Origin of the sequence: Bacillus sp. Bvel1, assembly GCF_014872755.1 — a bacterium.
Lineage (GTDB): Bacteria > Bacillota > Bacilli > Bacillales > Bacillaceae > Bacillus > Bacillus velezensis.
The window spans coordinates 1-55,088 of record NZ_JAAOBZ010000002.1 but is presented as its reverse complement, the minus strand read 5'-3'; the positions used below and the strand labels follow the sequence as shown (position 1 = coordinate 55,088).

Below are 55,088 nucleotides of genomic sequence, written 5' to 3'. Positions count from 1 at the left end.
CGCACATCGCTGTGCGATTTATTTAAAACTTTGAATTAACAGGTACGTTTTGTCTTGTTTAGTTTTCAAAGATCATTTTGTCTTTCGTTCAAGCGACTTTATTATTATATCTTATCAATCTCTTGAAGTCAACAACTTTTTAAATTTCTTTTTTTCGTCAGCGCCTTGTTTAGCGGCAACGAATAATAATATACCACCTCACAAATAATAGTGCAATAGTTTTTTTAAAGAAAATCAAAAAGTTTTACGAGCGGCTTGTTTCTAAAAAAGCGCCGTACTGCGATAAGCAGAAAACGGCGCCTTCCCTTTTATTAGCGTTGTCTCATTTGAGGGAATAATAAAACGTCTCTGATAGACGGAGCATTTGTTAACAGCATGACAAGGCGGTCGATACCGATACCCAATCCCCCGGTCGGCGGCATGCCGTATTCAAGAGCTTCAACGAAGTCTTCATCCATCATATGCGCTTCATCGTTTCCTTCTTCTCTTTCTTTTAATTGCGCTTCAAAGCGTTCCCTCTGGTCAATAGGGTCATTCAGCTCCGTAAACGCATTAGCGTGCTCACGGCCGACGATAAACAGCTCAAAACGGTCTGTAAAGCGAGGGTCCTCCGGATTTTTCTTAGCAAGAGGAGAAATCTCTACAGGGTGGCCGTAAATAAATGTAGGCTGAATGAGTGTTTCTTCAATTTTTTGTTCGAAGAATTCATTGATGATATGACCCACCGTCATAGAGTTTGTGATCTCGATACCATGCTCTTTTGCATGACCGCGCGCTTCTTCAACAGTCATCTCATTCCAGAAATCTACGCCTGTCGCTTCTTTGACCGCATCTACCATGTGGAGTCGTTTCCACTCAGGTTTCAGATCAATCTGCTCTTCGCCGTACTGGATTGTGGTGCTTCCAAGCACTTCCTGCGCAATATGTGCTACGAGGTTTTCCGTAAGACTCATAATATCTTTATAATCGGCGTACGCTTCATACAGCTCGATCATCGTGAATTCAGGATTGTGGCGTGTAGAAACACCTTCGTTACGGAACACGCGGCCGATTTCGTAGACTTTTTCCAATCCGCCGACAATCAGGCGTTTCAGGTGCAGTTCAATCGCAATACGCATATAAAGAGGCATGTCGAGCGCGTTATGGTGCGTGATGAACGGGCGTGCAGACGCTCCTCCCGGTATGCTGTGCATCGTAGGTGTTTCAACTTCTAAGTATCCATGGTCATCTAAGTATCTTCTCATCGCTTGGATGATTTTGCTGCGTGTGATAAACGTTTGTTTGCTGTCAGGGTTTACGATGAGATCGAGATAGCGCTGGCGGTAACGCTGTTCAACATCTTTTAACCCATGATATTTATCAGGAAGAGGACGCAGTGCTTTTGTCAGCAGTTCAAAAGATGTCGCTTTGACAGAAAGCTCGCCTACGTTTGTTTTGAAAACTTTCCCGGTGATGCCGATAACGTCTCCGAGGTCTGAAGATTTAAAGATTTCATATTGTTCTTCGCCGACACTGTCTTTTCTAACGTAAATTTGAATTTGACCTTCTAAGTCCTGCAGATGCGCAAAGCCGGCTTTCCCTTTTCCGCGCTTTGTCATCATACGGCCTGCAATGGTCACTTCGATCGCTTTTTCTTCCAGTTCTTCTTTAGAAAGCTCCTGGTAGGCGTCAATGATTTGTTGAGATTGATGCGTTCTCTCGAAACGTTCGCCGAAAGGGTCAATGCCGTTTTCTCTCAGCTGGTTCATTTTATCTCGTCTGACTTGCAGCTGGTCGTTCAATTCCTCATGATTTTGCTCTTCTTGACTCATTGGTATCACTCCGTTACATTTTGATTTCACGAAAAAGCAGAAAAACTGCCAGCGGTAAGCTGGCAGTGAGCAGCAATAGAGGGTGTATATTAACCTACTTTTGCATCTTGAAGCTCTTTTGCCTCTGCTTCGGCGGTAAATGCATCTAAAAGCTGCACAAATTCTTCACGCGTCTCACATTGGTTAATTTCATTGCGTACATTCGCATTGCCTCTGACACCTTTCAGATACCAGGCAGCGTGTTTTCTCATTTCTCTGACTGCCACATTTTCGCCTTTTAACTTAATCAGGCGGTCTAAGTGCAGTTTGCATACCGACATTTTTTCACGGACTTTCGGCTCGTCTTTTAACTCACCGGTTTCAAGGTACTGCACCGTACGGTAAATCATCCACGGGTTGCCGAGTGCGGCCCGGCCGATCATGACGCCGTCAACTCCTGTTTCCTCAAGCATGCGTTTCGCGTCCTGAGGCGTTTTGACATCACCGTTTCCGATGACGGGAATGGAGACGGATTGCTTCACTTCTTTAATGATATCCCAGTTCGCAGTGCCTTCATACATTTGCACTCTTGTGCGGCCGTGAAGGGCAACGGCTTTTCCGCCGGCACGTTCAACGGCTTGGGCGTTTTTCACCGCATAAATGTGATCTTCATCCCAACCCATTCTCATCTTCACTGTAACCGGCTTATCAACAGCATCTACTACTGCGGATACCATTTCATAAATCTTATCAGGATCGAGAAGCCATTTGGCGCCCGCATCACATTTTGTAATCTTTGGTACGGGACATCCCATGTTAATATCAATAATATCAGCAGTCGTGTTTTGATCTACAAACTTCGCCGCTTCCACAAGGGTTTCCTTTTTTCCTCCAAAAATCTGAAGGCTGAGCGGTTTTTCACGTTCATCAATGTAAAGCATCCCCATTGTTCTTGCGTTGTTGTAAAGGATCGCTTTGTCACTGACCATTTCAGCGCATACCAATCCGGCTCCGAATTCCTTTACAGTCAATCTGAACGCTGAGTTGCAGACACCGGCCATAGGGGCAAGCACAACCCGGTTTTTCAATTGAATATCACCGATTTTAAACATTTTTCCCCTCCTTTCATTTGTCTATTTTTCAGGCGGGGCCAATTCGTCCGCACTTATATTTAAAACATCTGCCGCATCTTGAATGATGGCATCTGACGGCAATCGGTTTCCGCGTTCAATTTCACCGACAATAGAAACTGATATACCTAATGCTTTTGCAAATCCTTCTTGAGTATAACCTTTCAGCTTTCTGAATGCACGAATTCGCCTACCCCAGATTTCTGCTTCCATACTCTTACACCTTCTTGGTTTGTTTCAGCGCTTATCGTGATATGATCCGCCTGCGGACATATTTCTTTTAACGGCGCAAGGACAAATAAGCGCTCATACATTCTCGGATGCGGAACAATCAGCCGCTCTGTTTCAATATTTTCACGATTATACAGCAAAATGTCAAGGTCTGCCGTCCGCGGTCCCCAGCGAATCTCTCTCGTTCTGCCTAATTCAGCTTCAATGGACTGTGTTACATCTAGAAGTTCAAAAGGAGATAACGACGTTTTCACTTCAACCGCCATATTGAGAAACTGATCCTGATCCTCATAACCGACGGGATCTGTTTCATATATAGAGGATATCTTTGACACCGTCACGCCATCATGCCGGGTGAGCATGGCCACTGCCTGGCGCAAATAATGTTCACGGTCGCCCATATTGGAACCGAGGCCGATATATGCCGTATTGTTCATGATTTCTTTCTCGTCATTTCTATGGCTACTGATTTATAATGGCCGGGAATCGGCGGGTCAGGCTTAACAACCTTTACCGTACATTGCTGCACCGGCTCAAATTTCTCAAGGACGGTGTCTGCGATCCGTTCCGCAAGGGTCTCGACCAAATTAACGGGCTCGCCCTCAACGATGCCGCGGCAGACACTGTACAATTCCGCATAGTTAATGGTATAAGAAAGGTCATCCGTTTTTCCCGCTTTGCTCAAATCCAGTTCGGCAGTCAGGTCTACTTTGAAGCGCTGGCCGAGTTTGTTTTCTTCCTCGAACACGCCGTGATATCCGTAAAACTCCATACCTTCCACATATACTTTATCCATAATGCGCGCCTCCTTTGTTCAGCATAGCATCCATCATCTTAGTCATTCTTGCGATCTCTTTGACATCGTGCACCCTCACAATGTCGCAGCCTTTTTGGACGCCAAGGCATACTGTCGCTCCCGTTCCCTCGGCACGTTCTTCAGGGGGAAGGTCAAGCACACGGCCGATGAACCTTTTTCTCGATGTCGCCAGGAGCAGCGGATACCCTAACCCGCTGAACACCTCCAGCTTGTTCATGACAGCCAGATTGTCCTCATAGTTTTTCGCAAAGCCGATCCCCGGATCCAGAATCATGTTTTCATCTGTGACGCCGGCTTCTGCGGCAATTTTTACGCTTTCCATCAAGTCTGCAAGCATATCAGGAATAAGATCGTTATAGTTTCTTTCCATACGATTATGCATTAAGATAATCGGAACTCCGTGTGCGGCGGCTACTGACGCCATGTCAGGGTCACCTTTCGCCCCCCAGATGTCATTAAGGATAGAGGCTCCCGCTTTGACCGCTTCGTCTGCCACGGACGCTTTGTACGTATCGATTGAAAGCGGAATGTCCAGCTCGCTTGTAATCCGTTCTATGACGGGGATGACTCGTGACATTTCCTCATCAGCCGAAACGAGTGATGCGCCGGGCCTTGTCGATTCGCCGCCGATATCTATGATATGCGCCCCTTCTTCAGCCATCTTCGCCGCATGCAGAAGCGCCCTTTCCGTACTGTCGTATTTGCCGCCGTCAGAGAAGGAGTCTGGCGTTACATTTAATATCCCCATAACGAGCGTCTTCTCTTTATAGGACAGAGCGCCTTTTTTTGTATGAATCAGTTTAGGCTGTTCAATTGTTTGCTGCGCCATTTTGTTCCTCCTCCTGTACATTCATTTTGTTTATTTCCTGCCGATACTGCTTACGGAGCAATTGCACCGTTTTCCCGCTCATTCCGGGCAGCGGCACTTCCTCTATTTTAGAAAACGGGATGATTTCAAGCACGGAGTTTGTCAACCATGCTTCATCCGCTTCAAGCATTGATTGAAAACGGAATCGGCCTTCGGTGACTTCTGTCCCCTGCTGTTTCAATTCATCAATGACAAACTGTCTTGTTACACCGTCGAGAATTCCCGTATCCAAAGATGGCGTAAAGACCTTGTCTCCTTTTCGCCAAAACACGTTGGAGACAATGCCTTCCGCGACATCTCCTTCTCCGGTCAGGAAAATCCCTTCAAGATTGGGATCATTCCCGATCTCCCGTTTAGCGTACATGTTGTTTAAATAGTGATGGGATTTTAACCGGAAAGATCCTTCAGGCGTATTTCTCCGGACAGAGAGAAGCCTGCCTTCTTTTTGAATAGGCAGAGTTTCCGGATTGAGCCGGTTGACGAAACAAAGAACGGTCGGCTTTTCATAAGTCTGCGCGGCAAATCCCTTATCGCTGACGCCTGCCGAGATGTTAAGCCGGACACGCGCGCTGCCGTCCTTTATGTCATTGAGAAGCAACAGTCTCCGAAGCATATCAAGCAGCTCCTGTTTGTTCACCTCATATGCAATCTGCAGATCCCGAAGCGCCCTGTTGAGTCTGGCGACATGCGCATCCGGCAGAAACGGCCGGCCGCTGTAAAGCCTGAACGTTTCGAACGCGCCGATCCCGTACAGATAACCATGGTCAAAAGGAGAAAGCGCCGCTTCTTTCTCCTCTATATATTGACCATTCAAATATATAATCACACCGATACTTCCTTTTTGCGGTGTGTCTCTATAAAGTTTCTGAGCATTTCTTTGCCGAAGGAGGTCATGATGGATTCCGGATGGAACTGAACACCTTCAACAGGCAGCTCATTATGGCGGATTGCCATAATTTCTCCTTCTTTGGTTTGAGCGGATACCGTAAAACAATCCGGCAGCGTGTCCGCTTTGACAATAAGTGAATGGTACCGGGTGGCGACCAGCGGATTTTGCAGGCCGTTAAAAATCGTCTGGCCGTCATGCATAACTTCTGACGTTTTGCCGTGCATGAGCCGCTCTGCTCTGACGACATCGCCGCCGAATACTTGCGCAATCGACTGATGCCCGAGACATACGCCGAAAATAGGAATACTGCCGGCAAAATGTTTGATGGCTTCGAGGCTGATCCCCGCTTCATCAGGACTGCACGGCCCGGGAGAAATCATTAAGAAGTCCGGACCCAGCTCTTCAATCTGCTCAATCGTAATCTCGTCATTCCGTCTGACGATCAGTTCCTCCCCGAGCTCACCCAAATATTGAACCAAGTTGTACGTAAATGAATCATAATTGTCAATCATTAAAATCATCTCTGCTCACCTCGTCTGATTTTTTGTCTCTTCTTCGCTCAGCTCTAACGCCTTTTTCATCGCAAAAGCTTTTTTGAACGATTCCTTGTATTCATGCTTCGGAACCGAATCAATAACCACTCCTGCTCCGGACTGCATAAAAGCATGTCCGCCGGCTGCATAGATCGTCCGGATCACAATGTTAAACTGCAAATCTCCGTTGAATCCGAACCAGCCTATAGATCCAGTATAAAGCCCCCGTCTTGTCGGCTCAAGCTCTTCTATAATTTCCATCGTTCTCACTTTGGGCGCTCCCGTGATGGTGCCCCCCGGGAACACCGCATGAATAATGTCTGTCGCGTCATATCCGTCCTGCAGCTCTCCCTGTACGTTTGACACGATATGCATGACGTGGGAATACTTTTCGATCGCCATAAACTCGTTAACCCGCACGGAGCCGTAGCGCGATACGCGTCCGAGGTCATTACGCTCAAGATCAACAAGCATGACGTGTTCCGCACGTTCTTTTTCGTTGTGAATTAATTCATCAGCCAAAGCCTTGTCTTCAGCATCGTCTTTTCCTCTTGAACGCGTACCCGCGATCGGTCTCGTTTCAAGCTTCTTCCCCTTCTTTGTCACCAATAGCTCCGGCGACCCGCATATCACTTGAAACCCTGGTGTCTCGAGATAGGCCATGTAAGGAGACGGATTGACGTTTCGCAAGTGTTTATACACCTCATACGGATGAACGGATAAAGACTGAGACTGCCTGATGGACAAATTAACCTGGAACACATCGCCGCTCGCGATATATTGTTTAATTTGTTCTACAGCCTGTGAAAATCCTTCCTCGGTGAACGGAGCGGCGTACGATCCGTCCCCATTCCGATTCAGCGGTGAAAAAGGCTCGTCCGCCGTTTGGAGGGAACACCACATGTCCTCTAAGCCGGACAGCTTTTCTTCCGCAAGATCCGCTTCTTCCGCTTCAGTATGGGTAATGAGCCATAACGCCTCTTCCTCATGGTCATAAACGGCCACATCATCAAAAACAAGAAAGTAAATATCAGGTGTTTCCAGATCATCTAACGACAGCATCTTAAAATTCTCAATATATCGGGCATAGTCGTAACTGATAAAACCAATCGCACCGCCTTGAAAGTCCGGAAACTCAACGTTTGTTTCCGTTCCGAGCGTTCCAAACCATTCATGAAAGGCCCGCAGCGGGTCACCTTCTTTAAACAGTGTTTCTCCCTCATGCTTGATCGTTGTAATTCCGTCTTTCCCTCTGACGGACGCAATCGGATCTAGACCGGCTATACTGAATCTTCCCCCTCTCGCGCTTTCGAGCAGAACATGCCGTTTTCTCGATTTCGAAAGGTTTTCATATCGCTGTAAAAATGCTTGTTTCGTAAAAGGTATTTTTCTTCCTGCCGGTCTGCGTTGTGCCATCATATCAATCCTCTGCTTCGTTTTACTGTAGTTTTATTTTAAAGCAATCACACTGGTGAAAAAAGTGAATTTCACTTCCAACCATAAAATTCGAAACGTTTTTTGGATTTTCGATACTTCAGGCACAAAAAAACTCCCGGATACAGCCGGGAGCCGTGTGTATGTCTCTATTCAAACTGATAAAGCGGTGTGCTTAAGTAACGTTCTCCGTTACTAGGGATGATCGCAAGCACTTTCTTGCCTTTCCCGAGTTTTTTCGCGATTTCCAGTGCCGCGTAAATGGCCGCTCCGGAAGAAATACCGCCGAGAATCCCTTCTTCTTTTGCCGTTTTACGGGCATATTCAAATGCATCCTCGTTTTTGACGGGAATGATTTGATCATAGATGTCCGTATTCAATGTTTCAGGGACAAATCCCGCTCCGATACCCTGAATTTTATGCGGACCCGGTTTTCCGCCGGAAAGAACTGGAGAATCCGCCGGCTCTACCGCATAGATTTTGATGGATGGATATGCTTCTTTCAGCACTTCGCCCGCTCCCGTGATGGTTCCGCCGGTACCGATTCCGGCCACGAACGCATCAAGCTGGTCGTCACCAAACTGTTCTACGATTTCTTTCCCCGTCGTTTGGCGGTGAATTTCCGGGTTTGCCGCATTGTTGAATTGCTGAGGCACAAAGTATCCGTGTTCCTCCGCAAGTTCTTCCGCCTTTTTAATGGCGCCCTTCATTCCTTCTGCGCCGGGAGTCAGCACAAGCTCCGCTCCGTATGCGCGCAGCAGATTGCGTCGTTCCATACTCATTGTATCAGGCATAACGAGAATGGCTCTGAGACCTTTAGCCGCTGCCACCATCGCAAGACCGATTCCTGTATTTCCGCTTGTCGGTTCAATGATTGTGTCGCCGGCTTTTAATTTTCCTTCTTTTTCAGCCGCTTCAATCATCGCCGCTCCGATACGGTCTTTTACGCTGCTGCCCGGATTCATGTATTCAAGCTTCAGATATACATCTGCACTGTTTTCATCCGTCAGGCGATTCAATTTCACAATAGGAGTATTTCCGATTAGTTCAGTAATAGAATTTGCAATACGCACCATGTTGGACACCTCAATTTCCGACTAAATTTATTGGTATTATAAATATAAGTTATCAATTTCAAAATTTTTTGTCAATCATTTAGTTCTTTTTTCCCCGTAGAACCAAGAGACCCCCGCCTCTTTCCACAGCGTTTTGACTGTCGCCTTGTCACCTAATTGATCCATCGCGATCTGGCGTCTGATTTGACTCTTCACTTCATTGTATGAGAAAGTTCTCGCTTTAAGCTTTTCTTTCAGCTGAATGACGGCATATCCTGAAGAAACTTTAATCGGTTCAGCGGACCATTCATCTTCTTTGAGATTTTTAGCTTCTGTGATATATGCCTGCGGGATATTTTCCTGGTTTTCTGTCACAAAGCCGAGGTCTCCGCCATACTGAGACGTGTATCTGTCCGTGGAACGCTCAGCGGCGACGGCTTCAAAGCTGGAACCGCCTTTCAAATCAGCAAGCACCCTGTCCGCCTCTTCCTTATTTTTGACGACAATGTGCCTGATTCTGTAGGAATCATCGAAATGGTACAGTTCTTTATTTTTATTATAAAATGATTGCATTTCCTTATCCGATATATCGATGTCCTTCGTCAGCAGTTCTTCAAGAAGAATGTTGTAGCGGATCTGGTCTCTCCATTCTTTTTCGGTAATATGGCTGTCTTCATAAAATGAATTATTCACCGCTTTGATTAAAAGAAATTCACGTTCCAATTCGGTGTTTGAAACTGTGAGTTTATTCTTTTTCGCAAGTTCTTCCACTACTTGTGCATTAATCATATCCTCCAGAGTTGATTTTCCGTACTCGTCTTCCATCTTTTTCATCCAGTCCTGCCGTGTGATATGTTTATCACCGATTGTCGCGATGGATTCTTCAGATGACCCCGCGGCTTGGGATTTTGTTAACTTATACGCCACTGCTACACTGCATACCAACAGCGCCGCTACAATAATCGTCAAAAGTGTTCTCGATTTCAAAATCTACCCCATCCCTTTTACAAAATAGAACAACCCGCTAAAGAGCTAGCGGGTTGTTTCGTCACGAAGCTCTTCCAGTTCTTCTTTTGTAAATAAATATTTCTCATTACAAAAATGGCAAACCGCTTCGGCTTTTCCGTCTTCTTCTATCATATCTTGTATTTCTTTTTTGCCTAGTCCTAAAATGGCCGTTTCGAATCGATCTTTTGAACAAGAACAGTGAAATTTGACCGGCATTGTTTCGAGAACGTCCGGTTTTTGACCCAGAACTTCTTCTAAGATTTCTTCCGGTGTCAGGCCTTTTTGAATCAATTTTGAAATCGGTTCGATTTGAGATAATTGCTTTTCAATTGTTGAAATGGTTTCTTCATCAGTCCCCGGAAGAAGCTGAATGATGAACCCGCCCGCAGCGAGAATCGTGTTATCAGGATTTACTAGAACACCTACCCCGACAGATGAAGGGACTTGTTCAGAAGAAACAAGGTAATACGTGAAGTCATCACCGAGTTCACCCGAGACAATCTCTACTTGCCCCGTAAAATAATCACGCAAGCCCAAATCTTTTACGACACTGAGTGTTCCGTCAGTTCCGACCGCCCGTCTGACATCCAGTTTCCCTTGTTCATTGAGGTCAAAATGAACGTGCGGATTTGATACGTATGCTCTTACCTCACCCTTTGCGTTCGCATCTGCGACAATGGCTCCGATCGGGCCGCCGCCTTCTATTTTGACTGTCAGCTTATCTTCACCCTTAAGCATCGCTCCGAGTATCAGAGACGCTGTCATCGTCCGGCCGATTGCGGCTGATGCCGTCGGCCACGTGTCATGCCTTCTTTGCGCTTCATTTACCATATCTGTCGTTCTGGCTGCATAAGCCCGCACTTTACCGTCATATGCAATTGCTTTAATTAAATAATCCATCGTTTACCTCCTATATGTGACCCACGCGATTTCGCTCATAAATGATTTCCAGCCCTTTTAAAGTAAGAAACGGGTCAACAATATCAATACAGTCTGATTCGTTTGCGATTAATGACGCAAGCCCCCCTGTCGCAATGACTTTCGGTTCTTGTTTGGCCTGCCATTTCATCCGCTTTACAATGCCTTCAACTTGTCCGACATAGCCGAAAAGGATGCCGGACTGCATGGCGCTTACCGTGTTTTTGCCGATGATATTGTCCGGTCGGGCGATTTCAATTCTCGGAAGCTTGGCCGCGCGTGAGTACAGCGCTTCCGTTGAAATTGTAATGCCGGGAGCAATCGCACCGCCCATGTATTGTTTGTTTTCATCAATGTAGCAATACGTCGTCGCCGTTCCGAAATCAACAACAATTAAGGGGCCGCCATACTGCTGGATCGCCGCAACGGCATTGACGATCCTGTCAGCTCCCACTTCTTTCGGATTGTCATATTTTATATTTAAACCTGTTTTCATTCCCGGGCCGACAACCTGCGGCTCGATGTGAAAGTATTTTGTGCACATTCTTTCTAAAGAGAACATAATCGGCGGCACTACGGATGAGATGATAATCCCTTCAATCTGTTCAAACATCAGTCCGGAATGTTCAAATAAGGAGCGGAGCAGCATGCCGAATTCGTCTTCTGTTTTGTGTCTGCTCGTTTCTATGCGCCAATGATATTCTAATTCCCCATCATGATATACACCAATCACGGTGTTGGTGTTCCCCACATCTATAACCAGTAACAACCTCTATCACCACTTTTGAATAGTTTCTAATCATAACATTTTCAACATTCTACAATACCATACACGATCTGCGGCTCTTTTGTAAACAAAACGGAACCAGTAAAAAAACCGCCGGTATACGCCGGCGGTTTTCATATCAGAAAGCGAACTATTCTTTCGGCTCGTCTTTCTTTTCGTCTTCTGTTTTAGACAGGATGTTTACTTTCACATCGTCTTTTTGAAGATGGTCATCTGAGAAATTGCGCTCAGGGAGTTTACCGTGATCCACGAGATGCTTGATTTGTTCCGCATCTAATGTTTCCACATCAAGCAATGTCTGAGCAATCAATTCAAGCTTATCGCGATTTTCAGTCAGGATGGTTTTCGCACGCTCATAACATTCTTTAATGATGCGCTGAATTTCCTGATCGATTTCGTAAGCGATCTGATCACTGTAGTTTTGCTCGTTGTTGAAATCCCGGCCCAGGAATACTTGACCGCCTTGAGATTGACCGAACTGAAGCGGTCCAAGTTTTTCTGACATACCGAACTCTGTCACCATTCTTCTGGCAATGTTCGTTGCCCGCTGGAAGTCATTGTGAGCCCCCGTGCTGACTTCGCCGAAGATAATTTCCTCGGCAACACGTCCGCCCAGAAGACCGACAATTTTATCGAGAAGTTCAGGTTTTGTCTGGAAGTAACGGTCTTCTCTCGGAAGCATGACTGCGTATCCGCCCGCCTGCCCCCTCGGAACAATCGTTACTTTATGAACCATATCGGCTTCATCCAGCACAAGTCCGATAACAGTGTGACCGCCCTCGTGGTACGCCACGATATTGCGTTCTTTTTTCGAGATGACGCGGCTCTTCTTCGCAGGACCCGCAATGACACGGTCCGTTGCTTCATCAATGTCGCGCATATCAATTTTCTTCTTGTTTTGACGGGCAGCAACGAGCGCCGCTTCGTTAAGAAGGTTTTCTAAATCTGCGCCTGAGAAACCGGGTGTTCTTGAAGCGATTGCTTTTAAGTTCACCGTCTCATCAAGCGGTTTGTTTCTCGCATGCACCTGCAATACGGCTTCACGGCCGATGACATCCGGACGGTCTACTGTAATCTGACGGTCAAAACGTCCCGGACGGAGCAATGCAGGGTCAAGAATGTCCGCACGGTTTGTCGCAGCGATAATAATGATTCCTTCATTCGCACTGAAACCGTCCATCTCAACAAGCAGCTGGTTCAGCGTCTGTTCGCGTTCATCATGCCCGCCGCCAAGACCGGCGCCGCGCTGACGTCCTACCGCGTCGATCTCATCAATGAAGATCAGGCAAGGCGCATTCTTTTTCGCATTTTCGAATAAATCACGCACACGGGAAGCACCGACACCGACAAACATTTCAACGAAATCAGATCCGCTGATGCTGAAGAAAGGAACGCCAGCTTCACCGGCTGAGGCTCTCGCAAGCAATGTCTTACCGGTTCCCGGAGGTCCGACAAGCAGCACGCCTTTAGGGATCCTGGCGCCAAGCTCGGCGAATTTGCGGGGATCTTTCAGAAACTCAACAACCTCAACGAGCTCCTGCTTCTCCTCATCCGCGCCGGCTACATCTTTAAACTTCACGCGTTTCTTTTCTTCCGTATACAGCTTCGCTTTGCTCTTTCCGAAGTTCATGACACGGCTGCCGCCGCCCTGAGCCTGATTGAGCAGGAAGAAAAACAGAATAAAGATGATGACAAACGGAATGATCGTCGTTAAGAACGTCACCCACCCGCTTGTTTCCTGTGCGGGATCAACTTTTACGTCCGTCTTTTTAATTGCGTCAAATATCTGGTCTGCTCCTTTTCCTTCAGGAACATGTGTTAAAAAGTACTGGTCTTTATCGTATTTTTTCAGCTGTCCTTTTACCTCATAAACACCTCTGACAGGCTGAACCGATACGCTATCAACTTTCCCTTCATCGAGGTTCTTGATAAACGTACTGTACGACATATTTTCTGTTTTCGGGTTTGAGGTCTGGAAGTAACTCACAACCCCGATTACTACTAATAAAATAAGTAAATAAAAAATGGTATTACGGAAGACCCGATTCATTCCTTACCTCCTCCCACAGTAAGCACAACTATGTTCAATAGTACCATAGAAAATCATTCCAATACAACCGATAACCATCTCGGAAGCAGGCAGCCGATCAGCTTTCATAAATCGCCGGTTTTAATACTCCGATGTAAGGCAGATTGCGATAGCGCTCGGCATAATCAAGTCCGTAACCCACAACAAACGCGTCAGGAACTTCAAAGCCTACGAAGTCTGCTTTAATGTCCGCTTTTCTTCCGCTTGGTTTATCCAACAGGGTAACAATCTTAATTGATTTCGCTTTACGATATCGGAAGAGTTCTACGAGATAGCTCAAGGTTAACCCACTGTCGATAATATCTTCAATGATTAAGATGTCCCGGCCTTCTACAGATGTATCCAAATCTTTGATGATTTTGACTTCTCCGGAAGAAACCGTGGAATTTCCGTAGCTTGATACATCCATGAAGTCCATTTCCAAATATGTATCAATATGCTTTATAAGATCAGCCATAAAAGGAAGCGCTCCCTTTAACACACCGATTGCCAACGGAAACGTGTCGCTGTACTCGCTTGTTAATTGTTCTCCAAGCTTTTTTACTTTCTGCTGGATCTCATCTTCTGAGATCAGCACTTTTTCGATATCCTGTTTCATGTTAATGCTTGCCCCCTACACTTTTCATGCTGTCTATATTGTAATACAATGCGGTCACTGTTTGAAATCACAAGATCGTCAAAGATGGATTTTTTCAAGCCAGGCAGCCAGATAATTTCACCGCTCGCATCCGTTACAATCGGCCATTCGTCCCGATCCCGCAGAGGCAGTTTATGATCAATAAATATATCTTTTACCTTTTTCGAGCCATTCATCCCTTTAAGTTTAATCCGGTCGCCGATTTTTCTCGTCCGGATTGTTAAAGGAAATTGCACCTTATTTCTGCTTGTCATAAAAACAGCATTCCCATTTTTGATATGAGGGTCAGCCTGATCGGCCACCTCTATCATAAAGCCGTTGGGGAGAACAGCAGTCTCGCCTTCCGCTCCTTGCAGCTGCAGCTCAAAGGGAACCTTTTCACATTGCCATTGTTCAAATGTAAACAAACATGTCTGATATGATTTGACCACCTTCAGCCCTTTCGGAAAATCAAGCACTCCCGAGGCGCTTCCATTTTCCGCCCATTCCAGAAACTGCTGTATGTGGCGGGCGGAAAACGACGATGGAACGTTTTCATAAAGATAGTTTAATATTAGTTGAACTCCTCTTCTTTGTAAAGGTATCGGAAGGGCAAGCAATTGAGAGGAATCGACTTCAACCGATGTGTCAGACTTGCTTGTAATAACCTTATTCATTCGTTCTTTCGTTAATGACTGCAAGTATTGTTCGTCTTCTGTCAGTGCTTCACTCACCTTTTGAAACATTTTATGAACGTCAGGTGATTCTTGTTTTAAAAAAGGAAGCACGGTCTTTCTGAATCTGTTTCTTGTATAATCGTCTTTTGCATTGCTCTCATCCGTTCTGTAGCTGAGCCCTTCTTGACGGCAGTATTCTAGGATTTCATCCTTTTCCGCATAGAGGAAAGGCCTGATCAGCCAGCCGGATGCAAATTCGCGGACGGGCTGCATTCCCGCGAGCCCTGCGCCGAGCGTACCTTTCGCAAGCCTCATGAGCATTGTCTCAACCTGGTCATCGCCGTGATGAGCCAGCGCCAAAAACTTCGCTTGGTGTTTTGTCATCAGATCTTCGAAAAACTGATATCTGCAATCACGCGCGGCAGCCTGCTTGTTCAGCTTATTCTTCTTTGCGTATGCAGAAACATCAATCTGTACCGTTTCGCAGAGGATGTGTTCCGCTTCGCAATATGACTGCACAAACTTCATATCTTCTTCAGATTCAGGACCCCTGAACTGATGGTCGACATGCGCCGCTATGATAACGGAAGAATGCCCGAAGTGCTTATTCAGCATACTGAGAAGCGCCATTGAATCAGGGCCTCCGGAGACCCCGGCAATAATCGTTTCTCCCTCCGCCTGAAGATGATATGTTTTGAAAAAATCTTCCACGCTTTTCACAATGTCCCCCTCACAATGAGCAGGTTTTTTAAAGATATACATATCCTATCACTTTCATTCCCTCCAAGCAAAGAAGAAGCATGAGCGCAGGCGTCCGGCCGGCATTAGATGAGAAAAAAGACGATGTAAGCGAAATAAAGGGCGAGAACGCTGATTAAAATAAGTGTTGTTTCAAACAAACCATTATGCTTTGCGGGTTTTTGTTTAGGTTTATACCGCGTTTGAGATACAGTGCCCTGCCGCGGTTTTGATTGCGGCGGCTTAGGCTTGGCGGCGGCTTTCCTTTTACTCCCGGCGCTCTGCCCCGCCGTCAGGATGTCATGCTTCATGGCTTCCGCAGACGGATATTGGCCGTTTAAAGCAGAAAACAGAACCTTCTTATACTTGTTCAGAAACGGGTGGCCTTCAATGATAGAACGAAGCTGTTCTTTCGGCTGTCCTGACTTTTTGCACTCTTTCTTCTGGACACAGTGAATCATGATCATTGCGACAGCAAACAGGTCATAGGATGGTTCTGCTTTTCTTGTTCCATACCCCCAATAGCCCCTGTCGTAAAACTCCGTATACTCTTTAATCGCGCGGCCTTGTTTTGTCGTTCCCCCTACATCAATGCAGCGGATGGCAGCCGGCGGTCCGGTTACAATAAGATTTTCCGGTTTGAGGTCGCCAAAAACCCATCCCTGCTGATGAAGGACTGACAGGCTGGAAAGAAGCTGCACCATCAGCACCGGAATCCACTCCGCTCCCTTACTGCTGATATATTGCGGAAGAAGCGGCCCTTCTATGTACTCCATCACGTAAAAAGAGACATTTTTATTCAGCTGCGGAATAAACGCATCGTCCGCATCAAAAAAAGAAGGCCCCATCGTTTGCGACCGGGCCTTTGAAAAGGATTTTAAGACATTCACTTCAGAGGTAACAGACATGCTGTCGCTGCTTATTTTCAAAGCGACCTGTCCGCCTGATGCTTCTGCCAGATATACAATACCGTTAGCCCCTTTTCCAAGCTGTTTGAGCAATCTGTAGGATTTGCCGTTCCATTTGCCCTGAATTGCCGTCCCCGGTGCCAAACTACATGCCAAACTCGTTAAAGCGTCGTTCATCATCTGCCAACATGCTCCTTCTTGAGCGGATTCTCTCAAACTGCTGCGTCGCTTCCCTGATAGCGGGGCCCGTAGGGGTGATACCGCCGGTCGACAGCTTCGCAAAGAGCGCAGAAAGGGATTCAAGCTTCGGCGTCCAATTCAGCACAAGCTCAACTTCCTGGCTTTTCCCGGGAAATATACACATGGCAAATTCATTTTGTCCGGCCCGGGAATTTAAACTGATGGAAAGATCAATCAGCGCTTCTTTCACCGTCGGCAGTTTCGGCGCCATACTCGCACTCGTATCAACCAGCACAAGCACCTGCAGATGAACTGTTTCTCCGAGTTCATCAACCACTTCCATCACTTCGCCGCGTTTTTCCGGAGAAAGCTCTTCCATTTCAACGTTTTTCCCTAAGATTTGTTTAAGCTCTTGATTGACGACACCTTGCAGCGTCTGGGTCATTGCTTTTTTCGTCACCATTTGAACCGTCTGAGACAATTGTGACGCATATACAACTTGATGGACGCCGCCACCGGCCATGGCGATGCCTTCAACTTCCTTCATTGCCTCTTGGTCAATCGCGTTTTCTTCCATAATCCCTATAACATTCACCGTAATCCCCTGCTCCTTGGCGAAAGCCGCCATTGCAATCGGGTCTTCACCATGATTGGAGCAGCCATCTGTAATCAGCAGAACTTGATTTAAATGTCCCTTATTCACATACATTCCTCCCGGTGATACGATTAGTCCCATCTTCGCCAGAAGGAAAGTGATTTATACGAAAGGATTAAGAAATCTCCTTTTTATTTTGGAATACCGCCGGCACCGGTATGGAAGCCCATTTCGGCGTGTTGTGATCAATCCGGACAACAACCACCGTCATATCGTCTTCGATTTGGCCGGAACGCGTTCTGATGACCTCTTCCATTAATATATCAGCGATTTCCTGCGGATCTTCGGTTTTCAGCCCTTTCATTTTCCGTTTCATCCACAGGTCATGGTTTTCAACGTGCTTCGGTCCTTCAAAAATACCGTCACTCATCATGACGAGCAGATCTCCCGCTTTTAACTGTTCACTTACAACCTCCACATCAAATTCATTGATGATGCCGATCGGCAGATTGCTGGCCTGCACTTTCATGACTTGATCTCCCCGCTTGATAAAACTCGGCGTTGAACCGACCTTCAAGAATTTGCAGCTTGCATCCTGAAGATCAATGATAGAAAGATCGAGAGTTGAGTAGATTTCGTCTGTCGTCCGTAAAGACAGAATACTGTTGATCGTTTTGATCGCTATTTTTTCATCAATACCTGATTCGAGAATTTTTTCGAGCAGCTTAATCGTTTCGTTGCTCTCATAATGAGCCCTCGCCCCATTGCCCATGCCGTCACTGATTGCGGCCGCATATTTTCTCGCCCCCAGTTCCATCATGCTGTAGCTGTCGCCGGAGACAAGGCCGCCGCCTTTTGCCGCATGAGCCGCGCCTGTCGATACCCGGTACGATTTGGTCGAACCGAACGCAACATGGCTGTAGCCATTCGGATGAGCCGAGTGCTGTTCGCTTTTGACAAGTATCTGCTCCTCAAGAATGTCAGACAGCATCGGGGCGATAATTTTCTCACTCTCGCCGTGTCCTCCGCTGAACGGGATTGTCATTTCGATATCAATATTGCCCTGCTCCAAGCTGTATATCTCGACATGCTGAATCTCGATTCCGAAATGCTGAAGCGCCTCTATCATTTGTTCTTCCTGAATAAAATGCTGCTCCCTCTCCCGTTTTATTTCCCGAGAAAAGTCCGCCATAACCTCAGAAACCCCCAACAGCTGCTCGGCAACAAGCCTCCTGCTGTCCTGAACTTTTCTCTTCAGTGTCAGATGGGCGTGATGGTGGGCAAGTTCGTCCTCAATCAGCTCTTCCACCTGTCTGGATTTGGAACAGTGCTGTTGAAACTCTTTTTTCAATCTGCGGTTTGAGGCATACTGCTTTTCTTCTGTTTCATGCATAACTTGTTTCATTAAGTCATATGTTTTATCAAAGTTTTGAACCCAGCATTTGCTTTTTTTATAGCAGGATTGGCAGGAATGCTCGGTGATTTTGCTTAAAAAGAGATCCACTTCCCCTTCTTCCGCCTGCTCATCGGAAGACGTCTGATGAAAGGTGGCGAAGCTCTCCGACAAGGCATGAAACACATTGGAGAACTGGTCTACTTTCTGGGCGGTGACATCTCTGATTTTCCTCGCGTACTGCTGCTGCTCCTGACTGTGCTCAGCAGTGCCCGGTATGTATCGCGCCACCTTTTTCGTAATCGATTGGGGCGTAATCAAAAACAATACAACAGCAATCAAAGATTCATAAAGAGTGGTCATTAATCCGGCAGACCCTTCACCATATAATGAAATCAGCAGTGAGCCGATCACCAATCCGACTGCGGCGCCGGCTTTCTTTCCTTCTTTCAGCAGCCCGCCAAGAAGCCCGGAAAACGCAAGCAGACTCATTTGATAGAGATTCCCGATATTCGCAAGCCCGAGGATCAGTCCGGTCACAACACCGACCGTACAGCCGATGCTTGCCCCGCCGACAAAGGAAAAACTCAGCACGACATAGCGGGCCAGGATATGCTCAGCCTGCATTCCCTGAAATGAAACACCGGCAAGCCCGGTTAAAACGGATGCGATCAAGATCATAAAACAGATGATTTCTTCTATTTTTAACGATTGCTTCACTTTTTTGATCGTGAAAATCGGCAGGCTTTGTAAAAAGATCAGCGTCAAAATAAAGGCCAGGCCCGCCTCGACAACAGCCATCACATAATCATAGGTGGTAAAAGCGCCGCTTTCAAAATAAACAAATCCGATTCTCGCGGCAGCCATAGAGAAAAACACCACGATCGGCAGCATCTTCACCCGGTCCTGCACGATATATGTACCGATTTTTGAAAATAGAGTGAAGACGGCCAAAGCTGTGAGAATCAATAAAGAGTGTTTCGGCGAAATGGTTAAAGCGCCCGCAAGTAAAGACAGACAAGCATAGAAGGCTTTATCTCTTCTGATCAAAAGCATCGCTCCGAAAAACGGCAGTGCAAACGGAAGAACCTCAGATAATATGAAAGCCCGTCCAAGTAAAAAACCGATCACGACATAAATGAAACCCTTATAGAAAAAAAGTGAATGCGCTTGATGGACTGTAAGCTTTGCCGCCTTTTCAAAAAACGATTGCAGTTTTTCCAGAGCTTGTCCCGCCATCGGCCCGTTCACTCTTCTTTCCGCTTTTTCCATTGCTCTCATCCCCCACCTGTTTTATTCGTTGCTTGTCATTATAAATGAAAGCCCAGATAGGATTTTGTCAAAAGAAGGTAACAATTCCAAAGAACTCTTCGACGCTTTCTCCCTTGTTCCCCTTTCCTTTTGTATTTCCTCCGACATTTCTCAAAAAGTTGTCTAAATATGAAAAAATCGGCTTCTGCAACAGAAGCCGATTCGCTTGATGACCCGTACGGGATTCGAACCCGTGTTACCGCCGTGAAAGGGCGGTGTCTTAACCGCTTGACCAACGGGCCAGATATATATGGTAGCGGCGGAGGGGATCGAACCCCCGACCTCACGGGTATGAACCGTACGCTCTAGCCAGCTGAGCTACACCGCCATATAGGTGCTTATAAGCACAAGTTATATAATACAAAGGTTTCTTCATTCCGTCAACAGAAACTTTAAAGTTTTAATTTTCTGACTACATGCGCGTATACAAAAAAAGCACCCGCTGGGATAGACGGATGCTCCATGTATTTATAGAAAGCAGCAAGTTATCCTCTTCTTGCTCCGCGCCCTCCACGTTTTGATTCCGTGTTTCGTTTTAAAGATGATAAGCGGTCTTCGCTATCTTTAAGAAACTTGTTCATTTTCTGTTCAAAAGATTCTTTCGGACGGAAATCATTTCTAGGTCTGGCTTGCGGACGGTCTTTAGCTTTTTTAATTGATAAACCAATTTTCCCGTCTTTTTCAACGTTGATGACTTTCACTTCAACTTGATCGCCGACTTTTAAATGCTCGTTAATGTCTTTTACATAATTATCGGCTACCTCACTGATATGAACGAGACCGGTTGAGCCTCCAGGCAATTCAACAAATGCTCCGAAATTTGTAATACCTGTTATTTTCCCTTGCAACTTGCTGCCAACTTCAATCGACATAAAAAAAGTGCTCCTCCTTAGGCTTATAAAAAGATCGTTTGTTTAATTATACCTAAATAAAAATTTAAGTGTCAACAAGGCTACTTGCTCTTCTTTTCTACATTAAAGAGAATCTCACCATTTCCTGACATAAACAAGTCTCTTCTGGCAAGCTCTGTGACGTAATCCTCATCCTTTAATTTGGAAATTTCATCTTTTAAATCAGCCTGTTTCGCATTCAATTCTTTTACTTGTTTTTCCAGCTGAGCCTTTTTTTCTTCGTTTGCGCTAAGGGAAGAGGTCTGTGACCACAGAGAACCCGCTAAGACAATAGCCGTCAACAACACAAGGGCGCCGAATACGATCAACCGTCTGAAAAGCCCTTTCCGCCTTCTTTTCATAAGCTGGGATTGCCGTTCAACCTGCTCTTTATAGTCGTTTTGAATTTCAGTTATTGTACGTTCCCTAGATAGATTCAAACCAGACGGTCCTCCTTTCACCTTTTCAAAATACGTATCATGGTCGATCTGATTGTTATGATTAGTTTCTTGCTCTTTTGTAAAAATCCTGCACTTTTTTGAAAATAACGTTTGAAAGTAAGACGCCACTTTTCAGGAAGAAGTTTCAATAAATGTTTCAACAGGAAAAACAGCGGATACAGCAAAAACGCTACGATCTTAAAAAGACACTTCGCAAAAAAGGCACTCACCCGATAGGAGTATAAAGAAATAACCGTGATCAGCCCGATGAGCAGCTTAAAGAGCAGAAGCACCGGACGGAACAGCACGTGCTGAATGAGCTTTTTTGCGAATTGGTAAAGAGACACCGCAAGATGAATGGCAAATTTCAGTATTTTTATATACATTCGTTTAAACAGGCTTTGGTACGTCGCAATACCCAGTAAGACAGCCAAGAAAATGTATACCCTGAGTTCCCCTTCATTCACATTGAGCAGCACATAGAAAAACAGCAGACCTTGTACAATCCAAAAGAGAATGTCATGAATGAATAACAGCCATCTGGCCGTTTTGGCGCGGCTGACAAACAGCCTGTATGTATCAAGCGACGCTCCGAGCCAGGCGCCCATACCGGTCATTGCCAGCATCGTATAAAATTGGGTCGTCAGCGTCATTTAAACAACTTGCTAAAAAACCCTTTAGCTTTATCCCCTTGCTGCTCGTCTAAATATACAAGGTCAAACACCCTGCCTTTTATAGATACAATCCCTTTTTCCACATCAAGGTTTTTCATCTGCAGATTCTCGCCTCTGACGGAAAGCATTCCCATAACCGTTTCCAGCAAAAACTCTTCGTTATCAAAACTTTCCACATGCTTGACGCCCGAAATGTCTAAATGCTTTCTCCCTTTCATCGTTACATCATGCTGTTCCGGAACAGAAGAAGAACCTTTTTGCTCATAATATGAATTCATCTATTCAGCCCCCATATCCTCGATACTTTTAGCATTATTACTGCATTGTATGAGGCGGGAGCCTTGTTTAGAACAAGCCTATTCGCCGAGTTTTTCTTCTTTGACGATTGTATACATGCCCGCGGCTTCTTCTTTTTTCGTTGTTTCTTTCAATTCATTTACCTTCACGGTGACAAGCTTCTGCCCGAAGCGGACCTTCAGTTCATCACCGGCTTTTACGTCTGAGCTGGCTTTCGCCTGATTCCCGTTAACGGTGATTCTCCCTTGATCGGCGACCTCTTTCGCCAATGTGCGTCGCTTAATTAATCTGGATACTTTTAAAAATTTATCAAGTCTCATATCAGAATCTCCTCTCCATTTCTTTTGCTTCATCCCACAATTTGTCCATTTCCTCAAGTGACATTGCGGTCAATTCAAGGCCCTTTGCTGCCGCTTCTTTCTCAATATAAGCAAAGCGTCTGCGGAATTTGTCATTTGTCATGGCGAGCGCTTCCTCAGGCTCAATTTTATAGTATCGGCCGATATTGACCAATGCAAATAAAACATCGCCGAATTCAGCTTTTAAGCTGATTTCATCTGCTGATTCGGCGGAAGCCTCTGCAGAAAATTCCTTCAGCTCTTCATTTACTTTATCCCATATGTCCTGAACGTTATCCCAGTCAAAGCCGGTTTTTGCGGCTTTTTTCTGAAGCTTGGCGGCTTTCGCAAGAGAAGGCAGTGTTTTCGGCACGGCATCCAGCAATGAAGAGGATGTTGTTTGCTTTTCCGCCTTTTTGATTTCTTCCCAGTTGGCGACGACATCATGTTCATCCTGAACCTTAACATCCTTAAACACATGCGGGTGCCGTCTGACCATCTTCGCACTGATGTCTCTGATGACATCATCAATTGAGAAATACCCCTCGTCTTCTCCGATCTGGGCGTGCAGCATAACCTGAAGCATGACGTCCCCGAGTTCTTCTATCATGTGATCCGTGTCCTCTTCGTCAATGGCCTCAAGCAGTTCGTAGCATTCCTCAATCATATATTTCTTTAATGACTGGTGTGTCTGCTTTTGATCCCACGGACAGCCGTTCGGCCCGCGAAGCTCGCGAATAATACTTCGGAATGCAGAAAATTCCTGGTAAAGGAGTTCTTCTTTTTTAATCGGCGGAACATACACGCTTGTTAAGTTATTTATTTCTACATTGCGGTCAAGTTCAAACAAAGGCACCTTGATCATCTTTTCTCCCTTGCTCCCGGCTGCCGTAACGATGACCACTTCATAGTCGTCAGGCAATTTCTCCATGAGCGTCAGCTTCACCTCAGAGGCCGTCATTTGGTCATAAACCTGGCAGATGATCAGGTGATGCCGGAGTTCGAGCTCATCCGGCGTCATTGTTTGCGCATCCGTAAATTGAAACCCTTCAATCGGATCAATTCGCAACGCATTAAAAGTGGCATCCAGAAAGCTTTGCCCTCCGGCAGTATGAACATCTATCTGTTGTTCTTCCCGGCGTTCAAATAACAGCTGAACGGTTTTCTCAGCGACAAACGGATGCCCGGGTACAGCGTAGACGACATCCTCTTGCTTCGCTTTTTCAAACAGAATGTCCGTGATCTCTTCATAGACCGCTTCAAACTGATCATGTTTTTCATAAATATCATCAAAATACCGGATGTCCGCTTCTGTCTCTTGCTCTAATTCCGAAATCAAAGGGTGGTCTTTCGTTCTTATATATAAATGCTTCGCCTGAGTCAGCAGCTTATGTACGCCCACTGTCAACTGATCCATGTCTCCGGCGCCGAGGCCGACGACCGTAATATTACCTGCCATGTTTTTCTCTCCTCTTTTTCAATTTGCTTAAAGCACTGCCGAAAGGAAGACCGCTCAGCTCTTCGTCCGTGAAAATCTTCATTCTTATCATACAATAAATAAACAATAGCCCTCCGATGATTGACGCAGACAGACTCTCACATACAGCTCCGCCCCTGCTGACAGGAACAAATAACTGCCAAAGCTTCATATATACGACCAAAAAGAAGACCATCAGCAGACTGCACCAGCACAGACGGGCAATCACGCCTCCGATATTCGTCAGCCATCCCTTCGACCAAATTCTCCGGAGATTCAGGCACGCAACTGCGGCAAATGCCAAGACGGTCGCCAGTGCCGCTCCTGTAATACCCCAGCCGGGGACCAGCCAAACATTCAGCACCCATTTCAGCGCCCCTCCCGCCAAAACGGATACGGCGGGGAAAACGGTATGTCCCGCTCCTTGCAGAATTGCGGCTGCCGTAAGCGCAATCGAGGCAAAAAAGATAGATAAGCTGAATATTTGTAAGGTCTGCGTCCCCTCACTGTTTTGGAAAAGCATGATATTCACCGGTTCTAAAATGCAAAAAAGCCCGGCTGATGCACCGATCCCTACCGCAAGGCAGAGCTTGACGGCAGATGACGCTTTCTCTTTTATGATAAACGGCTTGTTCTCATGCACCGCTTTTGAAATTGAAGGAACCAAGGACGCGGCGATACTGACGGCAAACACGGTTCCCAGCTGAAGGAGCGGCTGTCCGCGGTCATATATGCCTTTCAGCTGTTTCGCGGCATGGCTCTCCGTCCCGTCTGAAAGCAGTGAATATAAGTTTAAGGCGTCTACAAGCTGAATCAAAAGCATGAGTACACTGCTCATACAGATGGTGACTGAATAAAGCAGCAGCTTTTTTACAATGACGGCCGTTTCGATATGTCCGCCGTCTTTCTTTGTTTCTTCCCGCTTATACCAGAAAACAGCCAATACACAAAGGGCCGCAAAGCTCCCGGCAATTGATCCCGAGGCCGCCCCCGCACCCGCCGCGTATAACGAACGCCCGCTTTTCAAAAGCCAGAAGGATAAACCGAGAAGCACCGCCACCCGAAGAAGCTGTTCCGTAATCTGGGATAAGGCTGACGGCATCATATCATGCACGCCTTGGAAATACCCCCGGAAAACCGCCGTAAACGGAAACAGTATGAAAGCGAACGCCGCGACCCTTATCAGCATCACAAGGCGGGCGTCACCCATAAAACCGGCCAACGGCGCCGCGCCGGCATACATGAGCGCAAACAGAACAAGTCCGGCCGCCGTGACATAAAGGGCGGAAATTTTCATTATTTTTTGTTTATGATCGCTATAATCGTTCATTAATTTTGAGATGATCACCGGAAAACCGGATGTTGACAGCATGACCGCGATCCCTAAAAACGGATACACCTGCTGATAAATGTAAAATCCGACGTCACCGACAATATTCTGAAAAGGAACCCTGTACACGGCGCTTAATATCTTCGTCACGATGCCCGCAACGACGAGCACAAAAGCACCTTTCCATGCCGATTGCCGCTTGGCGCCAACTGAATCGTTCATCCAAAAGCTCCTTCCAGCCGCTAGAAAATTACGTCTATAAAACGAGCTTATTATATCACAATCCTAACGGCCGAACCGATAGAGAGCACATATGAATATGAAAAAGAACAGCACTTGTATAAGAGCTGTTCTTTTCCCGTTTTCTTATTTCAATAATGGTAATAAGACCTACTGCTCCATTTGTCTCGCCAAAAAACTGGCTGCCGTTTCTACCGCTTTATGTTCTACTTCTCCAAGCGCCTGTTCCTTGGAAAAGATGACCACGGCACCGATAGGATCGCCATTTGCCACGATCGGAGCGATTGTATAGGAGCTCATATCTTCATCAATGTCATTCACAAGCTGCGCGGACTTCACGTCGTTTTCTACCACTGAGCTGCGCTGATCCATCGTTTTTTCGAGCAAATCGCTGATGGCTTTATTCAGAAATTCTTTTTTCGAACTGCCCGAAACGGCAATATACGCGTCACGGTCGCAAATCAAGACGGAATGGCCGAGACTGTCATACAATGCATCTGCATATTCTTTCGCAAAATCGCCAAGCTCACTGATAGGAGAATATTTTTTCAATATAACTTCTCCGTCGCGGTCAACGAATATTTCAAGCGGGTCTCCTTCCCTGATTCGCAGTGTTCTCCGAATTTCTTTAGGAATGACGACCCGTCCTAGATCATCAATACGACGTACGATACCTGTAGCTTTCATCTCTCTGGTGCCTCTCTTTCATGTGATGATATTTAAGGGAAAGTACTAAAGCTCTTTACTTTATGTAGCTTCCGCCACTCGCTTGAAATTAGTATCCGTCACATCAAATGTAATATACACCAGAGAGTAACAATTTTTATGAAGACGCGATTGTTTCTTTCTTCACATTCTGAAGGCCTTTCAGCATGCCGAGCACGGTCTCCAGCCACTCTTCCGTTTTGCGGCCTTTCGTCTGTACTGAGATTTTCAGCTTTTTCCCTTCCATTCCCAGTCCGATCTGCCGGCCGTATTTATTGCCGAGTTCGAATAATTTCTGGCCGTCAATCTGTGCGCTGGCCTCTTCAGAAATGGTAAATCTGATCGCGTCTTTATCCTGCTTGATGAGTTCGACGCGTTCATATTTTCCGTATACCTTCATCTCAGCAACCGTAAACAGCCATTCAACTTCTTTAGGATAGCTGCCGAACCTGTCGATGATTTCATCTTGGAGCTCATTTTTCTCCTCAATTGTGGCGATTGACCTGAAGCGTTTATACATGTCGATTTTTTGCTTGCCGTCTTGTATATAGTTTTCAGGAATATACGCGTCAAGCTCGATATCGATTTCTGTCTCAAACTGTTCGCTTTTCGGAATATCGCCTTTCCGCTCTTCAATCGCTTCCTTGAGCATTTGCGAGTACAGGTCAAAACCGACTGAGTCGATAAAGCCGTGCTGCTGGGCGCCGAGAAGGTTCCCCGCTCCCCTGATCGTCAAGTCACGCATGGCGATTTTAAAGCCTGATCCCAGCTCGGTAAATTCTTTAATCGCCTGCAGCCGTTTTTCCGCCACCTCAGTAAGCACTTTGTCTCTGCGGTACGTAAAATAAGCGTAAGCGACGCGGTTGGAACGGCCGACCCGTCCTCTCAGCTGATACAGCTGAGACAGCCCCATTTTGTCTCCGTCGAACACAATCAAGGTATTGACATTTGGTATATCTACGCCTGTCTCAATAATAGTCGTGCTGACAAGGACGTCTGATTCCCCTTCCAGAAAATTGAGCATGACGCTTTCCAATTCATTTTCGGTCATTTTTCCGTGGGCATATGCCACTTTCGCATCGGGAACAAGCATGGAAATTTCATCAGCCTTCCGCTCGATGTCATCCACGCGGTTGTACAGGAAATATACCTGTCCTCCGCGCGCCAGTTCTCTTTCGATAGCTTCTCGTACAAGCGCGCCGTTGTATTCCACGACATATGTCTGAACAGGGAAACGGTTTTCCGGCGGCGTTTCAATAACGGATAAATCCCGCACACCGAGCATGGACATATGAAGCGTACGCGGAATCGGCGTCGCTGTAAGAGTCAGTACATCGACATTGGCTTTGATCTGTTTGATTTTTTCCTTATGCGTTACGCCGAAGCGCTGCTCTTCATCAATGATGAGCAAGCCGAGATCTTTATAGACGACGTCTTTAGATAAGAGCCTGTGGGTTCCGATTACGATGTCTACCGTTCCGTTTTTCAGTCCTTTAATCGTTTCATTGGATTCTTTTCTCGTTCTGAATCGGCTGAGAAGACCGATGTTAATCGGATAGTCCTGAAAACGCTCCGTAATGGTTTCATAATGCTGCTGCGCGAGTATTGTCGTCGGCACAAGAAGCGCGACCTGCTTTCCGTCTGCGATCGCTTTAAAGGCCGCTCGGATGGCTACCTCCGTCTTCCCGTAACCCACATCGCCGCAAAGCAAACGGTCCATCGGGCGTTCTCTTTCCATATCCTTTTTAATCTCCTGAATGGAACGGAGCTGGTCCTCTGTTTCCTGGTAAGGGAAAGCAGATTCGAACTGCCGCTGCATTTCATGATCGGGCGAGAACGCATAGCCTTTGCTTGCTTCCCGTTCCGCATAAAGCTTAATCAGATCATCGGCAATATCCTGAACGGAGTTTTCAACTTTTTTCTTCACCCGTTTCCATTCACTGCCGCCCAGTTTATAAAGCTTCGGTTCTTTTCCTTCAGAGCCGACATACTTCTGCACCTGATCGATTTGTTCTACAGGGACATACAGCTTATCGCTGCCCTGATAATGAATGTTGAGGTAATCTTTATGAATGCCTTTGATTTCCAGTGTTTCGATCCCCAAGTACTTACCGATCCCGTGGTTGACGTGGACGACATAGTCACCGACCTGAAGCTCGGAATAGCTTTTGATCCGTTCGGCATTTGTCAGCTTCTGCTTTCTCGACTTTTTCTTGATTCGGTTTTTGAACAGCTCTTCCTCCGTAATGACGGCCAGCTTCATCAGCGGCAGTTCAAAACCGGATTGCAGCTCGCCTTCCATGACATAGACCTGTCCTTGCACAAGCGCTTTGGAGCTGTCCGTTTTCGCGGCTTCAATTTCGTAATCAGCCAGCACGGATGCCAATCTGTCGGTTCTGTCCTTATTTGCGCCTAAAAAGACGACGGTGAAGTTTGATTTCTTAAAGCGCTCCATTTCACCTGAGAGGACATTCATCTGCCCGTGAAAACTCTGCATCTGCCGGCTTGTCACATTCACGATATTCTGAGGGCTTGTATGCTGGACATGACGCAAAAATAATGAATAATAAATAGCCGGGCGCCGCTTTTCGCTCATAAGCTCCTGAAAGCTGAAGGATAAATGAATGTCATGCAGAATTTTCCCTTCCTCGAGCAGACTTGTCGTAAATTCGGCCTCTTCTTTTTGCAGCTGATCCTCCATTTCATGAATGCGGCTGACCTCGTCTAACAATAACAACGTGTCTGCCGGTGTATAATCTAGCAAACTAGCAGGTTTTTCGTAAAAGTACGAGAGATACTTCACAAGTTCCTGATCAGTCTGTCCCGTTGATAACCGTTCTTTATCATGTGAGATATTGATATGAAGCATTTCCTTTTGTTTGTCCTGCTTCAGCTTTTTCAGACTGTCGGCAAGCCCTTTATCGAGCCTTTCCATTGCCCGGGCTTTTTCTTCCGCCCTGATGATCAATTCCTTCGCCGGTCCGATCGCCACATGTTTGAGCGTCTCGATTGATCTCTGGTCATCAGAATTGAAGCTTCTGATGGAATCGACCTCCGTATCAAACAGTTCAATTCGCACCGGATGCTCCGACGTCAGCGGATAAATGTCGATAATTCCGCCGCGAATACTGAATTCACCGGGTGCAGAAACCATATCGGAACGCTCATACCCCACCTCTACAAGGCGCGCGGACAGCTGATCCGGTTCTATATCGTCTCCGAGTGAAATGACGAGCTGGCTGCTTTTCCACAGCTCCTTCGGCGGAAGCATTCTTCTCACTGCCGCAACGGGCGCCACAACGACCGGCGCTTCTCCGTTTGTTAATCTATTAATGACATCAAGCCGCTGAGCGCGCAGTTCAGGACTCGCTACCGCAATTTCTGAAGAAATCAATTCATTCACGGGGTATAAAAAAACAGATTGATCCCCGAGAAGCGCCGTCAGATCTTCCGTCACTTTTTGGGCCTGATATAAATTATGGGTGATAAAGAAAATCGGCCTTTTCGTTTCCTGTGCAAGGGCGGAGGTAAAAACAGAACGCGCGGAACCTGACAGACCCGCAAGCAGCTGTTCCTTCAGCCCCTCATGTAAACCGTTGACAATGGATTTAAAATCATCGCTTTCTTTAATAAAGGTTTGAATGTTGTCCATATGGGCCCTCCTCTCTATTTTCTGCAAGAACAGAAAAACGCTTTGGTCTAGAATCTACACCAAAGCTTCTTATTGAATAAATGTGTTGTGTTCATGGTAGTGCGGATTGCGTTCCAGCGCCTCTTGGCAGTCTTCACAAATTGTAAGAACATGGACATCTCCATTGTCTTTATATGAAATCATATCGTTTCTTTCCTCATTTGTTAAGTGCTGAAATCCAAGTGACTGTGTCGGCACCGTTGAATATTCCAGGCTCCCTACCTTAAAGCCGCAGTGGCGGCAGAAATAATGCAAAGCCATACGTTGGACCTCCTGATGTGAAAAAATCATTTTTCCCTAGTATGGTCTCCCATTATTTATCTTATACATTTGCATTAAATTCGTTCATGACTTCTAAAAATGGTTTCGTTAAGGAAGCTTCGCAGGCTTTTACGGTTTTTGAGACGGCATCATTGATATGCGGCGCTTCTTCCTTCGTAAAAGCTCCCAGTACATAGTCAACGACTTTCATTCCGTTAACGGGGCGGCCGATTCCGATTCTGACCCGGTCAAATTCAGGGGTTCCGAGATGCTGTATAAGCGATTTAATTCCGTTATGTCCCCCTGCGCTCCCCTTCGTCCGAAGCCTGATTTTTCCCGTCGGAAGATCAAGGTCATCGTATATGACTTTCAGATCTTCATGATCGGCATCATAATAATCCAGCAGCGGCCGCAAACATTCTCCTGATAAATTCATATATGTAAGCGGTTTAACAAGTAGAACTTTTTTTCCGGAAACAAACCCCATTCCGTAAAGTCCGTTGAATTTCGTTTTATTCAGTTCAATATTCCATTCTTTGGAAAGCTCGTCAATGGCCCTAAAGCCGACATTATGTCTCGTGTTCTCATAGGTTTTTCCCGGGTTACCGAGACCGGCAATCACAAGCATCGTAAATCCTCCCTCAACATCGCTGTAATTCTTCTCATTCTAGCACAAAAGACGTAACCTCGGGCGGGTTACGTCTTAAAGCGCTTATTGATTTTCTCCTTCGGGCTCTTCCTCAGGAGACGGTTCTGCATCTTCTTCGAATGCTTCCTGCTTAGGAGGAAGGATGGAAGCCACGACTTCTTCCGGGTCGTTTGTAAATGTATAATTGCCGTCAGCAGTCAGATCTGCGATGGTCAGCACATCATTCATTTCAAGCCCGGAAATATCAACATTAATTGTCTGAGGGATGTCCTTCGGCTTAGCCTTGATCGAAAGCTCATGCAGCGGCTGCTGGATAACGCCTCCGTCTTTGACTCCTTTCGCCTCTCCCGTCAGCTGAATCGGCACCTCGGCCTCGAGCTCCTCACTCATATTCACGACTTGAAAATCGGCGTGCGTCAATTCGTTTTTGAGCGGGTCTGTCTGAAGATCAGTCACCATAACCGATTGCTGATTTCCGTTGACATCAATTGTGATAATCGTGTTTTTTCCTTCGTCCCGCAATGTTTTAAGCAATTCAACACTGTCTAAAGAGACAGGCGTATTCGTTATTTCTTTACCGTATATAATCCCTGGAACATGTCCTGAATGACGGATTTTCCGAAGCGTCGAACGTTTAAAATCTGTTCTTTCATTTGCTTTTAAAGTTGCCATATTCAGCACCATCCTAATTATCGTTTTATCGTCCTATTAGAACAATACCCACAATAACTGGGATTTAAACCTTAAAGTTTCGGTTTAGCTGAATAAATAGCTGACAGATTGTTTCTCGTGAACGCGGATAATCGCTTCAGCCAGAAGCGGTCCGACAGAAAGCTGCTTAAAGCGGTCGATTTTTTTCTCATCAGGAAGCTTAATGCTGTTCGTTACGACAAGCTCCTTGATTTTAGAGTTATTGATCCGCTCAACGGCAGGGCCTGACAATACAGGGTGCGTACAGCATGCATACACTTCTGCAGCTCCGTTTTCAACCAGCGCGTTAGCGGCAAGTGTGATTGTGCCGGCCGTATCAATAATATCATCGATCAGAATCGCTGTTTTTCCTTCCACGTTACCGACGATGTTCATCACTTCTACCTCATTCGGTCTAGGACGGCGTTTGTCGATAATCGCGATCGGCGCTTTCAGACGGTCCGCAAGTTTGCGGGCGCGCGTCACACCGCCGTGGTCAGGAGAAACAATAACGATATCTTTCAAGTCTTTACCTTCAAAGTAATGGCCTAAAATCGGAACACCCATTAAGTGGTCAATCGGAATGTCAAAGAAACCTTGAATTTGCGGCGCGTGTAAATCAAGCGCAATCACGCGTGTCGCACCCGCTGTTTCAAGCAGGTTTGCAAAAAGTTTTGCCGTAATCGGTTCACGTGATCTTGCTTTTCTGTCCTGGCGCGCATAACCGTAGTACGGAATCACAATGTTGATTGTTTTCGCGGAAGCGCGCTTTAGAGCGTCAACCATAATCAGCAATTCCATAATGTGCTCATTAACCGGCGCACTTGTAGACTGAATGATATAGCAATCACAGCCGCGAATACTTTCTTCTATGTTGATCTGGACCTCTCCGTCACTGAATCTTGTAACAGAGCACTTTCCTAATTGAACCCCTACATTATCCGCGATTTCTTTTGCAAGTTCTGGATTTGAATTCAAAGAAAAAATCTTTAAATTCTTATCTCCGTATTCGTTAGACATGGTAAACCTCCGATTTTAGGATTATTTTTTATGAATATTTTTCACATAATCTTCTTTATTTACTTGTCTTGCTCTGGCAATGGCAAGCGCTTCGCCCGGCACATCTTCAGTTACGGTTGAACCCGCAGCGACATACGCGCCTTCTCCCACTGTGACAGGAGCGACCAGATTGGAGTTGCAGCCTATAAAAGCGCCGTCTTCAATCTTGGTTAAATATTTTTTCTTCCCATCATAATTGACCGTGATGGAGCCGCAGCCCAGATTCACATCCGTGCCCACTTCGGCATCACCGATATAGCTTAAATGAGATGCTTTGCTTCGGTCGCCGAATTGTGTTTTCTTGATTTCAACAAAGTTTCCGATCTTCACTTCATTGCCGATTGCGGAATCGGGTCTGATGTGAGCAAAAGGACCGATATTTACATCATTCCCAACTTTGCTGCGGTTGACAACGGATTGTTTAATCACAGTGCGGCTGCCGATTGAACTGTCCTCTATCTCAGTGTGAGGGCCGATGACACATTCATCGCCGATTTCAGCTTGTCCCTTTAACACAGTTCCGGGATAAATAACTGTATCTTGTCCGATACGTGCGTCAGGTGAGATGTACGTATTCATCGGATCGATTAAAGTGACTCCGTTCTGCATATGCCGTTTGTTAATACGCTCTTTCATATACATTTCAGCCTGAGAAAGAGCGACTCTATCATTCACTCCGAGCGTCTCTTGGAAGTTACCAGTCTGGTAAGCGGCAACAGTTTCGCCTTCGTCTTTGAGGATTTCGATCACATCCGGCAGATAATACTCGCCTTGGGCATTTTCATTCGAAACCTGTTCGATGACACGAAAAAGAGCCTCGTTATCAAAACAGTACGTTCCCGTGTTGATTTCTTTCACAAGACGTTCTTGCTCCGAAGCATCCTTGTGCTCCACGATTTTTTGAACGGCGCCGTCTTCACTGCGGATGATTCTTCCGTATCCGGCGGGATCGTCGGCAACGGCCGTTAACACCGTGGCTTTTGCACCTTTGTCTGTATGTTCATTCAGCATGGCTTCCATCGTCTCCGCCGTCAGAAGCGGTGTATCGCCGCAAATAACGATCGTGACACCCTTTTCTCCGTGAAGAAATGGTTTTGCCTGCTTGACCGCATGAGCCGTACCGAGCTGTTCTGCTTGGAGAGCGTAATCGCTTTTCTGTCCGAGCTGCTTCTTCACATCTTCGGCGCCGTGTCCTACGATGGTGACAAGCTTCGCTAAAGATAATTTCAGAGCTTCGTCTGCGACGTGCTCTACCATAGGCTTTCCGCATACCGGATGAAGGACCTTATAGAGCTTCGATTTCATTCTCGTTCCTTTTCCGGCAGCTAAAATCACTGCAAACCGCTTATCCATTTAATGGCCTCCAATATCCCTTTTATCCATAGAAAAATATATCCTAAATAGCTGTTGATTTCAAGAAGACATCAAAAAGTGCAAGAATTTTCTATGTAATCGCTTTATTACTGAAAAATCAGATTTAAAAAAGGACTGCCGGAAAAGGCCTTGTGTCAGCCTTTATCAGCAGTCCTTACATTTTGTTATGTTTAAGAAGCCCCGGCTTCTTCATATTCTAATGCTTCAGAATCACCCAAACGATGATACTCATTTAAAACAGCATCCTGGATCTTGCCCCGCGTGCTGGAATTAATAGGATGAGCAATATCGCGGAATTCTCCATCAGGGGTGCGTTTACTCGGCATCGCAACGAAAAGACCATTGTTTCCATCAATCACACGAATATCATGTACGACAAATTCGTGATCCAGCGTGATGGATGCAATCGCTCTCATGCGACCATCGGTATTCACGCGGCGTAATCTTACGTCAGTAACTTCCACAGTAGTTCACCACCTTTTCCCTATATAAAAGCATTAGTCTAACAATTCCACGATTCTTTTTAAATTCCTGCACGTTTCAAAAAGTTTTTTTGAAAATATAGGATATACATACACAATTAGGTGATAAACCATATTTGGGGATCATATACTGCATAAAAAAAGTGATCCCGGAGACCGGAACCACTTTTCTGAGATTTAAGATTTTACCAGCGCAATGACTTCAATTTCCACGAGAGCGTCTTTCGGCAGTCTCGCCACTTCCACACAAGACCTTGCCGGCTTATGTACATCAAAGTATTGTCCGTACACTTCATTCACTTCCGCAAACTGCTCCATATCAGCAATAAATACCGTTGCTTTGACAACCGTCTCGAGAGAAGCCCCCGCTTCTTTCAGCACAGCTTTTAAATTGCTGAACACCTGATGCGTTTGTTCTGTGATATCACCGTTTACCATTTCTCCTTCAGCAGTAAGAGGAATCTGGCCTGAGCTGTAAAACATGTTGTTTACGATGATTCCCTGTGAATATGGCCCGATCGCTGCCGGCGCGTGTTTCGTATGGATTGCTTTAGTCATTTTTCTGTCTCTCCATTCTTTAAATGCTGTTCTTTAAAAAATCGCAGAAAATTGCCGTTTTGAATCTCAATCGTTTTGTCTTTCATATTGATGGTTGAAAGCGTGAGCAGTGACATATATTCATCGACAAGCCGTTCATTCACTCCCTCGGCTTCAACCAAGACGCCTATCCCCGCGACGTTTGCATTAAACTCATCAAGCAGGCTGATCATGCCGTTAATGGTGCCGCCGGCTTTCATAAAGTCGTCAATAATCAAAACGTTCGAACCCGTAGCCAAACTTCTTTTCGCAAGCGACATTGTTTGAATGCGGTTAGACGACCCTGATACATAATTGATGCTCACCGTGGAGCCTTCAGTCACTTTATTGTCCTTTCGCACGATGACAACCGGAACGTTCAGATAACTGGCCGCTGCGTAAGCAAGAGGGATTCCTTTTGTCGCAACGGTCATCACCACATCAATCTCCCGCTCCGCAAAAACGGAAGCAAAAAGCCTGCCTACATGAGAGAGGACAGATGGTTTTCCTAAGATATCCGTTAAATATACATAACCGCCCGGAAGGATACGCTCAGGATTTACTAAAGACTGTCCCAGCTCCTGTATAAACGCTTCTGCTTCAGCCTGTTTCACTTTCGGAATGTATTTGACGCCTCCGGCAGCTCCCGGCACTGTAAGCAGCGTCCCAATGCCTTGCTGTTCAAAGGTCTGTTTAATAATCGTTAAATCTTCACTGATTGATGACTTTGCTGATTGATACCGTTCTGAGAAAAACGTTAACGGTATTAATTCATGCGGATGGGTTAACAAATAATTTGTTAAGTCCACCAATCTGCCGCTGCGACGAAACTTCATGAACTTACCCCCAAAATCCGAATAATTTAAAAATAATATAACTTAACATACGGATTTAATCAAGAGCATTCTGTTCGCCGATCATCCGCACCGCGTACACTTGATCACAGAAACCTCTTAACCCGTTATAAATCCGCTGCACCTTTGATTCGTATTGAACCAAACCGAATACAGTCGGTCCGCTTCCGCTCATTAACACCGCATCAGCGCCGAAGCGTTTCATTTGATTTTTAATCATCGCCACCTCGGGATGGAGGCTGAGCGTAACCGACTCCAATACGTTTCCTAATTGTCCGCATACCTTTTGGAAGCTTTTTTCTTCAATCGCGTCAATCATCGCCTGCACATCAGGATGCCGAACCTGCTGTAAGTTCAGCCGGCGGTACACTTCGGCAGTCGATACCCCGATCGTCGGTTTGGCGAGCATGACCCAGCAATGAGGCGGAGCACTGATGTGCCTGATCTTCTCACCGCGTCCGGTTGCCAGGGCAGTGCCTCCGTATACACAGAAGGACACGTCTGAACCGATTTCAGCTCCAAGCTCTGCAAGCTCTTCGACAGAAAGCTTTAAATCCCAAAGCCTGTTCAGCCCTCTGAGCGTAGCTGCCGCATCGCTGCTTCCGCCGGCAAGCCCTGCCGCTACAGGGATCACCTTTGTAATCATAATCGAAACGCCTTTTTTAACTTGAAACCGTTCTTTAAGCAGTTTGGCTGCCTGATAAGCCAGATTCCTTTGATCATCCGGAACAAAGCGATTATGCGACGCCACTCTGATAACGTTTTCGGGCAGTTCTGTCAGTTCAATCCGATCTGCCAAATCAATTGTCGTCATGATCATCTCCACTTCGTGATAACCATCCGGGCGTTTACTCGTCACATCGAGGGACAGATTGATTTTGGCCGGCGCTTTTTCTAAAATACGCATAGCTTTCACCTACTTCTCCATCTAAACATAAGTATGAACATTGTATCACATTTGGAGACCCGGAGGTACTTATCCGAAATTGACGCCGGTTTTGACAGCCGATAGAAAAAACCGGGGAACGGATTGTCCCCCGGGCCACTGCATTATCGGTTATTTTGGTTCTGAGCCGCCATCTGCTGTTCGGCAATCTCGATCGCGCGCTTTACCATATTCCCGGCGTCACGCGCCCGAATGCCTCCCCAGCCCTCGTTTTTCACCGTATCGTAAAAACCAAGGTCCTTCGCCAGCTCATATTTGAACTCATCTGACATAACTCCACGACGTCTGCCCAAACGAAACAACCCCTTTTATAGAATTGATCACCATTCGTGCACGCCACGATAAAACATGTGACACCTATAGCTTCCGTTTAATCGGCTGAAACTTTCGAGGGAATAATTAGAAGAGCTTTAGAAGGCAAAACAAAAAGCAGTAAACAAAAGGTTCACTGCCCATTAAAATGCTACTGAGCTTGCCGCATCGTCATTGAATGTCAATTCAACAGTCTCAGTCAGAATATCAGCATAACTGTATGAAACTCTTTCAAACGAATTCTCGTCTTGATCTAGTTGTATCACAAAAACAGAAGGGTACGTCTCAGCTAAAATGCCCGAACGCTCAATCGTTTTTCGGCGGCCGCCGTTTGCTTTTAACGTAAGCCGTTTACCTAAATTCCCATCAAGCGATCTTTTTATATCGGACAACGTCTTCGCCATTGCATCCACCTCACTACATTTATTGTACAACAAGAGCCCAATTTTGTCAAATAAAATTTAAATTATATCAACGTTAATAAGTCATTGTCAACAAAATTATTTTGACAAAATTCTATTGATTTCTGCGTTATTTTTCACAAGTTCCGGAAATTTATGTATCAATATGTAAAATAATTAACCCGCATAGCGAAATATATGCGGGTTTTATCACTCATCCATTTGATTTATACGGCATACCGACACGCAGCACACCCTTCGTTTCAATTCCTCCCAGCCCTTTCTCTCTCGTCAGCGTATTTCTCAGAACATCCCATACATTGATCCGCTCCATAAACGGAGTGAAGCTGATTTTCGCGACAATATATACCGGGTCAAGCGCATGAATATTGACGCGTGACGGCGAACTTGCGAAATTCGCGCCCGCTCTGATTAAAGACTCAAAATGAGATTGGCACGCCCCCGCGAATATGACCAGCTGATCCAAATGAGGGACTTTACGCCTCGCTCTCTGAACGGTTTCGACAAAGTGTTTGGAATGCCTGTAGGCGCTTAAATCGTTCACGCCTCCCTTATGCTTGGAATATGCATCATGGCCGGTGATGACTAAAATATCCGGCCTGTATTTATCAAGCAGCTCGTCAATTGACGCCGGCATTTTTTTCTCATGGCAATGAATTCCGTATACCGGCACACCGATTTTTTCATAAAAGTTCAGGCACTTTTTCAAATAGGCCTCATCGCCGTCCAGATGCAATACCTTTCCGGGCATATGAAAGTAGTGCTCCTGATGCTGATATTGATTTGTCGCGTAATATTCCTGTTTTTCCCGAAGCAGCTTATAATCCTGGCGGAGCAGCTCGAGAGATTCATTCATCCTGCTTTCATCTCTTTTCTTTCTCATGGCCTGTTCGTCTTTTCTGACAGGCTCCAAATCAGAAAAATCAGCATCCGCAATCAATCTGACTTCGTCACCATGCAGGATGGCAATTGAATTTCCGTTGCTTGTTTGCTCTATACCGATAATGCGAAATAAAACATCCATTTGATAGGATTTCCTGGCTACCATATCTCCTATTTGAAATTGCACGTTACCCACTCCACAAATAGACTAAGCCTCATCATGAAAGAAGTCTTGGCAAAACCTCTTTCCGCTGCGGCGCTTGATGTTTCAAGCTTTTCTTGCAGTTGAATGAATAAGGTTCTCCTCTAGCCTATGTAGCGGCAGTCCAAGTGGTGACGCAAAACAAAAAGCCCTCTTAGAAAAGGGCTTTATGCAATCCGTTGGACAAGAGCGCGAATTCTTCTATGGACAGGGATTCACCGCGCCGCTTTCCGTCAATATTCGTTTCTTGAAGAACTTCTTCAATTTGAGCTTTTTTCTCTTTTCCGCCCGGAAGATTGTTCACAAGGTTGTTCAGCAAGGTTTTCCGGCGCTGTGCGAAGCTTGCTTTAATCAGCTGGAAGAAAAACGGTTCATTATCGACGTCAACCGCCGGGCCGTCACGAAGCAAGAGACGGATGACGGCGGAATCGACATTAGGCTGAGGCACAAACACCGTTTTCGGTACGGTCATGACGGTTTTGGCCTCCGTATAGAACTGAACCGCAATGGAAAGCGATCCGTACTCCTTAGAGGAAGGATCAGCGGCCATCCGCTCAGCGACCTCTTTTTGCAGCATTACGACAATTCCTTTTAACGGAAGATGTTCTTCCAAAAGCTTCATGATGATCGGCGTCGTCACATAATATGGGAGATTCGCCGTCACCATAATTTCATCACAATCCTGAAACTGCTCTTCAATGACGGATTTGACGTCTGCTTTCAGCACATCTTGATGAATGATCGTTACATTGTCATACGGAGACAGCGTATCATTGAGAATGGGCAGCAGACGCTGATCAATTTCAAACGCGACGACCTTTTTCGCCCGTTTGGCAAGCTGCTCTGTCAGCGCGCCGATTCCGGGCCCGATTTCAATGACTCCGGTCCGATCCGTAATTTCCGCATGGTCCACAATTCTGTCCAATATATTTGTATCAATTAAGAAATTCTGTCCCAGACTCTTTTTAAAAGAGAAACCGTACTTTTTCAGAATTTCCTTCGTTCTGATAGGTGTCGCGATATCTTTATTGTTCATCCTGTTCCTCCTGCCTCATAGCATCGAGCGCATCAATAAAATCACTTCTTTTGATTTGAAACATTTGCAGCCGTTTTTGAAGCTGCTTGCCGTTTGTATAGCCGATCTTCAGCAGGTCGCCCAATCGTTCGCGCCGTCTTTTGGCAGCCGGTCCGCCGATCAGACCGGCCTGTATGACATCTTCAGCTGAAATCTCACTCGGCTTTGCCTCCATCTCTTCATGCACATTTTCCAGACATGCTCTGATGCTTTCAATGGATGCGTGCTCAACGCCAATGCCGCGCTTGTTTTTCGGTTTGGCAAGATGTTTGGGCAGAAATGCGTGTTTACAGCCGGGTACTGCTTCAGAAATGGTTTTCCGGATCTTCTCCCCCGGAAAATCCGGGTCCGTCAGCACGATGACCCCTCTCGTTTCCTGCGCCAGCCGAATCTGCCTGATGACTTCGTCTCCGATTGCGGAACCGTTTGTCTCGATCGTATCCGCATCAACGGCAAGTTTTATGCGCGCAGTGTCATCGCGTCCCTCGACTACAATAATTTCTTTAATTTTCATTACTTCCTCCAAAAAAACTTTTTATATCCAAAACGAAACCTTTGCTTGCATGTCACGTCTAATATACTGAAAATACACTTTACCTATTATAACGAAAAAAACAGAGGGCGCAAAACCCTCTGAATGAATAGGAATTAATTTAAGATTTTTATTTTGACCTGTTTCTTTCCCCAGCGGTAAGCTGAAGATTTTTCAGGGAAAAAGACATCAATCCGTCTTCCTTTAATGGCTGAGCCTGTATCAGCGGCTACGGCATCCCCGTATCCGTCTACGTGGACTCTTGTGCCGAGCGGGATGACGCTTGGGTCTACCGCAATGACTTTGGCATTCGGATTGCTTGTCAGGTTAACGCCTGTAGCCGTTTGGCCGGAACAGCCGCTGCAGCTTGCGGTATAAGCCGTGGAAGACACGGTAATCACTTTACCGGAAGATCCGGTTTCGCCCGAAGATGCCTTCACAGGTGCACTGAGCTGCTCAATCTTGGGACTGTGCCGCTTTGTGCCGACCGCAATGATCTGATCTTTGCTTTTTTCAGATGTTTCTTCTTTGACAAGCTTTCTTGATACTTCTTTTCCATTTTCTTTGACAACATGAAAATGCTTTTTAAGTTTGCCTTCTTTTCCTTTTTGAACGATCTTTTCTTTCCCGCTGTCGAGAGACGCATCTTCTTTTTCTTTCACTTGATACGCTATTTTTTCCTCAACTACATCGGTGACTTTTTCGATACGAGTGATTTGTATGCCGGCCTGATTTTTTGTGAGCTTTTCGTGTAATGCCGGTTTTACTTTATCTTCGTCTTTCATGTCCATCTTATGCTGCGTTAAAAAGTCAGCGACCGTAGTCGAAGTCGTCCATATTTTCTTTTTCTTTCCCGCATCATTTACAGTGACCTGAAAAGCCGGGTCGACCGTGACTTTCATGCCGTTTGTCACTTTCGTATCTGCTGCTGGATCTATTTTATCGTGCTGATTCACAGGTGTATGCTGTTCGTTCAGAAATGCGCCGACTGTTTTTGCCGTTGACCATAAAGTCTTTTCTTCTCCGCCTCTTGTCACACGGATCTGCTTTGCAGCATCATACACGACATTCATGTTGTCTGCCAATGCTGTCTGCTTAGACGGGGTAATCCGGTCTTCATTTCTCGTCTCTATATGTAAATCTTCCAGAAGTTCCCCAACCGTTTTTGCATGAGTGCGCATTTGCTTTTTCTTGCCGTTGATGGAAACAGAAACTGATTGTTTTGAGAGCTCATGTGCCCCGTATGCAGTCCCGGTTCCGCCCAGCAGAATAATAGCTGCAATCAGAATAACCTTGCTTTTACCAAGCTTTACGGAAAACAGTTTTTTCATTTTTTGTGTGATGAAAAACGCCTCCTTCTCCTCGGAGAGATTATATAGAGTATCTAAAATGCTGTCAACCCTCCCATCTCGAAGATGAAAAACCTTCAGCGTATCCCTCATTATGCAAAAACAAAGCAAAAAAAGGAAGAGAGACATATCGACAACCTATCTTATGAGGAGAAGGAAGCTTGTAGAACCGTTTTACATATCCACTGAATCGGACAAGCTTTTACACGTTATGACAGCGCATTCTGTCAGTTCATGCGGAAAAGTCTTTTTGCGTTTTCGGTTGTAATTGAGGCAATTTCTTCATATGTCAGCCCTTTTAATTCAGCGAGCTGTTCAGCAACATATTTTACGTAGCTTGGCTCATTTCGTTTGCCGCGGAAAGGATGCGGTGTCAGGAAAGGACAGTCCGTTTCAATCAGCAAACGGTCATTCGGAATTTCCTTTGCTACTTCTTTTGGTTTCTTCGCATTTTTGAAGGTAACCGGTCCGCCGAATGAAATATAGAAATTCATATCCATACACTGCCGTGCAACCTCCGTGCTCCCCGTAAAGCAGTGCATAATGCCGCCGACTTCTTCCGCTCCCTCTTCTTTCAAAATTGTGACAACATCTTCCGTTGCATCACGATTATGAATGATAATTGGAAGGTTCACTTCTTTGGCGAGAGCGATTTGTTTCCGGAATACTTCTTTCTGAATGTCTTTTGGTGATTTATCCCAGTGGTAATCAAGGCCCATCTCTCCGATCGCCACGACTTTTTCGTGAGAGGACAGTTCCTTAATCCATGATAAATCTTCCTCTGTCATGTCAATTGCGTCTACCGGATGCCAGCCGATCGCAGCGTATATAAAGTCATATTCCTCAATCAGCTCCATCGCACGCGTGATAGTGGGTTTGTCGAATCCGACAACGACAATTCGTTCAACTTTTTCAGCCTTTGCACGCGCAATGACTTCCTCTAAGTCTGTGTCAAATTGTTCGGCATTTAAGTGCGCATGTGTATCAAAAAGCATCATAAAAACTCCTTTCTTGTTGAAAAACAAAAGGTGTTCGACGGAATGTTACACGTGAAACACCTTTTGCCCCTATTATTTAATTCGAGTGCCTTTCGGTAATGACTGGTCGACAGCTACAACTTTGAGAACGCCGTCCGATTCTCCCGCCAGTATCATTCCTTGAGAAAGCTCGCCTCTCAGTTTTACCGGTTTTAAATTCGTTACACAGATGATCTTCATTCCCACAAGCTGATCCGGTGTGTAATGCTTCGCGATACCTGATACAACTTGGCGCTGTTCAAAGCCCAGATCAATTTGCAATTTCAGCAGCCGATCTGCTTTTTTCACCGGTTCTGCGGACAAGACTTCTGCGACGCGAAGTTCTGTATCCATAAATTGATCAAACGTAATTTCAGGAAGACGCTCTGCTTCTTGCGGCTCTTCCGCCTTTTCTTCTTTAGCAGGAGCAGTTCCTTGCATTTTTTGCTTGATGTAAGCTACTTCTTCTTCAGCTTCAAGACGAGGGAAAAGCGGTTCCCCTTTTTTCACTTTCACATTCTTCAATTGGCCGAATGTCTGAATGCTGTCCCAAGCTTTAAGAGACTGATCCTCAACTCCAAGCTGGGAAAACATTTTTTCAGGCGTCTGCGTCAAGAAAGGCTGTAGCAATACGGCCGAAATACGCAATGATTCAGCTAAATGATACATGACAGAACGTAATTCTTTTTCTTTTTCCTGATCTTTAGCAAGCACCCACGGAGCAGTTTCATCAATATATTTGTTCGTACGGCTGATTAATTGCCATAGCGTTGATAAAGCTACTGAAAACTCCATGTTTTCCATTGCCTTTTCATAAGCTTTAACCGTTTCACCGGCTACGGAAGAAAGCTCTGAATCAAAATCGGTCACATTTCCTTCATATGAACCAATCTCGCCGTCAAAATATTTTTGGATCATTGCGACTGTACGATTCAGAAGGTTTCCTAAGTCGTTCGCCAAGTCATAATTAATCCGTTCTACGAAACCTTCCGGCGTAAAGACACCGTCTGAACCGAACGGTACTTCGCGAAGCAGGTAATAGCGAAGTTCATCCAAGCCGTAGCGTTCAATTAACGTTACCGGATCAACGACATTTCCTTTTGATTTCGACATTTTTCCGTCTTTCATCAATAACCAGCCATGCGCGAATACTTGCTTAGGCAGCGGGAGATCAAGCGCCATCAGCATAATCGGCCAGTAAATGGTATGAAAACGGACAATTTCTTTACCGACAAGGTGGACGTCAGCCGGCCAGTACTTTTTGTAAAGCTCATCATTTTCCGTATCGTAACCGAGCGCTGTAATATAGTTGAACAGTGCGTCAATCCATACATACACGACATGCTTCGGATTTCCCGGCACTTTTACGCCCCAGTCGAACGTCGTTCTGGAAACGGCCAAATCTTCAAGCCCCGGTTTAATGAAGTTGTTAATCATTTCATTTTTGCGTGATTCAGGCTGGATGAAAGAAGGATTTTCCTCATAAAACTTCAGCAGGCGGTCTGCATATTTGCTCATGCGGAAGAAGTATGACTCCTCTTTGATTAATTCGACCGGGTGGCCGCTGTCAGGGCTTTTTCCGCCGACAACCTCACCCTTCTCATTTCGTTCCACATCCACCAGCTGTGTTTCCGTATAGAATGTTTCATCAGGGATGCTGTACCAGCCCTCATACTCATCCAGGTAAATGTCACCATTATCAAGAAGTTTTTGAAACACTTTCTCGATAATTTCTTTGTGCCGGCTTTCCGTCGTCCGGATGAAATCATCGTGAGAAATGTCGAGCTGCTTCCATAGCTTTTGGATTTCAGCAACTGCGCGATCCACATAAGCTTGAGGCGTGATATTCTCTTCCTCCGCTTTCTGCTGGATTTTCTGTCCGTGCTCATCCGTTCCGGTTAAGTAGCGTACGTCAAATCCTTTTAATCTTTTGTAACGCGCCATCGCATCGCCGGCCACGGTAGTATAAGCATGGCCGATATGTAATTTTCCGCTCGGATAATATATCGGGGTCGTAATATAAAAAGTATTATTGTCTTGCGGCATGTTGCAACCTCCCATTCAGAATGTCGAAAAGCTCACGCCCAAAGGACGAGAGCGGTTTTATTTGATATACAATATTGATATTTGTCCTCTATCTATGATACCATCTTAGCCTTTAAGATCAAGGATATATACGTACTGCGCGTAAAAGAGTAAATAAAATTAAAAATTTTTATTGAAATTAAAAAAAGTCTTAACATGTCGAAATTTGTCGTATATAATCTACTAATATAAAACATCTTGGTTCGAAAGTCTTGATTTAAAAGGATTTTCAGTAGGATAATAGGTTCGAAAAAGCAGTCAAAAAGCCTGTTATTTCAGGATTTCCAAGGCTTTACTTACTATAAGAACTAATTCTTACAAACAATAGCAAACAAAAAGATTGACGATTATTGGAAACCTTGTTATGCTAGGAATGTAAGGAATTTTGTCGAATAATGACGAAGAAAAATATAAACTACAAATAATTATCTCTCGGGAGGAGACTGTTAATGAAATCTACTGGTATCGTACGTAAAGTTGATGAACTTGGACGCGTCGTTATCCCTATCGAACTTCGCCGTACACTGGGCATCGCAGAAAAAGACGCTCTTGAAATTTATGTTGATGATGAAAAAATCATCCTTAAAAAATATAAACCAAACATGACTTGCCAAGTAACTGGTGAAGTTTCTGATGATAACCTTAAACTTGCCGGCGGCAAATTGGTACTCAGCAAAGAAGGCGCTGAGCAAATCATCTCTGAAATTCAAAACCAGCTTCAAAACCAAAAATAAGCTATTTCATACAAAAACCGTTCTTGTTATGACACAAGAACGGTTTTTTTTATGATTGAATGTGATAAGCGTCATAAATCTCGCGTTTCGGTACGTCCCGATCTACCGCTGTTTGTTTTATGGCCTGTTTGGAAGAAGATCCTTCATTTATGTAATGCTCCACATGTTCTTTCTCAGAAAGCTCCGCCCACCAAGGCTTTTCCTCTTCGTCCGGTTCAGCGCCTTGATTGCCTTCGACAACGAGACAAAACTCACCGCGGATTTGATCTTCATTTGCCCATTCAAGCACCTCGGCGATGGTTCCTCTGATGAATTCCTCATACTTTTTCGTTAATTCCCTCGTGACGGCGATGGTTCGATTACCCAAAACGTCATGCATTGCTGTTAATGTTTCTTTTAATCTGTGCGGCGCTTCGTAAAATATCATCGTTTCCTGCCGTTTTTTCAGGATTTCGAGTTCTTTCTTCTTTTCTTTTTTTTGTCTGTTTAAGAATCCGTAGAAGAAAAACGGCTGCGGGGTGATCCCTGATGCGGTCAGCGCGGTTAATGCCGCATTTGCACCCGGAAGCGGAACGACATATCCGCCGATTTGGGTGAAATCTCTCACAATCTCAGCCCCCGGGTCGGAAATTGTCGGCATACCGGCATCACTGACCAATGCCACATTCTTTCCGCTTTTCAGCCATTCAATGATTTTATGGCCGCTGCTTTCTTTATTATGTTCATGATAGCTGATGAGAGATGTTTCTATGTCATAAACATGGCACAGCTTTTTCGTCTGTCTCGTATCTTCGGCAGCTATGACATCGGCCGATTTCAGCGTCTCTACTGCACGAAAGGTCATGTCCTCCAAATTGCCGATCGGTGTAGGAACAAGGTACAGAGTCCCCATTTCAGATTTTCCGTTAAAACTCATCTGACGTCTTAACATATACAGCCTCCTTGCTGCGTCGTTTTTCTTCTATATATTGCTCTTTTTTCTTTCGGGTCAGCTGCTTAAAACGGTATTCCGCCTGCATCGCTTCCCGTTTTGTTTCAAATGATTCCGCATGGCATAACGAAACCGGCCTTCTCGCCCTTGTATATTTCGCGCCCTTTCCCTCATTGTGGGTTTTCAGCCGTTTTTGCAGATCATTTGTATAACCGGCATACAGACTGTTGTCATTGCACAGCAGCACATAAAAGAAATGACTATTTGTCTCCATATAAAATCGTGCGGATCTCTTTCGTATATTCATTTTGTTCATTATATACAAAGAGCGGGGGAAGAATTTTGAGATCAGGGCGGCCGCCTTTAATTCCTTCAACCAAAATGGTATTCGCTTCTTTACCTTGTTTCGGATAAATAAACTGAACCCGTTTCGGTTCTATTCGGTATGCTTTCATTAGTTCAAAGATTTCCAGAAGCCTCCCCGGCCGATGAACGAGAGCCGCTTTTCCTCCTTGCTTCAGCAGTTTGCTGCTGACGGAAATCACATCTTCAAGCGTGCAAAGGATTTCGTGCCTTGCGATTCTGAGATGCTCGTTCAGGTTCTGCTCCGCCTCTTTCGGTGTTTTAAAATAAGGCGGATTGCAGGTGACAACATCATATTTATTATGTCCGAGTCTTTCCGGCATATTTTTCAGATCATCATGAATGAGACTGATCTGACCGCCCAGCCCGTTGTATTCCACACTTCGAAGCGCCATATCATACAAGCGTTCCTGAATTTCAACTCCGGTGATATCGGCTTTTGACCTTGTGCTGAGCAAAAGCGGCACAATGCCGTTCCCCGTGCATAAATCAACAATGTTCCCCTTTTGAATCGGAACGTATGCAAACTTAGACAGCAGCACGGCATCTAATGAAAAAGCGAAAACCGTCGGACTCTGTACTATTTTCATATCCTCTGCTAATAAGTAATCCAATCTTTCATCATCACGTAATGAAACCATAATCTTATTCCTTTCGGCACTCTTTGAAAAAGGCTTCCGACATCAGCGGAAGCCTTTTCCTTATTTTTTATTTAAGAAGGACAGACAAAAAAGGCAATCTCCCTTGCGGACGCTCCCATAATGGACGTTGCAAATATGAAAGCCTTCTTGATACAGCCGGGCCAGATTGTCGTACCCTTCTCCTATATCACTCTGCTCTGCCTTCTGTGTTTTTGTTTCTTTCTGATCGGCTTTGAACTTCTCAATTTGCTCCGTCGTGTCATCAAGCCGCTTACGCAAATGCTTATTTTCAAGCTGAAGATGGTGATTCTCTTCAATCATTTCGCCGATATGCTGCTTTAAGTCACCCAGCTGACGGTACAGCGAACCGATTTGTTCCTCCAGGTTTATGACAGTATCAAATAACTCTTTTTTATCCAAGGTTCCACACCTCGTTAATCTGTGGTTTGTGCGGATACGACGCCCTCTTCCAAGAGCTCTTCCCAAGTATATTCTATCACTTTTTCACGATTCTTCAGTTCCACCTGAAGCACCCGTTCCAGAATATTAAGACCGACAACCTTTGCGGGGCCGTTTGCCGTCGTAATCATTTCGCCTAAATCCGGCAGCTGTTCTTTTGCCGTCTCATACTCATCATTTTCATACTTCAAACAGCACATCAAACGGCCGCACAGACCGGAAATCTTCGTTGGGTTCAACGATAAATTTTGATCCTTCGCCATTTTGATGGACACCGGTTCAAAATCACCGAGGAACGTGGAGCAGCAAAGCATTCTCCCGCATGGTCCGATACCGCCGAGCATTTTCGCCTCGTCCCTTACCCCGATTTGGCGCAATTCGATTCTCGTTTTAAAGATAGAAGCCAAGTCTTTGACCAATTCCCTGAAATCAACCCGTCCGTCTGCCGTAAAGTAAAAAATGACTTTATTGCGGTCAAACGTAAACTCAACATCAACCAGCTTCATATCTAAGCCGTGGTCAGCCACTTTTTTCTGACAGACTTCAAAAGCGGACAGGGCCTCCTGTTTGTTTTCTTCTACAATGAGAAGATCGCGTTCATCAGCAACGCGAATAACCTTTCGAAGCGGAAGCACAACATCATGCTCGTCCACTTGTTTATTTGCGATGACAACCTGCCCGTATTCTACACCTCTTACGGTTTCAACAATGACGCAGCTGTCTTGTTCTATATCAAATCCGTTCGGATCAAAATAATAAATTTTCCCCGCTTTTTTAAAGCGGACGCCTATTACGTTGTACAAGCTTATCCCTCCTGCAACGTTAACACCAAGTGCTCCATTAATCCCTGCACATTCACATTGGAATGAAGCCGTTTTTTTGCTTCTAAAACAGCGAGAATTTGGTTCGTAACGCTTTGTTGTGTAAATTGCAGCGCATGCTGTTTTATTGATTGGAATAAGTCTTGATAAATCAGTTTATCTTCATTTCCAATTTGGATGGATAATACATCACGGTATATCAATAAGAGCATATCAAGACCCATTTCTTGATGGGTTTTTTCTTTGAAAAAGGGCACCCACTGATCCTGAATGAAGAAAAAGGCATGTCCTTTCCGCTGATGTAAGACTTCATACAATTTTATCACTTTCGCTCTGGACTCTGCAAACTCATCATTTCGACTTAATTCGACTGCTTCCGCAATATTATTTGTCATATTTGCTAAGAGCCGGGCCATGTGAGGGCTCACTTCCTGTTCAATCAGTCTTTCTTCTATGGCTTTCGGCTGAAGCGGCTGGAACGGGAGAACCTGACATCTCGAAACGATGGTATCCAGTATGCGGTGGAGCTGCTCAGTAATCAGAATTGCGATTGTGTCTTGACTCGGCTCCTCTAAAAACTTCAGCAGACTGTTTGCCGCATTTGTCGTCATTTGATCCGCATGGGATATAATGTACAGCTTTTTATGCGATTCCAGCCCCGTTTTGGAAAACTCTTCCTGAAGCGATTGGATCTGAGCCTTTTTAATGGATAATCCGTCGGGCTGAACCACATGCAGGTCGGGATGGTTTCCGGATTCGATACGCTTACAGTTCCGGCACTCTCCGCAAGGCTCAGTCCCGTCTTCAAGGCAAAAAAAGCTTTTTGCGAGAAGCAGTGCGGCATCCAATTTGCCCGTACCTTTTTTGCCTTCAAACAGATATGCGTGAGAAAGCCTTTTCTTTTCAATGCTGTTATGCAAAAGCCGCATCACTCTGGGCTGCTGCCCGGTCATTTCCTTCCATGATATTGCCATTGTATCACTCTCTATGTGTAAAGGTTAATCAATAAACCTTTTATTTCTCCGATTCGATCCAGCAAATCAATTGCCGGTTTTTCCTGATCTAACATTTCTTCCGTCAGCTGAAGCAGTTTTTCATCTATTTCTTTCACAAGCCCCAGGGTCCGGCTGCTGCCGTACAAGTCAAAGCTTTTCTCCGTCTCATGCGATAATCCGCTGTCTACGGCCTCTTTTACAAAACGTTTTACCAATCCTTTGAACTTCGCTAAGTCTTTGAAGTTTCTCGACTTCGTCAGCCTTTTCCCGAACGTTTCTATATCCGTTAAGAACCTGCTCAGCTGATCAAATTTCAGCTTGCTGCTTTGGCTGTCCATTGAACTTTTAAACGTTCCGGAAAGCTCTGCCGCTTTATAAGCAGGCTGCTGCTTTTTCTCAATAAATGTACGTAAGTCAGAATTTATTTTCACGTCGTCAAATCCTTAAAATTGATGAAATTCATCGACCGGGAGGACAAAGACCGTCGCTCCGCCGACTTCCACTTCGACGGGATATGGAACGTAGGAATCCGCATTCCCGCCCATCGGGGATACCGGGGCAATCATCTGATCACGTTTACAGCCATTCTCTTTAATGAGGCTGAGCGCTTTATCGACACGGATATCTTCCACCCCGATCATAAACGTCGTATTGCCTGATTTAAGGAATCCGCCTGTTGTCGCAAGCTTCGTCACCCTGAAGTTGTGGTCGGTTAATACTTTCAAAAGCCTGTTGCTGTCCTGATCCTGCACCACTGCCACTATTAATTTCATTCTCTAGGCCCCCTTTAGGTTGGAAAGAACATTGTCGTTACATTCATTATAGCAACTTATGAGAAACAGGTCACAACTGAATTTTTTTCAATGCTTCATTTATCACTTGAAGTGCGTCCTGAATGACGAGTTCCTTCTTTTTCGATGCGTCGATTGTATGGAATCTTTCCGGAAAACGCTGCATAACCTTTTGGTATCCTTCCCGTACTTTCGTGTGAAAGTGCAGGGCCTCAAGATCGAGACGATTCTTTTCTCTTGAATCATTCGACGTAATCCGTTTCAACCCTTCTTCAGGCTCAATAGAAAAATAGATGGTGACATCAGGCATCGTATCGCCGATTGCAAACTGGTTGATAGAAAGAACTTCATCAATGCCGAGCCCTCTCGCATAGCCTTGATAAGCCAGCGAACTGTCGATGAAACGATCACACAGCACAATGCGCCCTTCTTTCAATGCAGGCTGCACCTTTTCGGTTAAATGCTGTCTTCTCGCCGCGGCGTAAAGCAGCGCCTCCGTTTTTGCATCCATCATTGTATTGTTTTTATTTAAGATCACTTCTCTGATCTGTTCCGCAATGTCGATGCCGCCCGGTTCTCTTGTCGCTGTCACCGGGAGCCCCTCTGCCGACAGAATCTCTTTCAGTTCCTGAAGCACAGTCGTTTTCCCTGCACCTTCAGGACCTTCAAATGTTATAAATAAACCGCTCATGATTTCTCCTCTTCTATATAGACAAGTAATTGTTCCCCGTTTAACAAGCCTTGAATATGCGCGTCCATGCCGATTAAACGGGAAAGCTTCTGTACGATCTCTTCTGTTATCCGTTCGCCGTCCATGATCAGCGGAATTCCCGGCGGATAAGGAATAATGTTCCCCGCATGCAAGCGCCCGGCCGCCTTATTTATATCTGCAGGCTCTTTTGTAAACTTCCGCATCTCATTTTGCGGATATTCAAGTGTCGAAATGGACGGAAATGTCCAATTCACGGCATCCGGCAATTTATCGGGCGGTGTATTCTCCAGTTTCTGCTGTATGTTTCTTACGGCTGCCTGTTCTATCATCCGCCGGCCGCCAATCGGCAGTACGAGCAATACTTGGTACTCGTCAGCCAGCTCGGCAACAATGCCCTCACTCTCCAAAATGCGTTGTAATGAATAGCCGGAATGTCCGAGCTTTGACCGAAGTATTAATTTTAACGGGTCCGCCCGCAGCCCATATCCGGAAGGCTCGATTATTTCAATAGAAGAAATTGATGCGAACCTTCGTTTGATTTTCTCAATGTGCTCCATATGGACGGGAAGTGTCCCTTTTTCAGCAATATCCTGCACATAAGCACGCGCCGTATCTAAAGATGCCATAATCGGGTATGACGGGCTGCTGCTTTGCAAACTGCTTACATAATAAGTTAATCGATCTCTGTCAATTCGGGTGCTGTTTAAATGAAAGTAAGATCCCATCGTCATAGCCGGAAGCGTTTTGTGAGCCGATTGAACAACGGCGTCCGCCCCCATAGCCAATGATGAAGGCGGGAAAGGCTGCCCTAACACAAAGTGAGCTCCATGAGCCTCATCCACCAGCACAGGAACACCGTATGAATGGGTTTTTTTAACTGTCGCAGTCAAATCGGCGGCGTGTCCGTAATAAGTCGGATTGGTCAAAACAAGTCCTTTCGCGTTCGGATATGACGCCAGCGCTTTTTCGATGACTGAAAGGGATACATGTGCCGGCACATGCATGTTTTCATCGATTTCCGGCGCCAAATAAACCGGCTTGGCTCCGGCCAATGCCACCGCATGGAAAACAGACTTGTGACAATTACGCTGGATCAGAATGGGTTCACCCGGTTCACAAACAGCTAAAATCATCGCCAGATTGCCGGCGGTCGTTCCGTTGACGAGAAAGAAGCTTTCCTGAGAGCCGTACAATCTGCTCACCAAATCCTGCGCTTCCTTAATGACCCCTGTCGGGTGATGCAAGTCATCAAGACCCGTGATCTCAGTCATATCAATAGATAAAAGAGATTGATATACAGATTTCGCTTCATCAAAAAAGACATCTCCATTGTGATGTCCCGGAACATGAAAAGAATACGTATTTCGGTGCGCATGCTTCATCAGCGCTGTATATAAAGGTGTGTCCATTTTTAAACAAATCCTTTGCCTGTCTTTCTTATTATATCGTGCCTGCGAGCCAACTTAAAGCTAAGACTTTTTGCCATCTAGCCCGTTATCCCGGCCGGACTTCATATCAAGCAGTTTCTTTTTTAAATCGCCCTCCATGATAACAAGCTCCTCCTCGGCACGCCTGCGTTTCATCCTGCCTTCTTCTTGAATAGACATGATTTCTTCAAGTGTGCTGACTAAGCTTTCCTGCACTTTTTTGAGGGTGTCTGCCTCAACAAGTCCGCGCTCATTGGCTTTGGCCGTCTCGACTGTGCTTGTTTTCAGAAGTTCGGCGTTTTTCAGCAGCAATTGATTTGTCGTATCCGCCGCCTTCTGCTGCACATCTGCCGCACTCCGCTGCCTCATAAGCGTCAGCGCGATGGCGACTTGATTCTTCCATAAAGGAATAGCCGTAACAATGGAGGACTGAATTTTCTCTGCCAGTGCCTGATTCGTGTTTTGAATCAGACGGATTTGCGGCGCACTCTGAAGCGTAATCTGCCTGCTCAGCAGCAGATCATGCACCCTCTTATCCAGACGGTCGGCAAACTGGCGAAGATCATTCACTTCCTGCGCGGCCATTTGATTGTGTTCTCGTAATTCGGCTTTTCTTGCCGCTTCGGGAATAAGCTTTGTTTTCAGCTCATCTAATTTTAATTCACCCGCTGCTATATACATAGTTAAATCAGAAAAGTATTGTTTATTTTGGGCGTACAGCTGATCTAACCATTTATTGTCACTCAACAGCACATTTTTAGAATGTTCCAGCCTTCTGCTGATACGGTCAATCTGCACACTTGTCTTTTGATATTTCGAAAGCACTTCCTGCACAGATCCGGATACCCTTTTAAACAGCCGGGCGAAAAACCCTTTGTTCTTTACCTGCAGATCATCGGGGTTTACCTGGTCAAGCTTCAGCATCAGATCAGCCAATATCCGTCCCATCTCTCCTGCATCTTTTCTTTGCACGTGCTCTATCATCGTGTGGGAAAATTCCAGAAGATTCGCCTGCGCCTGTGAACCAAACAGAACAATGCTTTGCATGTTCCCAGGGTCCAGTTTTTCAGCGAGCTGAAGTGCCGCTTCTCTTTTTTCTTCCGGCAGCGTATCTGCAAGCTTTAGATGAGTCTGGTCATTTTGGGCGCCCATACTGTCATCGGAACGGTCTTTGGCCATTTCCTTCTTCCTTTCTTATTTTCTCAGTGAATGCTTTGCCATATCTAATTCAAAGTGCAGGTCGTCGATGTCCTCCTTCATCAGTTCATGAAGATCCTCTTCCAGCCTTCTGGAAAGCTCCGCCAGAGTCATCCTCGTCTCACTCAAGGACATTGATAAATCTTTATTTTTTCGCGGCTGTGATGAGAGCAAAGCATACTTTTCCGTCAGTTCCACAACAGAATCAAGCGTTTGATAATAGAAACGCTCTGCCTGATAAAAACGCTTCGGCTCCTGCTTTGTGAGCAGATATATTCGTCGGGTTATCCGCAGTATCTCTGCATTCTGCTTCAGCATTTGTATACTTTTCGAGCGGAAAAGCGCCCTGCGTAATCGGATGATTTTACCCTTTGCTTCCTCGAGATTTTCCTTGATATAAGCATATTCTTTTCTTGTCAGCCGGTGTTTTTTTAAAAAGAGACGCTTCGCATTCCACAAGCCGGACGCACTGACTGCGGCTCCGCCGGCTGCCCCGTATAAAAGCGAATACAGAAAAGGCTGATGCCCTATCGTAAAGAAGGTTATCCCCGCTAATACAAAAACTGTGCTCCCGCAAAATGTCCATTTCATATATTGAATAAACGGTTTCATACTTGATCGACTCCTATTTATTCACTTTTATCAGTATTATCTATTACATTCCATGTCTAAACAAGTTCCTCTTCTTATCGTATCAGTTCTTTTATAAAAAGTGAAAAAACTCCTCTGATTTCAGGCAAAAAAAAGACCCTTTTCAGGGTTAAGAATATAACGTCGGTGTATGAAGGCTTTTCAATTTACGAACGAAAAATTCATAATTCGGATCAGAGGTCGGAGTGGAAACTACTTTCTTCTCACACTCTAAACATATAAATTTCGTATAAATATGGATTCCCCTGCTTTTCTTGGTTTCACACACAATACATGTTTCTTCATGGCCGGACGTTTCATTCATTTTGCCCACCTCCGTATGAATAGCCTTCCCTTAAACTGTTGATTGTATACACAATTTGGATCTTTTTGAAGTTTGCAATTAGTATATGGGCGTTCCCGTATTTCGGTGTTTGTTTTGTTTTTATTCAAAAACAAAAAAGGCAGCTCATGATGAGCTGCCTTTACCGTAATGATAGCTTGGCGGCGTCCTACTCTCACAGGGGGAAACCCCCGACTACCATCGGCGCTGAAGAGCTTAACTTCCGTGT

Annotated in this window: 59 protein-coding genes, 2 tRNA genes and 1 rRNA gene; 1 reads left to right on the top strand and 61 read right to left on the bottom strand. The window is 45.5% G+C overall.

Annotated elements, in window-relative coordinates:
- Positions 1-311 precede the first annotated feature (311 nt).
- From lysS to metG, 47 genes are all read right to left on the bottom strand, one after another.
- Positions 312-1,811 (bottom strand): lysine--tRNA ligase, encoded by a 1,500-nt coding sequence (lysS, locus tag HAP68_RS00425; RefSeq protein WP_014416740.1) that lies wholly within the window; start codon positions 1,809-1,811, stop codon positions 312-314.
- An 89-nt stretch (positions 1,812-1,900) separates the two neighbouring features.
- Positions 1,901-2,902, bottom strand: a complete 1,002-nt coding sequence (gene dusB / locus HAP68_RS00420; RefSeq protein ID WP_014304210.1) for a tRNA dihydrouridine synthase DusB — start codon at positions 2,900-2,902, stop codon at positions 1,901-1,903.
- A 21-nt stretch (positions 2,903-2,923) separates the two neighbouring features.
- Positions 2,924-3,133, bottom strand: coding sequence for a helix-turn-helix domain-containing protein (locus HAP68_RS00415; protein ID WP_003150668.1), 210 nt, complete (start codon positions 3,131-3,133; stop codon positions 2,924-2,926).
- A complete protein-coding gene (gene folK / locus HAP68_RS00410) occupies positions 3,085-3,588 on the bottom strand; it encodes a 2-amino-4-hydroxy-6-hydroxymethyldihydropteridine diphosphokinase (RefSeq protein ID WP_024084799.1) in 504 nt (167 codons plus the stop codon). Before folK ends, HAP68_RS00415 begins: the two co-directional genes overlap by 49 nt.
- Entirely contained in the window at positions 3,585-3,947 is a 363-nt protein-coding gene (folB, locus tag HAP68_RS00405; RefSeq protein ID WP_003150671.1) for a dihydroneopterin aldolase, read from the bottom strand. The genes folK and folB overlap by 4 nt, the downstream gene beginning before the upstream one ends.
- Positions 3,940-4,797: a dihydropteroate synthase gene (gene folP / locus HAP68_RS00400; RefSeq protein WP_003150672.1), complete on the bottom strand. Its 858-nt coding sequence runs from the start codon at positions 4,795-4,797 to the stop codon at positions 3,940-3,942. The genes folB and folP overlap by 8 nt, the downstream gene beginning before the upstream one ends.
- Positions 4,778-5,662, bottom strand: a complete 885-nt coding sequence (pabC, locus tag HAP68_RS00395; RefSeq protein WP_041482348.1) for an aminodeoxychorismate lyase — start codon at positions 5,660-5,662, stop codon at positions 4,778-4,780. The genes folP and pabC overlap by 20 nt, the downstream gene beginning before the upstream one ends.
- Positions 5,659-6,246 (bottom strand): aminodeoxychorismate/anthranilate synthase component II, encoded by a 588-nt coding sequence (pabA, locus tag HAP68_RS00390; RefSeq protein ID WP_003150674.1) that lies wholly within the window; start codon positions 6,244-6,246, stop codon positions 5,659-5,661. The genes pabC and pabA overlap by 4 nt, the downstream gene beginning before the upstream one ends.
- A 6-nt stretch (positions 6,247-6,252) precedes the next feature.
- Positions 6,253-7,674, bottom strand: coding sequence for an aminodeoxychorismate synthase, component I (gene pabB, locus HAP68_RS00385; RefSeq protein ID WP_024084798.1), 1,422 nt, complete (start codon positions 7,672-7,674; stop codon positions 6,253-6,255).
- 167 nt (positions 7,675-7,841) lie between these two features.
- Positions 7,842-8,768 (bottom strand): cysteine synthase A, encoded by a 927-nt coding sequence (gene cysK / locus HAP68_RS00380; RefSeq protein ID WP_004264603.1) that lies wholly within the window; start codon positions 8,766-8,768, stop codon positions 7,842-7,844.
- A 75-nt stretch (positions 8,769-8,843) separates the two neighbouring features.
- A complete protein-coding gene (locus HAP68_RS00375) occupies positions 8,844-9,734 on the bottom strand; it encodes a peptidyl-prolyl cis-trans isomerase (protein WP_015388785.1) in 891 nt (296 codons plus the stop codon).
- A gap of 45 nt (positions 9,735-9,779) precedes the next feature.
- Positions 9,780-10,655, bottom strand: a complete 876-nt coding sequence (hslO, locus tag HAP68_RS00370; protein ID WP_014304205.1) for an Hsp33 family molecular chaperone HslO — start codon at positions 10,653-10,655, stop codon at positions 9,780-9,782.
- 10 nt (positions 10,656-10,665) lie between these two features.
- Positions 10,666-11,442: a type III pantothenate kinase gene (locus HAP68_RS00365; protein WP_014304204.1), complete on the bottom strand. Its 777-nt coding sequence runs from the start codon at positions 11,440-11,442 to the stop codon at positions 10,666-10,668.
- A gap of 148 nt (positions 11,443-11,590) precedes the next feature.
- Positions 11,591-13,510 carry an ATP-dependent zinc metalloprotease FtsH gene (ftsH, locus tag HAP68_RS00360; RefSeq protein ID WP_004264608.1) on the bottom strand — a complete coding sequence of 640 codons (1,920 nt, stop codon included), beginning with the start codon at positions 13,508-13,510 and terminating at the stop codon, positions 11,591-11,593.
- A 97-nt stretch (positions 13,511-13,607) separates the two neighbouring features.
- Entirely contained in the window at positions 13,608-14,147 is a 540-nt protein-coding gene (gene hpt / locus HAP68_RS00355; RefSeq protein ID WP_024084797.1) for a hypoxanthine phosphoribosyltransferase, read from the bottom strand.
- A complete protein-coding gene (gene tilS / locus HAP68_RS00350) occupies positions 14,144-15,562 on the bottom strand; it encodes a tRNA lysidine(34) synthetase TilS (RefSeq protein ID WP_024084796.1) in 1,419 nt (472 codons plus the stop codon). The genes hpt and tilS overlap by 4 nt, the downstream gene beginning before the upstream one ends.
- A gap of 104 nt (positions 15,563-15,666) precedes the next feature.
- Positions 15,667-16,668 (bottom strand): protein kinase domain-containing protein, encoded by a 1,002-nt coding sequence (locus HAP68_RS00345; protein ID WP_014304202.1) that lies wholly within the window; start codon positions 16,666-16,668, stop codon positions 15,667-15,669.
- Entirely contained in the window at positions 16,634-17,371 is a 738-nt protein-coding gene (locus HAP68_RS00340) for a vWA domain-containing protein (RefSeq protein ID WP_004264624.1), read from the bottom strand. Before HAP68_RS00340 ends, HAP68_RS00345 begins: the two co-directional genes overlap by 35 nt.
- 67 nt (positions 17,372-17,438) lie before the next feature.
- Entirely contained in the window at positions 17,439-19,928 is a 2,490-nt protein-coding gene (gene spoIIE / locus HAP68_RS00335; RefSeq protein WP_004264625.1) for a stage II sporulation protein E, read from the bottom strand.
- A gap of 209 nt (positions 19,929-20,137) precedes the next feature.
- Positions 20,138-20,209 (bottom strand) — tRNA-Glu (locus HAP68_RS00330).
- A gap of 9 nt (positions 20,210-20,218) precedes the next feature.
- Positions 20,219-20,295: transfer RNA gene (locus tag HAP68_RS00325), tRNA-Met, on the bottom strand.
- A 157-nt stretch (positions 20,296-20,452) separates the two neighbouring features.
- Positions 20,453-20,839, bottom strand: a complete 387-nt coding sequence (locus HAP68_RS00320; protein WP_004264630.1) for a S1 domain-containing RNA-binding protein — start codon at positions 20,837-20,839, stop codon at positions 20,453-20,455.
- 80 nt (positions 20,840-20,919) lie between these two features.
- On the bottom strand, positions 20,920-21,297 hold the full coding sequence (gene divIC, locus HAP68_RS00315) for a cell division protein DivIC (RefSeq protein WP_004264632.1): 378 nt from the start codon (positions 21,295-21,297) through the stop codon (positions 20,920-20,922).
- Between the two features lie 17 nt (positions 21,298-21,314).
- On the bottom strand, positions 21,315-21,950 hold the full coding sequence (gene yabQ / locus HAP68_RS00310) for a spore cortex biosynthesis protein YabQ (protein ID WP_024084795.1): 636 nt from the start codon (positions 21,948-21,950) through the stop codon (positions 21,315-21,317).
- Positions 21,947-22,249 carry a sporulation protein YabP gene (yabP, locus tag HAP68_RS00305; protein ID WP_004264638.1) on the bottom strand — a complete coding sequence of 101 codons (303 nt, stop codon included), beginning with the start codon at positions 22,247-22,249 and terminating at the stop codon, positions 21,947-21,949. Before yabP ends, yabQ begins: the two co-directional genes overlap by 4 nt.
- 78 nt (positions 22,250-22,327) lie before the next feature.
- Complete coding sequence (locus HAP68_RS00300; protein ID WP_004264639.1) at positions 22,328-22,588, bottom strand: RNA-binding S4 domain-containing protein; 261 nt, start codon at positions 22,586-22,588, stop codon at positions 22,328-22,330.
- A gap of 1 nt (position 22,589) precedes the next feature.
- Positions 22,590-24,065 carry a bifunctional methyltransferase/pyrophosphohydrolase YabN gene (gene yabN, locus HAP68_RS00295; protein ID WP_014304199.1) on the bottom strand — a complete coding sequence of 492 codons (1,476 nt, stop codon included), beginning with the start codon at positions 24,063-24,065 and terminating at the stop codon, positions 22,590-22,592.
- Positions 24,055-25,635 carry a putative polysaccharide biosynthesis protein gene (locus tag HAP68_RS00290; RefSeq protein WP_024084794.1) on the bottom strand — a complete coding sequence of 527 codons (1,581 nt, stop codon included), beginning with the start codon at positions 25,633-25,635 and terminating at the stop codon, positions 24,055-24,057. Before HAP68_RS00290 ends, yabN begins: the two co-directional genes overlap by 11 nt.
- 168 nt (positions 25,636-25,803) lie before the next feature.
- Positions 25,804-26,340: a stage V sporulation protein T gene (spoVT, locus tag HAP68_RS00285; RefSeq protein ID WP_004264646.1), complete on the bottom strand. Its 537-nt coding sequence runs from the start codon at positions 26,338-26,340 to the stop codon at positions 25,804-25,806.
- 136 nt (positions 26,341-26,476) lie between these two features.
- Positions 26,477-30,010, bottom strand: a complete 3,534-nt coding sequence (gene mfd / locus HAP68_RS00280; RefSeq protein WP_024084793.1) for a transcription-repair coupling factor — start codon at positions 30,008-30,010, stop codon at positions 26,477-26,479.
- Between the two features lie 69 nt (positions 30,011-30,079).
- The gene (fin, locus tag HAP68_RS00275; protein WP_004264650.1) at positions 30,080-30,310 is read right to left on the bottom strand and encodes an anti-sigma-F factor Fin; all 231 of its coding nucleotides are present in this window, start codon (positions 30,308-30,310) and stop codon (positions 30,080-30,082) included.
- A 61-nt stretch (positions 30,311-30,371) separates the two neighbouring features.
- On the bottom strand, positions 30,372-30,938 hold the full coding sequence (pth, locus tag HAP68_RS00270; protein ID WP_024084792.1) for an aminoacyl-tRNA hydrolase: 567 nt from the start codon (positions 30,936-30,938) through the stop codon (positions 30,372-30,374).
- 84 nt (positions 30,939-31,022) lie between these two features.
- Positions 31,023-31,631: a 50S ribosomal protein L25/general stress protein Ctc gene (locus HAP68_RS00265; RefSeq protein ID WP_004264654.1), complete on the bottom strand. Its 609-nt coding sequence runs from the start codon at positions 31,629-31,631 to the stop codon at positions 31,023-31,025.
- A gap of 84 nt (positions 31,632-31,715) precedes the next feature.
- Entirely contained in the window at positions 31,716-32,669 is a 954-nt protein-coding gene (locus tag HAP68_RS00260) for a ribose-phosphate diphosphokinase (protein WP_004264656.1), read from the bottom strand.
- 21 nt (positions 32,670-32,690) lie between these two features.
- Positions 32,691-34,061: a bifunctional UDP-N-acetylglucosamine diphosphorylase/glucosamine-1-phosphate N-acetyltransferase GlmU gene (glmU, locus tag HAP68_RS00255; protein WP_004264658.1), complete on the bottom strand. Its 1,371-nt coding sequence runs from the start codon at positions 34,059-34,061 to the stop codon at positions 32,691-32,693.
- Positions 34,062-34,252: 191 nt separating this feature from the next.
- Positions 34,253-34,546, bottom strand: coding sequence for a septation regulator SpoVG (gene spoVG, locus HAP68_RS00250; RefSeq protein WP_004264660.1), 294 nt, complete (start codon positions 34,544-34,546; stop codon positions 34,253-34,255).
- A gap of 195 nt (positions 34,547-34,741) precedes the next feature.
- Entirely contained in the window at positions 34,742-35,122 is a 381-nt protein-coding gene (gene ridA, locus HAP68_RS00245) for a 2-iminobutanoate/2-iminopropanoate deaminase (RefSeq protein ID WP_004264663.1), read from the bottom strand.
- A complete protein-coding gene (purR, locus tag HAP68_RS00240) occupies positions 35,119-35,976 on the bottom strand; it encodes a pur operon repressor (RefSeq protein WP_004264666.1) in 858 nt (285 codons plus the stop codon). The genes ridA and purR overlap by 4 nt, the downstream gene beginning before the upstream one ends.
- A gap of 55 nt (positions 35,977-36,031) precedes the next feature.
- Positions 36,032-36,901: a 4-(cytidine 5'-diphospho)-2-C-methyl-D-erythritol kinase gene (gene ispE / locus HAP68_RS00235; RefSeq protein WP_004264668.1), complete on the bottom strand. Its 870-nt coding sequence runs from the start codon at positions 36,899-36,901 to the stop codon at positions 36,032-36,034.
- Between the two features lie 143 nt (positions 36,902-37,044).
- Positions 37,045-37,233 (bottom strand): small, acid-soluble spore protein, alpha/beta type, encoded by a 189-nt coding sequence (locus HAP68_RS00230; RefSeq protein ID WP_011996172.1) that lies wholly within the window; start codon positions 37,231-37,233, stop codon positions 37,045-37,047.
- A 162-nt stretch (positions 37,234-37,395) separates the two neighbouring features.
- Positions 37,396-37,656: a biofilm formation stimulator Veg gene (gene veg / locus HAP68_RS00225; protein WP_003218330.1), complete on the bottom strand. Its 261-nt coding sequence runs from the start codon at positions 37,654-37,656 to the stop codon at positions 37,396-37,398.
- A gap of 211 nt (positions 37,657-37,867) precedes the next feature.
- On the bottom strand, positions 37,868-38,743 hold the full coding sequence (gene yabG / locus HAP68_RS00220) for a sporulation peptidase YabG (protein WP_004264691.1): 876 nt from the start codon (positions 38,741-38,743) through the stop codon (positions 37,868-37,870).
- A 169-nt stretch (positions 38,744-38,912) separates the two neighbouring features.
- Positions 38,913-39,794, bottom strand: a complete 882-nt coding sequence (gene rsmA / locus HAP68_RS00215; RefSeq protein ID WP_004264694.1) for a 16S rRNA (adenine(1518)-N(6)/adenine(1519)-N(6))-dimethyltransferase RsmA — start codon at positions 39,792-39,794, stop codon at positions 38,913-38,915.
- A complete protein-coding gene (rnmV, locus tag HAP68_RS00210) occupies positions 39,784-40,347 on the bottom strand; it encodes a ribonuclease M5 (RefSeq protein WP_004264696.1) in 564 nt (187 codons plus the stop codon). Before rnmV ends, rsmA begins: the two co-directional genes overlap by 11 nt.
- Before the next feature lie 134 nt (positions 40,348-40,481).
- A complete protein-coding gene (locus HAP68_RS00205; protein WP_101312113.1) occupies positions 40,482-41,807 on the bottom strand; it encodes a G5 and 3D domain-containing protein in 1,326 nt (441 codons plus the stop codon).
- 134 nt (positions 41,808-41,941) lie between these two features.
- Complete coding sequence (locus HAP68_RS00200; RefSeq protein WP_004264700.1) at positions 41,942-42,709, bottom strand: TatD family hydrolase; 768 nt, start codon at positions 42,707-42,709, stop codon at positions 41,942-41,944.
- Positions 42,710-42,784: 75 nt separating this feature from the next.
- Positions 42,785-44,776, bottom strand: coding sequence for a methionine--tRNA ligase (metG, locus tag HAP68_RS00195; protein WP_004264704.1), 1,992 nt, complete (start codon positions 44,774-44,776; stop codon positions 42,785-42,787).
- Between the two features lie 482 nt (positions 44,777-45,258).
- Between metG and abrB the strand changes: the two genes are divergently transcribed.
- Positions 45,259-45,549, top strand: coding sequence for a transition state genes transcriptional regulator AbrB (gene abrB / locus HAP68_RS00190; protein ID WP_169510469.1), 291 nt, complete (start codon positions 45,259-45,261; stop codon positions 45,547-45,549).
- A 49-nt stretch (positions 45,550-45,598) separates the two neighbouring features.
- Here the strand turns inward: abrB and rsmI are convergent, their stop codons facing one another.
- The 14 genes from rsmI to rrf form a co-directional block, all read right to left on the bottom strand.
- Positions 45,599-46,480, bottom strand: coding sequence for a 16S rRNA (cytidine(1402)-2'-O)-methyltransferase (gene rsmI, locus HAP68_RS00185; RefSeq protein WP_014304192.1), 882 nt, complete (start codon positions 46,478-46,480; stop codon positions 45,599-45,601).
- Positions 46,455-46,754 carry a GIY-YIG nuclease family protein gene (locus tag HAP68_RS00180; RefSeq protein WP_004264714.1) on the bottom strand — a complete coding sequence of 100 codons (300 nt, stop codon included), beginning with the start codon at positions 46,752-46,754 and terminating at the stop codon, positions 46,455-46,457. The genes rsmI and HAP68_RS00180 overlap by 26 nt, the downstream gene beginning before the upstream one ends.
- Positions 46,741-47,484: a tRNA1(Val) (adenine(37)-N6)-methyltransferase gene (locus tag HAP68_RS00175; RefSeq protein WP_004264717.1), complete on the bottom strand. Its 744-nt coding sequence runs from the start codon at positions 47,482-47,484 to the stop codon at positions 46,741-46,743. The genes HAP68_RS00180 and HAP68_RS00175 overlap by 14 nt, the downstream gene beginning before the upstream one ends.
- A 60-nt stretch (positions 47,485-47,544) precedes the next feature.
- Positions 47,545-47,904 (bottom strand): replication initiation-control protein YabA, encoded by a 360-nt coding sequence (gene yabA / locus HAP68_RS00170; RefSeq protein WP_004264720.1) that lies wholly within the window; start codon positions 47,902-47,904, stop codon positions 47,545-47,547.
- A 14-nt stretch (positions 47,905-47,918) separates the two neighbouring features.
- Positions 47,919-48,746 (bottom strand): competence/sporulation regulator complex protein RicT, encoded by an 828-nt coding sequence (ricT, locus tag HAP68_RS00165; protein ID WP_004264723.1) that lies wholly within the window; start codon positions 48,744-48,746, stop codon positions 47,919-47,921.
- A gap of 2 nt (positions 48,747-48,748) precedes the next feature.
- Complete coding sequence (gene holB, locus HAP68_RS00160; protein WP_007409919.1) at positions 48,749-49,738, bottom strand: DNA polymerase III subunit delta'; 990 nt, start codon at positions 49,736-49,738, stop codon at positions 48,749-48,751.
- 11 nt (positions 49,739-49,749) lie between these two features.
- Complete coding sequence (locus tag HAP68_RS00155; RefSeq protein ID WP_004264730.1) at positions 49,750-50,190, bottom strand: YaaR family protein; 441 nt, start codon at positions 50,188-50,190, stop codon at positions 49,750-49,752.
- 12 nt (positions 50,191-50,202) lie between these two features.
- On the bottom strand, positions 50,203-50,532 hold the full coding sequence (gene darA / locus HAP68_RS00150) for a cyclic di-AMP receptor DarA (protein WP_004264734.1): 330 nt from the start codon (positions 50,530-50,532) through the stop codon (positions 50,203-50,205).
- Positions 50,533-50,602: 70 nt separating this feature from the next.
- Positions 50,603-51,241 (bottom strand): dTMP kinase, encoded by a 639-nt coding sequence (tmk, locus tag HAP68_RS00145; protein WP_014304190.1) that lies wholly within the window; start codon positions 51,239-51,241, stop codon positions 50,603-50,605.
- Entirely contained in the window at positions 51,238-52,671 is a 1,434-nt protein-coding gene (locus tag HAP68_RS00140) for an aminotransferase class I/II-fold pyridoxal phosphate-dependent enzyme (protein WP_024084790.1), read from the bottom strand. Before HAP68_RS00140 ends, tmk begins: the two co-directional genes overlap by 4 nt.
- A 60-nt stretch (positions 52,672-52,731) precedes the next feature.
- Entirely contained in the window at positions 52,732-53,868 is a 1,137-nt protein-coding gene (locus tag HAP68_RS00135) for a toxic anion resistance protein (RefSeq protein WP_024084789.1), read from the bottom strand.
- 15 nt (positions 53,869-53,883) lie between these two features.
- Entirely contained in the window at positions 53,884-54,498 is a 615-nt protein-coding gene (locus HAP68_RS00130; protein ID WP_014304187.1) for a 5-bromo-4-chloroindolyl phosphate hydrolysis family protein, read from the bottom strand.
- A gap of 148 nt (positions 54,499-54,646) precedes the next feature.
- Positions 54,647-54,841 carry a sigma factor G inhibitor Gin gene (locus HAP68_RS00125; RefSeq protein WP_004264749.1) on the bottom strand — a complete coding sequence of 65 codons (195 nt, stop codon included), beginning with the start codon at positions 54,839-54,841 and terminating at the stop codon, positions 54,647-54,649.
- A gap of 174 nt (positions 54,842-55,015) precedes the next feature.
- Positions 55,016-55,088, bottom strand: a 5S ribosomal RNA gene (gene rrf, locus HAP68_RS19725); the annotation flags it as partial.

Coding starts and splice junctions, on each gene's coding strand:
- folK (WP_024084799.1), bottom strand. CDS start 3,588: ATGAACAATACGGCATATATCGGCCTCGGTTCCAATATGGGCGACCGT.
- hslO (WP_014304205.1), bottom strand. CDS start 10,655: ATGGATTATTTAATTAAAGCAATTGCATATGACGGTAAAGTGCGGGCT.
- holB (WP_007409919.1), bottom strand. CDS start 49,738: ATGGCAATATCATGGAAGGAAATGACCGGGCAGCAGCCCAGAGTGATG.
- hpt (WP_024084797.1), bottom strand. CDS start 14,147: ATGAAACAGGATATCGAAAAAGTGCTGATCTCAGAAGATGAGATCCAG.
- fin (WP_004264650.1), bottom strand. CDS start 30,310: ATGGCTTTGCATTATTTCTGCCGCCACTGCGGCTTTAAGGTAGGGAGC.
- HAP68_RS00260 (WP_004264656.1), bottom strand. CDS start 32,669: ATGTCTAACGAATACGGAGATAAGAATTTAAAGATTTTTTCTTTGAAT.
- veg (WP_003218330.1), bottom strand. CDS start 37,656: ATGGCGAAGACGTTGTCCGATATAAAAAGATCGCTTGATGGGAATTTA.
- HAP68_RS00320 (WP_004264630.1), bottom strand. CDS start 20,839: ATGTCGATTGAAGTTGGCAGCAAGTTGCAAGGGAAAATAACAGGTATT.
- metG (WP_004264704.1), bottom strand. CDS start 44,776: ATGCCGCAAGACAATAATACTTTTTATATTACGACCCCGATATATTAT.
- dusB (WP_014304210.1), bottom strand. CDS start 2,902: ATGTTTAAAATCGGTGATATTCAATTGAAAAACCGGGTTGTGCTTGCC.
- rsmI (WP_014304192.1), bottom strand. CDS start 46,480: ATGTTAAGACGTCAGATGAGTTTTAACGGAAAATCTGAAATGGGGACT.
- spoVT (WP_004264646.1), bottom strand. CDS start 26,340: ATGAAAGCTACAGGTATCGTACGTCGTATTGATGATCTAGGACGGGTC.
- HAP68_RS00125 (WP_004264749.1), bottom strand. CDS start 54,841: ATGAATGAAACGTCCGGCCATGAAGAAACATGTATTGTGTGTGAAACC.
- ftsH (WP_004264608.1), bottom strand. CDS start 13,510: ATGAATCGGGTCTTCCGTAATACCATTTTTTATTTACTTATTTTATTA.
- lysS (WP_014416740.1), bottom strand. CDS start 1,811: ATGAGTCAAGAAGAGCAAAATCATGAGGAATTGAACGACCAGCTGCAA.
- HAP68_RS00130 (WP_014304187.1), bottom strand. CDS start 54,498: ATGAAACCGTTTATTCAATATATGAAATGGACATTTTGCGGGAGCACA.
- mfd (WP_024084793.1), bottom strand. CDS start 30,010: ATGGACAACATTCAAACCTTTATTAAAGAAAGCGATGATTTTAAATCC.
- HAP68_RS00345 (WP_014304202.1), bottom strand. CDS start 16,668: ATGATGAACGACGCTTTAACGAGTTTGGCATGTAGTTTGGCACCGGGG.
- purR (WP_004264666.1), bottom strand. CDS start 35,976: ATGAAGTTTCGTCGCAGCGGCAGATTGGTGGACTTAACAAATTATTTG.
- folB (WP_003150671.1), bottom strand. CDS start 3,947: ATGGATAAAGTATATGTGGAAGGTATGGAGTTTTACGGATATCACGGC.
- pabB (WP_024084798.1), bottom strand. CDS start 7,674: ATGGCACAACGCAGACCGGCAGGAAGAAAAATACCTTTTACGAAACAA.
- yabQ (WP_024084795.1), bottom strand. CDS start 21,950: ATGACGCTGACGACCCAATTTTATACGATGCTGGCAATGACCGGTATG.
- yabN (WP_014304199.1), bottom strand. CDS start 24,065: ATGGCAGGTAATATTACGGTCGTCGGCCTCGGCGCCGGAGACATGGAT.
- folP (WP_003150672.1), bottom strand. CDS start 4,797: ATGGCGCAGCAAACAATTGAACAGCCTAAACTGATTCATACAAAAAAA.
- HAP68_RS00140 (WP_024084790.1), bottom strand. CDS start 52,671: ATGGACACACCTTTATATACAGCGCTGATGAAGCATGCGCACCGAAAT.
- pabA (WP_003150674.1), bottom strand. CDS start 6,246: ATGATTTTAATGATTGACAATTATGATTCATTTACGTACAACTTGGTT.
- darA (WP_004264734.1), bottom strand. CDS start 50,532: ATGAAATTAATAGTGGCAGTGGTGCAGGATCAGGACAGCAACAGGCTT.
- yabP (WP_004264638.1), bottom strand. CDS start 22,249: ATGAATTCATATTATGAGCAAAAAGGTTCTTCTTCTGTTCCGGAACAG.
- tmk (WP_014304190.1), bottom strand. CDS start 51,241: ATGAGCGGTTTATTTATAACATTTGAAGGTCCTGAAGGTGCAGGGAAA.
- HAP68_RS00175 (WP_004264717.1), bottom strand. CDS start 47,484: ATGGTTTCATTACGTGATGATGAAAGATTGGATTACTTATTAGCAGAG.
- HAP68_RS00300 (WP_004264639.1), bottom strand. CDS start 22,588: ATGAGACTTGATAAATTTTTAAAAGTATCCAGATTAATTAAGCGACGC.
- spoIIE (WP_004264625.1), bottom strand. CDS start 19,928: ATGGAAAAAGCGGAAAGAAGAGTGAACGGGCCGATGGCGGGACAAGCT.
- HAP68_RS00180 (WP_004264714.1), bottom strand. CDS start 46,754: ATGGAGACAAATAGTCATTTCTTTTATGTGCTGCTGTGCAATGACAAC.
- ridA (WP_004264663.1), bottom strand. CDS start 35,122: ATGACTAAAGCAATCCATACGAAACACGCGCCGGCAGCGATCGGGCCA.
- rsmA (WP_004264694.1), bottom strand. CDS start 39,794: ATGAACAATAAAGATATCGCGACACCTATCAGAACGAAGGAAATTCTG.
- ispE (WP_004264668.1), bottom strand. CDS start 36,901: ATGCGTATTTTAGAAAAAGCGCCGGCCAAAATCAATCTGTCCCTCGAT.
- HAP68_RS00415 (WP_003150668.1), bottom strand. CDS start 3,133: ATGGAAGCAGAAATCTGGGGTAGGCGAATTCGTGCATTCAGAAAGCTG.
- HAP68_RS00205 (WP_101312113.1), bottom strand. CDS start 41,807: ATGAGGGATACGCTGAAGGTTTTTCATCTTCGAGATGGGAGGGTTGAC.
- rnmV (WP_004264696.1), bottom strand. CDS start 40,347: ATGAAAATTAAAGAAATTATTGTAGTCGAGGGACGCGATGACACTGCG.
- HAP68_RS00290 (WP_024084794.1), bottom strand. CDS start 25,635: ATGAACGATTCAGTTGGCGCCAAGCGGCAATCGGCATGGAAAGGTGCT.
- glmU (WP_004264658.1), bottom strand. CDS start 34,061: ATGGATAAGCGGTTTGCAGTGATTTTAGCTGCCGGAAAAGGAACGAGA.
- cysK (WP_004264603.1), bottom strand. CDS start 8,768: ATGGTGCGTATTGCAAATTCTATTACTGAACTAATCGGAAATACTCCT.
- HAP68_RS00200 (WP_004264700.1), bottom strand. CDS start 42,709: ATGCTTTTTGATACACATGCGCACTTAAATGCCGAACAATTTGACACA.
- HAP68_RS00265 (WP_004264654.1), bottom strand. CDS start 31,631: ATGGCAACTTTAAAAGCAAATGAAAGAACAGATTTTAAACGTTCGACG.
- pth (WP_024084792.1), bottom strand. CDS start 30,938: ATGCTTGTGATTGCCGGTCTCGGTAACCCGGGAAAAACCTATGAGAAC.
- HAP68_RS00135 (WP_024084789.1), bottom strand. CDS start 53,868: ATGGCCAAAGACCGTTCCGATGACAGTATGGGCGCCCAAAATGACCAG.